This is a genomic window from Pseudanabaena sp. CCNP1317, assembly GCF_034931345.1.
GTDB classification, from domain to species: Bacteria; Cyanobacteriota; Cyanobacteriia; order Pseudanabaenales; family Pseudanabaenaceae; genus Pseudanabaena; species Pseudanabaena galeata.
The window spans coordinates 1-57,671 of record NZ_JAYGIF010000013.1; the positions used below are offsets into that span (position 1 = coordinate 1).

Consider the following 57,671-nt stretch of genomic DNA (forward strand, 5'->3'; position numbering starts at 1 on the left):
TACGAGTTATCTCGTTAGGAACTAGCGAGTCTGCCTGTGGAGGAGATGTAAGTCGATCTGGTAAAACTTCGGTTTTGTTGGACGCTATCCCCGTTGAATCAGGAAGCCAGCTCTGTACCGCCTAAGCCGTCAGCGTCTGGTAGTTCACCAAACGCTAAGAAACTGTACATATCTTATTGTCAGCCACTAAAAGTAATTCTCATTATTTTAAAAGCCAAACCAGTAAAAGCCTCGCTTCGCGAGGCTTTTACTGGTTTGGCTCCTAGAGGAGGTTTGCGGCGCAAACCTCCTCTAGGAGCTAGTTTGAAATTAACCTAAACTGACGTGAGTTCGATATCACCATTTGCAGCGTGCAAAGCACGCCGCAAATGGCGAAAAATGGTAAGAATCGCTAAGCGATTCTTACCATTTTTCGCTTTCGTCGAACTGACGTTAAACTGAGGTGATTTTAGTACTTCTAATACCAAAAGCACAAAATGGCTACGCCATTTTGTGCTTTGCAAACCCTTACTGGGTTTGCTTTTTTTTGTGAAAATGCGGCGAAACTTCCATGAATTGGTATAACTCCCAGTGATGGAAATACTAAACCCGATTAGTTGAAAGTCTGCCGTTGGAGGACTTTCAACTAATCGGGTTTTATAATGAGAATTGCTGGATGCATCTTGTTGAGGTTGACATTGTTACTAATGTGAGTATGCTTATAAGAATGATAATCATTATCATAATTTAATTTTATGGGCTTCCCATAAACCAAGGAACCAAATTTTTGATGATGCGGCTTCGCCGCATCATCAAAAATTTGGTTCCCTATTAAATTGCAGAACCCTAACACCATTAAAGTCAGGTTGGACAAGACTATGAAATCTCCTCAGCTCGATATTCCTAAACGGGGAATGCCTGTAACGATTGTTACGGGGTTTCTCGGTAGTGGAAAAACGACACTCCTTAATCAAATTCTCAAAAATCGTCAGGATTTGAAAGTAGCCGTTTTAGTGAACGAATTTGGCGACATCAACATTGATGGGCAGTTACTTGTTGATATTGAAGATGGCATGGTGGAGCTAAGTAATGGTTGTATTTGCTGCACGATCAATGACAGCTTAGTTGATGCTGTGTATAACGTTTTGGAGAGAGAAGAGCGCATTGACTATATGGTGATTGAGACTACTGGTGTTGCCGACCCTCTACCGATCGCCTTGACTTTTTTGGGAACTGAACTAAAGCACCTCACTCGCCTTGATTCTATCCTCACTGTGATTGATGCGGAGACATTTACTGCTGAGCATTTTGGTAGTGAGGCGGCGCTTAGTCAGGTGCAGTATGGCGATATAGTCTTACTGAACAAGACAGATTTAGTGCCAGAAGCACAGGTTAATGAATTAGAAGAATATCTTCGCAAGACTAAATCTAAAGCGAGAATTCTGCGATCGCAGCATGGTGAAGTTCCATTGCCTTTGATTTTAGATGTGGATCTTGCGCCAACTAGTGTTTATCAACAGGTAGAAAACGAGGATGAAGTATATGAGCATGAACATCATCATCACAAGCATGAGCATCACGATCATGAACATCATCATCACCATTCCGACCATTTAGATAATGATGGGTTTATTTCTGTTTCTTTCCAAAGCGATCGCCGTTTTGATTTAGACAAGTTCACCTATTTTCTTGATAAGGTAATGCCCGTTGATGTATTTAGAGCAAAAGGGGTTCTCTGTTTTGATTCTGAAGATCTTCGTTTTGTTTTTCAATTGAGCGGAAAGCGCTACGAACTGAACTATGACCATCGCAAGAAGCCTATTGACAACCAATTAGTTCTTATTGGCAGAAATCTTGATGCACAGTTGCTTCAACAACAGTTGCGGGAATGCTTGGTATAATTTGCTTTAATCATCTAATATCTAAAAAATGTCTGACAATTGGATTGAAAATCTCAAGTATGATGAGCGAGGATTGATCCCTGCGATCGCGCAGGATCATCAAGATGGCACAATTTTAATGATGGCGTGGATGAATCGTCATGCTTTGGAGTTAACAGTTTCTACTGGCGAAGTGCATTATTGGAGCCGATCGCGTCAAGAATTGTGGCATAAGGGAGCCACATCTGGGCATATCCAAAAGCTCAAAAAGATCTATTACGATTGCGATCGTGATGTGGTTTTGGTGAAAATTGAGCAGGTTGGTGATATTGCCTGTCACACTGGCGTGAGAAGTTGTTTCTTTACAGAAGTTCCAATTTAAAAGCTCACGTTACATACAGCACTTTACTCTCAAATCCAAACCAAGAGACTTTTTGAAAGTGCGGCAAAGCAACACTTTCAAAAAGTCTCTTACGGTTTAATTGATCAACGTGAGTTCGTTATAGCCATTTGCGGCTGCTTCGCACGCCGCAAATGGCGAAAAATGGTAAGAATCGCTTAGCGATTCTTACCATTTTTCGCTTTCGTCGAACTGACATCATGTTAAACAAGAGGCTTAAGCCCCTTTCCTGTTCAAGTTATTTTTACAAGTTGCCTTAATGGAAGAGTGCAGAAATGTCTAGCCCTTCTATAGGTTGGAGGAATTCTAATAGCCTTTTGGCGATCTTGGTAACACCACCTTGGACATTAGATTCAATATTTAAGGGCATGACGGGATCGTGTAATGAGAGTCTAAGCAAAAACCAACCATTCTCATTGTCAGAAGTGCAGGAAACACGGATACCTTCGTAGTTATTGGGGACAATTTGCCAGTCAGTTTGGGCGTTAGTGAATACTTGTAAATCTTTAATTACGCGATCGCCCAAAGCTTTAAAATCCTCCACAAGCATTTTGATGCGAAACTCTTCACTTTCGGCTGGTTCTTGTAAGTTGGCAATTAAATCGGTGAGAGATTTTCCTGCTAGTTTCGACTTGGCTAATTCAATTAAAAGCTTACTCACCAAGTAAGCACCATCGTCAAGGAAATAGTTCTCTTTCATCGCGCCATGTCCAGAAGTCTCGATCGCTAGCCAAGACTCTTGCCCTGATTGATTGAGGCGCATGGATTCATTAATCACATTTTTGTAACCACGTTTGAATCGATGATGTACGCCTTGCAAATCCTGCTCGATAAATTTGGTCAGTCCATCGGAAGTTATGGAATCAGTAACGATCGTTGAGTTGGAATGCTCTTTAAGGACGATCGCAGAAATTAGGGCAATCAAGCGATTACGATTAAGCTCTTTGCCGAATTGATCAACCGCTGCACTGCGATCGACATCGGTATCAAAAATAATCCCAAAGTCTGCTTGATGCTTGATTACGGCTTCGCAGATAGAAGCCATGGCAACTTTGTCTTCTGGATTAGGAACATGATTGGGAAATGTGCCATCGGGATCGAGAAACTGACTCCCCGTAATATCTGCGCCTAAAGGTTGCAACACTTTACTGGCATAGAATCCCCCCGCTCCATTACCTGCATCCACGATTATTTTTAAGCCCTGAAGTGGCTGTTCGTAATTGTCAGGATGATTGACAGATTCACGAATTTTCGTGACAAATTGTTGAGCATACACCGAAATAAAATCATGTTCAGTGATGCTACCTAAAGCCTCAGAAACTGCAAATTCATTCTTTTCGGCAAGATGGAGAATATCTGTAATATCTTTTTTTTCGAGTCCTCCTTGGGCGGTAAAGAACTTTAAGCCATTGCGATTGAAGGGTAAATGACTTGCCGTGAGCATAATCGCGCCATCGCAGCAAAAGCCATCGGTAATCGTACTCATAAACATCGCTGGTGTAGAGGCGATCGCAAAGTCATACACTTGACTGCCGAGGGAATTAATTCCTTCCATGACTGCTTGCATTAACTCTGCGCCCGATAGCCGACTATCGCGCCCTACGGAAATCAGTAAGTCTGAGGTAGGTTTGTTTAGTTTCTGAGATAACCAAGTGGCAAAGGCTTGACCTAAAACTTTGGCAATTTCAGGCGTTAGGTTTACATCTTCATTGGGCACACCTGCGATCGCTACGCCACGAATATCGGAACCATTTTGAAGCTTTTTCCAATTGAAATCTTGCATGATTTTTCCCTACGGTAATAATCTAGATAAACTACAAATAAATTTTTAAAAGCTTTGCTTCGCAAAGCTTTTAAAAATTTATTTGTAACCTGCTGCTTGCAGCGTAAAAAGATGGGCATAGCGTCCATCTGCTGCTAATAGCTGCTCGTGACTGCCTTGCTCGATAATTTTACCATCTGCCATCACGATGATTTTGTCCGCCATACGCACTGTCGAGAACCGATGGGAAATCAATACCACCATCTGATCTTTAGTGAGAGAACGGAAATGATTAAAAATATTCATTTCAGCTTCCGCATCCATCGCCGCCGTTGGTTCATCGAGGACGAGAATATCTGCTTGCGATCGCATAAATGCTCTAGACAAGGCAATCTTTTGCCACTGCCCGCCCGATAGCTCTTGACCACCCTTAAACCATTTACCTAACTGTGTACCAAATCCCTGTGGCATATTGTTAATAAAGGGTTTTGCCATGCCTTTCTCGGTGGCGACTTCCCATTCTTGATACTCATTTAAGCGTTCGACATCACCAACACCGACATTCTCTCCGACGGTAAATTGATACTGCACAAAGTTCTGAAAGATTACACCAATTCTCTTTCGCAAAACATCGATATCCCAATCATTTAAGTCCACGCCATCTAGTAAAATCTGACCGCTCGTAGGCACATATAACCGTGTCAGGAGTTTAATTAATGTAGTTTTGCCAGAGCCATTTTCACCAACGATCGCTAGTTTTTCGCCATGTTGGAGATGCAGTGAAATATCCTTTAAAACTGGTTCTTGACTTTCGGGATAGCAGAAAGATACATTCTCAAATCTAATGCCATCTTTCTCAATTCCTCTGGTAATCCTCCCATCAGATTGAGGAATCGGCTGTTCGAGAAATTCGTAGAGATTGGCTAAATAGAGATTGTCTTCATACATGCCACCGATGGAGGTTAGCGCTGATGCAAAAGTAGACTGACCTTGACGGAATACGACTAAATACATCGTCATTTCCCCTAGGCTGATCTTGCCAGCGATCGCCTCCATCACAATCCAAGCATAGGCGGCATAAAATGCACCCGTACTCAGCAATCCCAACAGATAGCCCCAAAATCCCTTTTGAATTGTCAGATTGCGATCTTCGTCAAATAGGCGATCAAAAACATCGCGATAACGCTGTAGTAGCATTCCACCTAATTGATAAAGCTGAACTTCCTTGGCATAGTCTTCTCGCGCCAGTAAAGTTTCTAGATAATGCTGCTGACGGGTTTCAGGTGATCGCCATTTGAATAGACGGAATGAATGCTCCGAAAACTTGGTTTCCGCAATAAAAGAGGGAATCGCCGCTAAAACTAAAACGATCACCGCCCAAACCGAAAAGTTGAGTAACAAGCCGCTAAAGGTCAATAGAGTCAGCGCTGATTGACCTAAACCAAAAATGCGACTGATCAGTGATAGCGGACGACTGGAAGCTTGCGATCGCGCCTGAGACATCTTGTCATAAAATTCTGAATCTTCAAAATGGGCAAGATCGAGGGTGAGCGCTTTCTCTAAAATCAAGACGTTCACTCTTTGCCCAAGTAGCACGCGCAGCAATGATTGAGATACAGTCAATCCCTTTTGCGCTGCCGCCAAAATCACAATTAAGATTGCTTCAAATCCCACGTAACTCAGTGCCAAGTTGCGATCGCTTAATAATCCACTCCGCGAAGCCAACACAACGCTATCGACAATCAACTTGCCCACATAGGCGATCGCTGCTGGTAATAGCCCACTCATGATCGTGAAAATAGCGATCGCCACAGTTAAAATTCGGCTAGTCGTCCAAACAAGTCCTAGGGCTTTAATTCCGTAACGAAATATCGATAAAGACTTGCGTAAAGTTTTTTGGAACGATTTTCGTTTTTTTAATTCACTTTTGTTCTTTTTTGCCATATTGCTTATTGTACAGATACCCGACTTTTTCTTTACAGCGCTTTGCGCTCAAACCCAAACTAAGAAAAATTTTGAAAGCGTTGCAAAGCAACGCTTTCAAAATTTTTCTTGAGGTTTGTTTGATCGGTAATTGCTGTTACGTGGAACCCTCACCCCCCAGCCCCCTCTCCCATCAAGGGAGAAGGGGAGTAAGACTAATTTCTGGTTCCCCTCTCCCCTTTTGGCTAGGGGTGAGGGTCTTGGCAGCTTCCACGTAACATCAGCGGTAATTGCTGTAAATATCAAAGATCGCCTGTATCTGTCGCCCAAAAAGACGGGGATCTCAAATCCCTATTGATCGCCTCATTGAGCGCCAGTAAGCGCCGATGGGAAACTGGGTGTAGTCGCGAGTAATTGATAGCAGCACAAATAAGTGACCGCAAAATGTGGCGATCGCCCAAAACTTGGGGAACCATGCTAAGGGAACATCAGGGTCGGGTGCAAAAAAATAAGCCGCAAGGGAGGCGATCGCGGTGGGGATGATTACTAACAAAATGCCTAAAATGCTCAACCAACGACTGTTATAAACTTGTACTGCGTTTGCATTTTCCCAGCGCTTACCTGTCCAAGCCCATCGCAATGTGGAGATGGTATCCGCCATTCGCAAAAACTGCTGACGCTGATCCTCACTTTGCTCAAGCAGGAAAATATGACTACAAAAGTCGCAAGCCAGAGAGTCCATCATCGGCATGGGGGCAATCTGCCCACGCATACAGACAGGGCAAAGTGCAGCAGGTGATCGCGAACTAAAATAAGTCATGGCTTCAGCAAATAATGATAGGGGTGACACAAAGTGTCACCCCTATCATTATTCAACAGCAAAGGTAATCGCAACCACAGCCCGAATATCTTTGTCGATGGAGGCGGTGTTATAGGAGCCACTGTTGCTCACTTCGGTAGAATACCGCGCCGTAATTTGAAAGACATCGGTTTCCGCCTTGCGAATTGTGCCAAGGCGACTACCTGAGACATTGACGATCGCATCACCTCTAGCCTTCGCATCTTTGGTCGCTTCCGAAATCATTTCCACCCGCAACTGGCTAAGCTGTGTGTAGAGATATTCCGCAGGGTCTGAGGTGAAGGGAATACCCTCGTTAATCAAATCAGTACTTGATTGGGCGATCGCACTAATACCATCAACATCCTTAGAACGAATCTCAAAGCGCTGTACTAGTCGATAGGCAATGTTTTTGCCTGTTTGCATTCCGTTAATATTGGTTTCAGGAATAGGCTGGGTTTCGATCGCACTCACGGTGATCGCGTCATCAGGAATATTTTTGCTCTTGAGGTAGGTACGCACGCGCTCGTTATAGCGTTTGAGTTCTTGGAAGGCAAGGGGCAATGTCGTCTGTTGACTAGAAACGGAGCTACGCCAGATCACAAAGTCAGCGCGGATCGGACGGGTTGATGAACCAATTACGGTCAAAACGTCGTTAGATCTAAGCGATCGCAGGGCATTACCAGCGAGATAGGCGCTACCGACAAGGGCGATCGATAGGGCAAGCATTCCGCTAAATAGCTGGGGAAATGGCGCGGCTGGTTTGGGGAGGTTGGATTCTGGTTGCATGGCTTTGTGGGGAATGGAGGCTAGATTAGTTGACGTAAAGTAGTCTTGTGTAGTTACTGGTTGCAATAAAACGCAATATCAGTTTTTACGTGGGCATTTGAGAAATGGATTTGTCCCCTTAACGTCAGTTCGACGACAGCGAAAAATGGTAAGAATCGCTAAGCGATTCTTACCATTTTTCGCCATTTGCGGCGTGCGAAGCACGCCGCAAATGGCGATATCGAACTGACGTTAACCAAGCGAGTGAAGTGTAGCTAAAAGTTTGACAATTAAGCAACAAACCCAGTAAGAGTTTTAAAAACATAAATTTTACAAATATAAATAAAAACATAAAATGGCTACATCATTGTGTGTTTCGGTATTAGTGAGGTGGGCTATACCCACCTCACTAACTATTGGGAACTATTGGGTTTGAGACAGAAGCATTGTAAAATTTGGGTATGAGTGTATTGAGTCAAAATAAAACTATAGAACCAGCCCTTGCTGCGGTGAAGCAACGCCTAGAGTCAGGTGGAGCATTGCTTCCAGATTCTCCTGAAAACTTGCTAGAGGTTGTTGGTATCCTCAAAAGCTACGGTGTGGTGCTGGGTGAATATTATAGGAATCTAACCTATATTTCTGAGCATCAGTTTCTGGCTTTTTTCCCGTTTTTTAAGTTTTTTAATGGTGATTTCTCACTAAACAAACTTGGTCGTCATTGGTGGCACGATCGCATCAATTTTGAATTTGCCGAATATTGTATGAAAGCGATGTTTTGGCATGGTGGCGGTGGTCTAGATGCTTATTTGGACTCCACAGAATTTAAACAACGCGCCCAACTAGCGATCGCCGCCAAAGCTAGACGAAACCCATTAATGGCGGTGATGCATCGACTATTCCCCGATTTCTTACTAGAGCAGGTGCGTCTGATGACCTACTACAGCGCTCTAGGATATTTCTGGTCGTTTATGTCGCCGATGTTTTTAGAATTAAGCGATCGCTATGATCGTGGTGAAATTAAAAGCATTCCTGATGTGGTTAAGCATGTTCAGGATGGACTAGTTGCTGCTGCTGGCGTGCCTTATATCTATAAAGTCACGATCAATGCTGAAGATTACGACATTGTTCCTGCGTCGGCAAATCTTACGTTCTTAATGGATACAGCTGTCCCCTATGTGGAAGCCGTATTTTTCCGCTCGTTCCCATTTCGTGGCACAGTTTCCTACAATGCACAGGCGTATCAAATTTCCCCAGAAATTTCGCAATTCAATTATGGTGTTCTCTATGCCGATCCTTTGCCAGTAGGCGGTGCAGGAATTCCACCCACCTTACTTATGCAAGATATGCGGCATTTTCTACCCGACTATTTGCATGAGATTTACCAAAAAAGCGATCGCGGTGAAGAGGATTTGTTGGTGCAGATTTGTCTCTCTTTCCAAAAGTCAATGTTTTGTGTAACAACGGCTGCTCTGCGGGGCTTAGCACCTCATCCTTTTGAGACTGAAGATTCTCAAGAAAGGCAAGCCAATGACAAATTTCTGGCTCCTTGGTTAGCGCGTCTATCGCGATCGCAATTATATACATTGCAATAACTCCAATTGGTGATGAGCGGCAAAGCACTGCATCTTTGAAATTGATGTTACGTTGATAGAATTCCTACGATCATCTAAGTCTAGGGCTGGCACGGGTGCACTGCCCCTACAAAAATCTAAATTAACGTCAGTTCGATATAGCCATTTGCGGCGTGCTTCGCACGCCGCAAATGGCGAAAAATGGTAAGAATCGCTTAGCGATTCTTACCATTTTTCGCTTTCGTCGAACTGACGTTAAATTATTGGAGTAGGGGCAATCCCCCCGTGGTTGCCCTGTCGTGCTAGCAACAAGAGATTCATCATCTGAGATCCACGTAACATCAGTTAAAAGATAAAATCGGCGCGTCGCGCCGATTTTGTCTTTTAGGGTTCTATAGGTAACAAAGCAGGTGATCGACCGATCTCTTGACCTTCGATAATTGTATGTACCTGCCAACTCGGATCAGGTTCAGGAAAATCAGAACGAAAATGTGCGCCGCGACTTTCGGTACGAAATAGCGCCGATCGCATTAATAAATAAGCATAGTCAGCCAAATTTCGAGTTTCAATCCATAAACGGGAAGGTTCAGCAAAGTGGTTTAACTCAGCTTGCCATGTGCAGATTTCCGTTAAGGCGATCTCTAAATCCGATTGAACTCGACTGATGCCCGCCGCTTGCCAACTTAGATTTTGAATTGCCAATTTAATATTTTGAATAGTTGCTGAATTGCCATGATCTGCTAATTTGGGAGCGATCGCTTTCGGATTCTTAAAAATCTGAGTTGGTTGAGAACAAACCTGTTCAGCTAAGCGTTCCCCAAAAACAAAGCATTCTAATAGAGAATTACTTGCCAACCGATTAGCACCATGTACGCCTGTACTAGCGGTTTCTCCAACTGCATATAGCCCCTCAATGGAAGTAGCTCCATAAGAATCCACAACTATACCTCCCATGCAATAGTGAGCGGCGGGAGTGACAGGAATCGGAGTGGAGAAAATATCAATTTGCCACTGTTGACAGATTTTAATGATATTTGGAAATCGATGGGCAATTCTCTCTCTAGAAATTGACTGTAAATCCAGAAATACTGTGGGTTCTTTGGTCTTCTGGAGATGGTTAAATATGGCGCGACTGACCACATCACGAGGCGCAAGTTCACCTTGAGGATGATAATTAAAGGCAAAGCGATCGCCTTGATGATCAATCAAATGCGCTCCTTCCCCTCGTACCGCCTCACTGATTAAAAATCTTGGAGCATTGGGTAAAGCAAGGGCTGTGGGATGGAACTGCACAAATTCCATATCCCGAATTACGGCTCCTGCTCGCCAAGCGATCGCCACTCCATCACCTGTACTTGAGGGCGGATTGGTATTTTGTGAAAACACCTGAGCGCCGCCACCTGTCGCCAAAACCACTACTGGCGAAATTAAGCAACCTATTTCTTGATTTTCTTCTAGATAAAAAACACCACCGCAGCGCCCCTGTTCCATATACAGATCTAAAACTAGGGTTTGGCTTAAAACCTGAATGCTAGGATTTTGTAATACGGCCGCCGCAAGTTTGGATACTAGCGCTCGACCTGTAGTATCTGCTGAGTGCAATACCCTGCGTTTGGAGTGTGCTGCTTCTAAGGTTAGGGCAAGGCTACCGTCTTCTGTGCGATCGAAATCCACACCCAAGGCGATCAGGTTCTGAATTTGGCGAGGAGCAGCATTAACTAATACATCCACAGCCTCGACTTCACACAAGCCCACACCAGCTATTAAGGTATCTTTGCCATGAAATTGGGGAGCATCATCTTTATCCACGACTGCCGCAATTCCACCCTGCGCCCAATCACTAGCTGATGTTGACAAGTTATCTTTAGTCACTAAACCAATTCGCCAGTTTGGTGCTAAGTCGGCAAGCCGCAAGGCAGTATAAAGTCCAGCAGCACCGCTGCCGATGATCAAAGCATCAAACCTTGTTTGGTTCATTAAGTAAAGCCAACTTATCAATTAGTGAATATTATCCCATTAGATCATTAAGTAGCTCACCATAATTAAAACCTAAAACCACAAGCTGTCCCGCCCGCGTAGCGGGCGGGACAGCTTGCTAGGTTTTTAGTTTAACGTCAGTTCGACGAAAGCGAAAAATGGTAAGAATCGCTAAGCGATTCTTACCATTTTTCGCCATTTGCGGCGTGCGAAGCACGCCGCAAATGGCTATATCGAACTCACGTTACATTAATACCAATTGACAACAGTGTGGACAAACTGTTGTCAATTGAAAAACCAAACCCAGCTTTCTAAATTCTTCAATTTGGTATCAGTTGTTTTTCTTCTAGGGTAGTAGATTGTAAATCAGGTAGAGGAATAGCTGAGGAATTGTCAGCGATCGCAGGAACAACATCTTTTATAGGTAGCCTTATTTCTGTGACTGGATATAGCCACCATGAAAATAACCTCGTCATTTGCGGCATGAGGAGATAAGTCATAGTTGGTACAGCGATCGCTGTCACAAAGGCTACGCGCAAGACTAGAGGCAATATCCCCAAAAATTGTTGAAAAATTATCGAAATACCCGTAATTAAAGGAAACACAGCCAACCAGCTTACTAAAGCCATTTTGTACCTAGGCGGCGGCGTAATCGTGGGTTTTCCTGGTAATGTAAACCAACTTTCTAAGCCAGTTAGCACCTGAATCTGGGGCGGACTAATCGTAAGCGGTTCGGCGATCGCAAACCAGTACTGACGCTCGGCTGAAGCTTCCCATTGCCGTAAATTGCTCAGGCGATCAAACTTAAATATGATGCGATATTCTGGATCATCGGCATTGACAGGACGAAAAACATTACTGCCTAGGTAACCAGAAAATTGTCCACAGGCATTGGTAACTCCAGTCAAAAAGGCTTCAAATTCTGCCTGACATTCTGGTTTAACTCGTCGAGCGATCGTTACAGTAACGGAAGGGTCATTAAGTTTTTGCTGAGTTTCCGACATGATCAAACTTCTCCTTTCGATGATATCCTAAGAACCCATTTAAGAATTACTTTCTGCGGTTAAAAGCTCTAAGAGATCCCCCTCAATCCCCCTTAAAAAGGGGGAAGAATTTAATTCTCCTCCCTTTTTTAAGGGGGGCTGGGGGGGATCTAAACAATTCTTAAATGGTTTCTAAAGCTCTTTGCGCTCAAACCCAAACCAAGAATTTTTGTAAAAGTATTGCAAAGCAATACTTTTACAAAAATTCTTGTGGTTCGTTTGATCGGTAATTGTCGCGTAGCAATGCACTTCATTACTTAGGACTTCAGTTTTAATTGTTCAATATTCCATAATGCACCCGTCACACCAGTACTGCCAGCCAGTGATGAGGGTTGAGCATTCTCCACGCGATCGCGCACAGCAACTAAATACAGAGGTATCGTTAAATGGATTAACGGTAATTGCTCCTGTACCAATTGCTGATATTCGGCATAGATGGCTTTACGCTTAGTTTCATCCAATTCCTGTGCGCCTTGAATCATCAGCGAATGGATTTTCTTTTCCCAATCAGCTATCTCTCGTCCGGGGAAAGGAGGTTCATCACCAACTGGTCCTTTATTAAAAAGATGGGAATCACCATCGGTTGCCCAGAGATTAATCGCACTATTGGGTTCAGCACCTCCAGTAAAACCAAGAATCGTCGCATCCCACTGCTTCGAGTTGTCGAGCTTATCGGAGATAATCCGAAAATCAACGGGATTAAAGTCAATCTTCATGCCAATTTTTTCTAAGTCGCTTTTAATTTGTGCTCCCATCGCAACTCTACCACCCGCAGGAGCTAACAAAGTAAAGCGCACGAGATTCCCTTCAGCATCGAGGAGTTGTTGTTCAGAATTGTATTTATATCCTGCTTGTAAGAGAATCTCTTTGGACTTTTCAGGTTGATAATCATAAACCTTAAGTCCTTTCTCAGGAGGGAAAAAATAGGGGCTAGGGATCGAAACTGGCGAATTTTGGGTTTGGGCTAAACCTCGCGACAGGTTGGTAATCATCGCTTCGCGGTTGAGCGCATAGGCGACAGCACGGCGAAAGTTAACATCATTAAACCATTTGGATTTTTTCAGATCAACAAATGGTTCATTAGTTTTCGGGTTTCTGCCCTTATTGAGGTTGAACATAATAAATGCTTGTCCTGTGGCGGGACCCGCATTATAAATTTTGTAGCGATCGCGTTGTTCAAACCGTTTCAGCAATTGATAGTCTTCACCACGAAGGCGATACATATCAAGATCTTGAGATCGAAATCGTAGCAGAGCCGTATCTGGTGATTCGACAATCTGCATTACAAATTGCTCGATATAGGGTTTTCCCTTCCGCCAATAATAGGGATTTGGTTTATAGATCACCCGTTCTGAAGGTCGATATTCTTGAATCATATAAGCACCACTGCCCACTAATTGATTGACAGGAGTACTCAGAGTCCATGTTTCGAGAAACTTTAATTTTTTTTCTGGCGCGTTAGGATCTTCTTGGAGAGTTGGTTCAAAGACATGTTTGGGTAAAACGCCGATGCCGCCTAATGTGCGTAGAGCAGGGGCAAAGGGTTCGCTCAGTAAAAAAGAAATGCGGCGATCGTCAAGCTTCTCAACCTTGGGAAGAGTCTGCGATTGTCCAATTCGGAGAACATCACGAGTACCAGTGGGAATCTTCTCATTGAAAATAATATTTTGATAGGTAAAGAGAACATCATCTACGGTAAGCGGTTGACCATCCGACCATTTCAGATCGGGACGCATCGTAAAAATAAGTTGTTTACCATCCTGCTGAAATTCCCATTTTTCGGCTAGCTCGGCTTCTAGCTCCTTGGTAATTGGATTTTCCGAAATCAATCCGCTAAGGGTATAACCAATGACGATGCCACTATAAGCGTCATTAATTAAAACTGGATTAAAAGTCTTAATATCACTATCAAGTGGAACTACGAGTCGATTTTTGAGGGCTTCTGGTTTGACCGCGCAACCCCAAAGCAACAGCGAACACATGCCGATCAGTAGCAGCAAGACGATCGCTTTCCATTGTTTCACCTTGGTTCGTTTCTGAATGCTTCTTCTCACGATCGCCATCTTCCCTAAAAAATAAATTTTAAAATAAATACAATCAATCAATAGCTATTAGCTATTAGCTATTGGCTTTTAGCTTTTTACTAATAAAACTACTGCATGAACGGCGATCGCTTCTTTCTGACCGATCGCATCCATGCCTTCGTTAGTAGTCGCCTTCACACTGACACAATCAATTGCTAAATTCATCGCTTGGGATAGGCGATCGCGCATAGCCTTAATGTGGGGTTTGAGTTTTGGGGCTTCAGCAATCACCATCGCATCAAGATTATTTACGCTCCAACCCTGTGCGCTAATTAATGCTTGCACTTGCTGCAAGAGCATGATGCTATCGGCTCCTGCCCATTTCGGATCAGAGGGTGGAAAATAATGCCCAATATCGCCAAGGGCAAGCGCTCCCAACATTGCGTCCATGATCGCGTGGGTTAGTACATCAGCATCGCTATGTCCCAGTAATCCTTTTTCGTAAGGAATTTCGACTCCACCAAGGATCAGGCGGCGATCGCTAACTAGTCGGTGCAGGTCATAACCATTGCCAATACGGATATTCATAGATGAGTAGCTAAGTTTAACTATTCATAATATAGCAAGGCAAGTTTTGCTGAGGACAAAACCCAAAAGAGTAATGGCGGCGCTTCGCGCCGCCATTACTCTTTTGGGTTTTGTGCTGATTAATTAACGATATTGATCTTTTGTATCTTGGCGCACTTTAACCAGAGTCTATTCATTCATTAATAAATTTGTATTGACCTGTCAATTTTCTCTATTAAGTAAGGCAATTCCCGTGACTCAACAGGTGACTGCTCCCATAACTGATTTTACGTTTACCCTTAACGGTGCAAAAGCTCACGTAAAAAATCTCGCGCCTACGATGACACTGCTGCACTATTTACGACAAAACGGCTATGTGGGCACAAAAGAGGGTTGTGGAGATGGTGACTGCGGGGCTTGCACAGTAGCGATCATTGGTCAAGATAGTCATGGTCAGCCCCAATATCAAGCGGTGAATAGCTGCCTAGTCCCCCTTGGCGCGATCGCGGGACGTGAGGTCATTACCGCCGAAGGGATCGCCAATGGTCAATTACATCCCGTCCAAGCAGCAATGGTAGAGATGGCTGGATCGCAGTGTGGCTACTGCACCCCCGGATTCATCATGAGTATGTTTGCGGCTTACTATAATCACAGTCTGGGCGATGACATTTGTATTGAGGGCAATCTCTGTCGCTGTACGGGCTATTTACCAATCCGTAAAGCCGCGCAACTATTGGCGAAAAATAATGCTGGTGATCATTTTAGTGCGGCGCTAGTTAGCAAAACTTCTGATTTGGCAGCGATCGCCTATACAGGAAGTGAGCAGCAATTTTATCGTCCCATCGAGCTAGCGGAAGCCTTGCAATTACTTCAGCAATATCCTGAAGCAACATTGGTGGCAGGAGCAACGGATTTGGGTCTGGAAATGAGTTGGCATCGGCGCACCTATCCCATATTGATTTCCTTAGAGGGAATTGCAGCGCTTAAACAAATCCACCAAACCAATGACTATGTGGAGATTGGCGCGGCTTTACCCCTCAGTCACATTGAAGATTTGCTGCATGGGATATTCCCAAGTCTTGATGAAATGCTGCATTGGTTCGCCGCACGACAGGTACGCAATCGGGCGACCCTCGGCGGTAATATTGGCACTGCTTCCCCCATTGGTGATTTGCCACCTGTGTTATTAGCCCTTGATGCATCCGTGAAGCTGGTGAGCATTGATGGCGATCGCAGTTTATTACTTGCCGATTTTTTCAAAGGCTATCGACAAACAGAACTAAAACAAGGTGAGATTATCCATTCTGTAAAGATTCCTAAAACGATTACTTCTGGAGCAACGAAACGGCTCAGTCAGTCCTACAAAATCGGTAAACGTGGTACGGACGACATCAGCATCGTTGCGGCTGCTTTTGTAATTGATCTTGATGCTAACCAGAATATTCTCCACGCTCGTCTCGCCTATGGTGGTGTCGCGGCAACTCCGATACGCGCGATCGCGATTGAGGAAATGCTCATCGGTCAACCTTGGACAATGGCAACTGTGCGATCGGTAAAACCTGCTCTGCATGAAGCATTTACCCCCTTGAGTGATCTACGTGGCAGTGCCAATTATCGCAAGATGCTAGTAGGCAATCTGTTTGAGAAGTTTTTTATTGAACATAGTTGATACTAATGGAGGCTAAGCCTCCATTAGTATCTTGTGGATTTTTTGTAGATATGGAAGGAATAGAAAATGACGATTACCAATCAGAAAGTTAGTAACCAGAAAAGCCATGAAAGCGCCGTTGGTCATGTCAGTGGCAAGGCTGGCTATACCGATGACCAGAGATTACCCGCAGGAATGTTATCGCTCTATCCTGTGCTATCGCCCCATGCCCGTGCCAAAATCACCAAACTCGACTGTACCGCCGCCTATGAAGTCGCAGGTTTAGTCACAATTCTTACGGCTGGTGATATATCTGGGGAGAATAATACGGGTGTGATTATTCACGATGAAGTGATGCTACCAACGGATGAAGTAAGTTACTGGGGACAAGTAGTAGTTTGGGCAGTCGGCGAAACTGAAGAAGCAGCTCGTCAAGGGGCGGCGAAAGTAATTATCGAATATGAACCTTTACCCGCAATTCTCAGTATTCAAGAAGCGATCGCTGCTGATAGTTATCATCTCGACAAACGGGTGATCAAACGAGGGGAACCTGATACGGCTCTCCAAAATAGCGATCGCACTCTCCAAGGTGAACTAGAGGTAGGCGGACAGGATCATTTCTATCTAGAAACCCATACCAGTTGGGTCGTTCCCGATGGTGAGAATGGCTACAAGGTCTATAGCTCGACGCAGCATCCTAGCGAAACGCAAGTAATCGTGGCAAGGGTTTTGGGCTTGCCCAATAGTCATGTCGTTGTTACTTGTCTGCGGATGGGGGGCGCATTTGGTGGTAAAGAATCTCAGGCTAATCCCTTTGCGGCGGCGGCGGCTGTGGCAGCACATAAAACTGGTCGCCCCGCCAGAGTCAGCCTGCGCCGACATCAAGACATGATCGTTACAGGCAAGCGGCATAATTTTTTAGGTAAATACCAAGTGGGATTTACTAATGAGGGGCTAATTACGGCGATCAAAGCTGAGCTATACGCTGAAGGTGGCTGGAGTCTAGACCTCTCGCCCCCTGTATTAATGCGAGCGATGATGCATATCGACAATGCCTACTATGTTCCTCATTTGGAAGTACAGGGATGGATTGCGAAGACTAATCGGGTATCGAATACGGCTTATCGTGGTTTTGGTGGACCCCAAGGGATGATCGTCTGTGAAGAAATCATCGATCGCATAGCACGCACCCTCGATTTACCTCCCGAAGTAGTCCGCGAACGGAATTTCTATCATGGCACTGGCGAAACTAGCACTACGCATTACGGACAGGATATTGTTCATAATCGTATTGCTCTGGTATGGACAGAAGCAAAAGAGAAATCGCGTTTTAGCGATCGCCAAGCTGAGATTGCTCAGTTCAACCAGACTAGTGCTTACAAAAAGCGTGGTATTGCGATTACACCCGTTAAGTTTGGCATTTCCTTTAACAAAACTGAATATAACCAAGCAGGCGCACTAGTGCTGATTTACACCGATGGCAGCATTCAGGTGAATCACGGTGGCACAGAAATGGGACAGGGATTGCACACAAAGATGCTCCAAGTTGCTGCGAAGTCCCTCGGTGTCAAGCTTGAACGCTTTCGGATCATGCCCACCAGTACCGATAAAGTTCCCAATACATCGGCAACTGCCGCTTCTAGTGGTTCCGATCTCAATGGACAAGCGGTCAAGGCAGCCTGTGAGACTCTCCGTAACCGCATGGCAACCGTTGCTGCAAAAATGCTCAATCTCGATGCCCCTGAAGACCTTGTTTTCGAGGATGATTGGATTTATTGCCGCACCTACCCCAGCGCCAGAATTGCTTTTGATGAAGTCGTCAAACGCACCTACAGCGATCGCATTAGTCTTTCGGCAAATGGCTTCTATCGCACGCCGAATATTTTTTGGGATGCCCAGTTAAATAAAGGTCGCCCCTTCTATTATTTCTCCTATGGAACGGCTGTTAGTGAAGTGGAGGTTGATGGATTTACAGGAACATTCAAGTTGAGACAGGTGGATCTCGTTCAAGATGTTGGTGAATCGATTAATCCATTACTAGACAAAGGACAAATCGAAGGTGGATTTGTGCAAGGTATGGGCTGGCTGACGATGGAGGAATTGGTCTGGAATGACCAAGGACGCTTACTCACCTTTGCTCCTAGCACTTACAAAATCCCCACCGTTAGCGAAGTCCCCGAACAGTTTCATGTGCATCTATTGGAAAGAGCCGCCCAAGACGGTGTGATTTTTGGTAGTAAAGCGATCGGGGAGCCGCCATTTATGTTAGCGATGTCAGTTAGAGAAGCAATTCGCAATGCTGTCGCCGCCTTTGGCAATGCGAACCAAGTATCATTGGCAATTCCCGCAACTCCCGAAGCGACCCTCTGGGCAATTGAAGCTGTGAAATCAGATTCTCTCACTGCGGTAAAAGCTTGACCTATGATTTACGAAGATCTTCTAATCGCCCTTAGTCAAGGGGCAGTGGTTGTGGCGACCATAATTAGCGCCAAAGGATCAGTACCAAGAGAAGTGGGCGCGAAAATGCTCATTACCAGCGATCGCTGCATTGATACGATCGGTGGTGGTGCAGGAGAAGCGAAGGTAATCTCTCAAGCAAGAGAAGTTTTACAAAGTGGCAAGAAAACACTGGTAGAAATTGACCTTACTGGTGCGCCCAATCGTCAGACTGAGGGGATTTGTGGCGGATGGATGCAGATCTTGTTAGAGCGCTGGCATGGAGAAGAAGCGATCGCTCTGGTTGAGGAGATCCTTAGAAAATTAAAATTGGGGCGATCGCTGACTTTGGTGACTTCTTTGGGGGATGCAAGTCCCTATGTTGTGAAGGAAAAAGGAGAAAGGAAAAAGGAAAAAGGAGGGGAGGGGTTTATTGAGGTTTTGGAGCCTGCGCCGATGTTGCTGATCGTGGGTGCGGGGCATGTGGGGGAACAACTTGCTAAGGTTGCAGATTTGGTCGGCTTTCGGATTGCGATTCAGGATGATCGTCCTGAATGGGCAAATCTAGAACGATATCCTCAAGCAGCATTCATTTATTCACATATCGATCAAGCTTTAACTGAGTTATCAAATCATGGCTCTCTCTATGTTGCGCTAGTCACAAGAGGCTATCGTTATGATTTAGAAGCTCTAACCGCTTTACTCAATCGCGATTTACCCTGTTCCTATATCGGCATGATCGGTAGCGATCACCGAGTTAAGGAGGTTCTTGAGAAAGTGAAACAAATGGGAATCTCCACAGAGAAATTACAATTTGTTAACGCTCCCATTGGTTTAGATATTGGTGCGCTAACCCCTGCGGAGATTGCAGTCAGTATCAGTGCAGAGTTAATCATGTTGCGACGTGGCGGCACTGGGAGATCGCTAAAATCTATATAAAAAGTAAATAGAACAATATGGTAAACTCAAAATATTGTTGATTGAGAATAACACAAATGCAAAAAACAAAAAAAGGTGAAACTGGACTAACAGATTTACAAATCAAACGAAAAGAGGAACTAGTTAAAGAACTTAGAATAAGATTTGAGTATGTTCAGGCAGCAATAGATAGTTACAATGCTACTTTAAAAGAAGCTAATGAATTTGTTGGAGAAATGCGTGAAATTTTTGAAAACTACTACCGTGATCGAGAAGACAATTGGGAACATGCGAATTCTTACTATGATTTTGTAAAGGAATGGCAAGGTATTGAATTGGATAACTTAGAGATTGAAGATCATTCAACTGCTCTAGAAGAATTGAATAACAAAGTTATTAGGTATTGAAATAAGTTTAAATGCAAATTACTGAGTAAATTAATTGCTAGTTCATTCATAATAAATACCTATGGCAAAAGATAAATTTCATACTGTAGTTAGACTAGCTTTAGAAAAAGAAGGCTGGCAAGTTACTGATGATCCCTATGAAATTAATGTGGATGGTGTTGATTTTGAGATTGATTTAGCCGCAGAGCAGGTATTAGCAGCAACTAGAAACAATCAAAAAATTGCTGTAGAAATCAAAAGTTTTATCAGCCCATCCAATATTTCCGATTTTCATACAGCACTAGGACAGTTCTTAAACTATAGAGATGCACTTGCTTTGACCGAACCAGAGCGTCATCTGTATCTAGCTGTACGTCTACCAGTTTATGAAAGTTTTTTCCAAAAAAGATTTATTCAATCCGCAATTCAAAGATATCAGTTAAGACTATTAATCTATGATGTTCCACAAAAGGAGATTGTCAAATGGCTATAAATCAATCCGTTAATCAGTATAGACAATACATTCAAAATATTCTTCTAGAAAAATCTCAACGCTCTTCCAAAAACAAAATATTTTCAGAATACGAAGTGCAAACCATTTTTGACACCGAGAGAGATCATTATCAACTTCTTCGTGTTGGTTGGCGTAACAATAAGCGTGATTTTGGATGTGTTTTGCATCTTGATATCAAAGATAACAAGATTTGGATTCAGCACGATAGCACGGACACAGGTATTGCCAATCAGCTTTTGGAGATGGGTGTACCCAAAGAGGATATAGTTTTGGCTTTTCATGAACCTGAAGTTCGTCAGCTCACTGGATTTGGTTTTTAATAGTATGACGGTTCTTAAAAAGCTGAGATAATTTAGCTTAGTTACTGACTAACTTTATGAGCGATCGCCTGTCAAGCTACATCAACCAAACCACGGACAAAAATTCGGAAATCTCAAATCTATGTCATTCTTTAGAAGGCTGTGTATTGGTTGTAGATGACAACCCCACTAACTTAAGTGTGTTAGTGAATTTATTACGGGATGTGGGGCTGCGGGTCTTAGTAGCAACTGATGGCGAAAGTGCGATCGAGCAGATTACATATATTAAGCCCGATCTGATTTTGCTAGATGTAATGATGCCAGGCATTGATGGCTTTGAGACTTGCCAACGTCTCAAGGCAAATCCTGAAACTGTCAAAATTCCGATTATTTTTATGACGGCTCTTTCGGAAACTGTGGACAAAGTGCGTGGTTTATCTCTGGGGGCAGTGGACTATGTGACGAAGCCCTTTGAGCATGAAGAAGTATTAGTCAGGATTCGTACCCATTTAACGATCGCCAAACAACGTCAAACCATTGAGTCTCAAAATCTTGGGCTACAAGCGGAAATTGCAGAACGTAAACGGGCGGAAGAAGCCTTAACAATTTTTCTCCATGCGGTTTCCCACGACTTGCGAAATCCTGTGACGGGCTTGCTCATGGTGCTAGATAATTTGGCGAAAACTGCAAGTAGTCCAGAGGCAAATATTCTGCTGTCCCGAACGATACTAGAACGAATGCAACAAAGTGGCGATCGCCAGTTAGCCTTAATTAATTCGTTATTAGAGTCCCATGTAAACGATGTTCATGGAATTATCATCCATCCTCAACCTGTGATAATTAGGGAAGTCATTCAATCAGCGATTGATGATTTACAACCACTTTTAGACAAAGAAGAAACAGAAATTAATCTACAAATTCCATTGGATCTTCCCCTTGCTTTGATCGACCAGACCCATGGCTGTAGAGTGTTCCAAAATCTAATTGCCAATGCGATTAAACATAACCCACCTAATCTCGAACTGACAATTTCCGCAGAGTTAAGCGATGAAAAGACAATGCTCTGCACCGTTGCGGACAATGGCGTGGGTATGACTAGCGCCCAAAGTGAGAATTTGTTTGAGCTTTATGCTCAAGGAAAAAATCCTAGTAGACTCAATCGGCGATCGCTTAGTCTTGGCTTAGGTTTATACATTTGTCGTCAGATTGTCCAAGCTCACGGTGGGGCGATCGGGGTCATCGGTGAACCAAACATTGGTTCTCAGTTTTGGTTTACGTTACCAATTGCTTAGTCCTGTAGAAAAGACCGCGCTTAGCGCGGTCTTTTCCTTTCCTATGTCGTATATTCAGCGTTAATCTTGACGTAATCGTAGCTGAGGTCGCAGCCCCAAGCTGTGCCATTACCACCACCATCACCGACACCGACATTGATGATTACCGTGTCATTTTTGAGATAGTCGCTAGCAGCGTTGCGATCATATTCCTGTGGCGAGCCATCCTGCATCATCACAAAATCACCGAGTTGAATATTCAACACATCTTGATTGAAGTCCACACCCGATCGCCCTGCGGCGGCGGCAATTCTGCCCCAGTTAGGATCATTGCCAAAGACGGCGGATTTGACAAGGGAGGAACCGACGATGGTTTTGGCAATTTGTCGAGCGGCGACGGTACTAGATGCACCAGTGACATTCACCTCGATCATGCAGGTTGCCCCTTCCCCATCGCGGGCGATCGCCTTAGCTAAGCTCATACAGACTTCTTGCAGCATCGCCTGTACCTGTTGCGCTGCATCAGAATTTTCATCCTCGATAACTACGCCCGACTGACCATTGCTTAGGGCTAATACCATGTCATTGGTGCTGGTATCGCCATCCACGGTAACTTGGTTGAAGCTAGCATCAATGGAGCTTGATAGCATCTTTTGCCAGAGCTTCGACTCGACACCAGCATCACATGTCACAAAACCCAACATTGTCGCCATATTGGGATGGATCATTCCCGAACCTTTGCAAATGCCACCAATTCTCACGGGCTTGCCATCAATTACGGTTTCGAGGGCAATACTTTTCGGCACAGTATCGGTGGTCATGATCGATCGCGAGGCATCTTCACCACCATCGGGCGAAATCAGGGGTGCAATTTTGGCAATACCTGCACGCATCTTATCCATCAGCAATTGCTTGCCGATCACACCAGTGGAAGCTACTAAAACCCCATCGACCGTATTTAAAGCTTTTTGGACTAGTTCGGCACATTCCACCGCATTTTGCCAACCTTCAGCACCTGTACTAGCATTGGCTTGACCCGCATTGCAGAGGATCGCGCTGACATGGCAACCCTTGGCTAGTACTTCACGGTTGAAGTCTACACAGGCGGCTCTGACGCAAGACTTAGTAAATACGCCTGCGGCGATCGCAGGCACATCCGATGCGATCAAAGTTAGGTCAGGAGCGCCCGATGGTTTCAGTCCTGCTATAATCCCTGCGGCTTTGTAGCCCTTTGCTGCGGTCACGCCGCCTGCTATTACTTGCCAATTTGCCATGATTTGATTGAGTTCCTCAGTTACTATGCATTTGCATCGCGCTTTGCGAGATGTAAAACTTAAATTCCCGTTAATTTAGCGATCGCCCCTTCCAATGAACTTGGTAGCGATCGCAACAACTTACGTTTCTCAAAATCTACAGGTACGAGGGTAACTACTGCTGTTACACATAGATCTGTTTCGGTGCGAATTTGATATTCCCAGTTTAGGCGGACTTTATCTGGTACAAGCCTAGTCATTACTAGCACATCATCACCCATGCGTGCTGAACGGTGATAGCGCAAATTCATCTCGGCAACTGGTAAGTCCACACCTGCTGAGACTAATTCCTCAAAGCTCATGCCTACGGTTCGCAAGCATTCGACCCGCGCCTCTTCCATCCAAGTGAGATAAGTCCCATGCCACACTACGCCCGCATAGTCAGTGTGATGCGGATATACGCGCACGGGATAGTTAAACCAGCCTTCGTTCTCAGAATCTGATGTAAATTTAGTAATTGCGTTGGTTAAAGGGTTAGAAGTAAGTTCAGCCGTCATAATTTATACCTAAAACAAACTCTAGTCATGTCATAAGAATGCGTCCCAAAGGGACGCATTCTTATGACTTATAGTAAATTTTCTAAACGACGGCGCATCATCGCAATTACGGGATCTTCTACCTCAATTTCATCCTCTGGTTCGGGTCGATTTTGATTGAGATCGGCTGACCAGTCCGTTTTATCCACATTTTTCTCAGGGGGGACTAGTAGGGCATCGGTTGGTACGATGTTTAAGTCATAGCCTGCTTCTTCACAAAATTCTTCTAAATCTTTGCTGTCAATGCTTTCTACTGTTGGCGACAAAAAGTCCTGTGCTTCCAATAAACCTGCATAGCGAATTGCATCATCCTCTTGCTCAAAGGCGACAATAATATTATTGCCCTCAATTTCTAGGGTGTAGATACCTTCATTATCGGTGTTGGCGTTAAACAGCAATACCCAAACTTGCATAGAAAAAACTCGACCATTAGAAAAGCTTTAATATTGTATAACATGCCTACTGCAAGATTTTTGTTGAGAGTGTTGCAAAGCAACACTCTCAACAAAAATCTTGGGTTTTATTTAAGTACAAAGCGCGATAAGGAGTTTAACTTTGCGTCTCGATCGCTACAGAAAGGCTACATACACAACAGGTGCAAACATTTGCCAATATGTGCTTTGGTACTTTGTGGGAGCGCCTTTATTGCGTAGTTATTTAATCCCTTTTTCAGGTTTAAAAGTTAACATTTTGCGCTGGTTTGGCGCAGAAATTGGGCAGGGCGTAAGAATTAAAACTGGGGTGCGGGTCAAATTTCCTTGGCGTTTAGTGATCAAAGATTTCGTTTGGATTGGTGAAGATGTTTGGCTCGATAATCTCGATTTGATTACGATCGAGAGCCATTGCTGCATTTCGCAGGGGGTTTATCTCTGTACAGGTAATCACGACTGGCGCGATCGCGATTTTGCGTTACAGACAGCTCCTATTTATATTGAGACAGGTAGTTGGATCGCCGCGAGAGCAACGATCGCGGCGGGGGTGCGCGTCGGACAGGGTGCGGTGTTGGGCTTAGGCAGTGTGGCGACGCGATCGCTCGAACCGATGACGATTTACAGTGGCAATCCTGCGATCGCCATTAAGTTGCGTAAAATCGTAGAGTAACCAACTAAGTTTGTTACTCTACGATTTTAGGGATTATATTTTTTAAATTAATTATGACTGTTGCAACTTCAAATTCTAGTCCCAAAATCGGACTAGCCTCCCGTTTAGTAAACAGCATTTTAGCGATCGCGCCACTTTTCAACATCGCTAAGCAACGCGCCCGCAAGATGATGATCGAACGTGCTGAGTCGATGGGCGTAAACTGGCGACAAATTGTTGCTGATTTACAAAAACAAGATCTTGATGGCGAACTTGCCAAAGTCCAAAATCCTCAGATCCAATATCCTGAATATTACCTTAAGCACTTCCATGCTTACGAAGAAGGAAATCTTGGTTGGTTACCCGCAACGGAAGTAGAAGTTGCAGCCTATGCTGTGCATTCGCGCATTTGGAATGATGCTCAGCCTCCAGTGGAGGGTGATGCGCGGTTGCGTCAAAGTTATATTGATATTGTAAAAGAGCAGATCGCCACTCACCCTCAGGATATTCTCGATATTGGTTGCAGTGTGGGCATGAGTACTTTTGTGTTGCATAATGCCTATCCCCAAGCCAAAATTACGGGTTTGGATTTGTCGCCATACTTTTTGGCGATCGCTAATTACAATACGCGCACCAAACATCCTGAATTAGTCGAAAATGGACAGGTGCAATGGATACATGCCACCGCCGAACAGACGGGATTAGCTGATTGTTCCTTTGATTTTGTGTCTTGTTTTTTGCTATTCCATGAGTTACCTCAAGATGCAACACGCCAAATTCTCCGTGAGATTCGCCGTGTTTTGCGTCCTAATGGTCATTTTGCTCTCATGGATATGAATCCCTATTCAGATATTTATGTCAAGATGCCGCCCTATATTTTGACGCTGCTCAAAAGTACGGAACCCTATCTCGATCAGTACTTTTCCTTTGATCTTGCTTCCGAGTTAGTCGCCGCAGGGTTTGAAACTCCTACGATCATTGCAAATACTCCGCGTCACCGCACTGTAATTGCGAAAGCAGCCTTAGAGGGTGTTTGAGAAGTTTTTTACCACCTCTAACTCCCCCTTGCAAAGGGGGAGAATTTAAGTTTCTCCCCTTTGCAAGGGGGAGTTAGAGGTGGTAAAAACAGAAATTTACGCTGAACAGGTACTTCTCAAACACGCTCTGAGTCGATTAACTTTCGTCATCCAAATTAACACCCATCTGACGCAACTTCTCCGCAAGACGATCTGCCCTTGCCTTTTCCTGATCAGCCCGTTGATTAGCCGCCAAATTCGCACTATATAACTCCTCTGGGGTGAGCAACTTCTCTCCATTATCCAAACGATAAAACCCTATCAGATACTCATCAGCCTGTAACTTGAGTTGCAATACTTCACTGCAATTATCGCGAATCGGCTTATACACACCATCCTCATTCAGGCGATAGCCCTGCAACTGTTCTGTAATCCATTCTCCATAGGGATCAAACAGCCAGTATTCAGTTACTCCCAACTGCTCGTATAGGGTCTTCTTAAAGTTCCAATCAGTTTCCTTTGTCCCTGCCGATGTCACCTCAAAAATAATTGCTGGTGTTTGCTGTCCTTCCCAAATTTTGTAATTGGCATAGAGTCGCTTTTCGATATCAAACACGACCATCACATCAGGGGCAACTCTAGCTCTGGGATTGCCTTCGATGTAATAGAGAAATTGATCGGCAAAGACGACTGCTGGTTGCTCCTGTAAATATAACCGCAAGAGCGCCAAAGCCATCAGGATCGCGAGGACATGCTGTTGAGTTTCTGCCAATGGTTCTCCGTCGGAACTGGGATAGAAGATTTCTGAGGCGATCGCCTGTTCGTCTGCTTTGGCCTGCGATCGCTCTGAGGTAATGGCTACCATAACGCTCTAGGACTGATTGTTTACCAAAATTATATCATGCGCTTACAGACAGGTTGTTTATAGTCCATTACCGATCGCAAAGAAAGCCGACCAGTAATAGGGATGGGATAGCTGTCCACTAGCAGAATTTGGTACTGTTCCCACGATTCTAACGCCAGCGCGAACATCCTTATCTGTTCTCTTCTTGTCGCTATTAATCATCGCAATTTGCGCCCTGCGTAATGCTTCGACAATGGAGACATCGCCTTTTTTTAGTTCTGCATAAAAAGCATCCATGAGGGCTTGTGTACCAGCATCATCGACTTTCCACAGCGAGGCAATCGCCACTCTGGCTCCTGCGGCTTGCATTTGATAACCTAAGCCGAGAATCTCGACTCCCGATCCTAATGTGGCTCCTAGTCCCGACTGACAGGCGCTCAAAACGACTAAATCGACATTGGTTAACGCCCACCTGCGAATATCTTTAATTGTTGCTTTTTCGCCATCACCGAAGATGATGAAAGAATCTTTGGGGTCACCCGTGGAGAGTTGTCCGTGGGTAGCGAGATGGAGAATCGTGTAGGAATTGGAGTTGGTGGTGGTTAATTCCTTGGTGAAGGCAGTTTCGATAAGGGTAGTGGTATTGGGAAAGCGATCGGCAATTTTTTTGACTTCGGTGATCGTGGCGGGTAGTCCTGAAAATCCTTGTTGCTTGACGTTGCCAAAGGCTCCTGCAAAGATCTTCGGTGTGGCGATCGGTGGTTTATTAAACTTAGTCAGGGAAATGGAGGTGATGTTGTTGACGCGATATTTTTCGATGAGCCATTGTTTGCCATCGTAGAGAGCGGCGAGGGGAATATAGCGTAACTGTCCATCGGGTGCATAGATGATCGTATCGATTTTTAGTTCGGCTAGTTCGGTTTCAAATGGTTTGATTAGCCTTGTATACATTTGCTGTGCAGATACTTTGACATCATCGGAGCCTGAGTCTCTCAGAACTGAAAGAAAATCAACAATTTCTTCATTTAGTTGTTCACTTTTGATGTAGATCGTGCGGCGGATTGGGATGGTTTTGGCTGTAACTAGAATCAGTTCGAGGCGGTCTTTGAGGATTAGAGGATAAAGGAGAACGGCGTTGGGATATTTGCTGAGAATATCGGTACGGAGATTTTGAAAGTTGTTGGTAATATCGACGTTTTGTTGTCTTTCCTTGAGGCGCAGTTCTTCGACTAGCGTTTGAACGGGATCGCTATCGAGAAAAGCGATGAATTGATTTTTTTGTTCTTGTTCAGATTTGACAAGTTGATTCAGTCTTACTTGTTCGGCGGCGGTGATGTTGTTGGCAAGTTTACGCTTTTGTAGATCATCGAGTTCCAAGGCAAGGGCGATAAATTGTTTTTCTTGATTTCGCAGTTCTGTTCCTTGTTCGGTTTGGCTGCTGCGGGTGGGGGTGCGAAGGTATTCGTTGAGTTCTTCGACTTTGAGGAGGTCGAGGACTTGTTGGGCTTCGAGGATGCGGTCTTGTTTGAGCAGAAGGTCGGCGAGGTTGCGATAGGTCTTTTCGACTGTGGCTAAATAGGATTTTTGGATGTCTTTATCGAGTTTGCTAATGTCTTTGCGGATCGCTTCGCGGACATTGATCGATTGTTTGTAAAAGAGAATCGCTAGTTCGGGGCGTTTGGCTTTGGATAATACTTCTCCTAGATTAGAGAGAGCTAAACCTTCGTCAGCCCTATTGCCGATTTCTCTAGCAATAGTCAATGCTTGCTGATAGGAAATCATTGCTTCTCGATCGCGATTTAGTTTTCCGTAGGCAGCAGCTAAATTATTCAGCGACTGTCCCTCACCGAGACGGTCTTTGATTTCCCGCGCGATCGCTAAGAATTGCAGATGGAACTCGATCGCTTTGTCATATTTGCCGAGGGCATGGTAAGCGATTCCCAGATTTCCCAGCGCGGCTCCCTCACTGCCACGGTTTTTGGTTTCCTGCGCGATCGCTAAGAATTGCAGATGGAACTCGATCGCTTTGTCATATTTGCCGAGGGCATGGTAAGCGAGTCCCAGATTTCCCAGAGACTGTCCCTCACCGAGACGGTCTTTGATTTCTCGTGAGATTGCTAAAGCTTGCAGATGGAACTCGATCGCCTTGTCAGATTTACCGAGGGAATGGTAAGCGATTCCCAGATTTCCCAGCGCATATCCCTCACCGCGACGGTCTTTGATTTCCCGCGCGATCGCTAATCTTTGCAGATGGAACTCGATCGCTTTGTCATATTTGCCGAGGGAGTGGAAAGCGTTTCCCAGATTTCCCAGCGCTGCTCCCTCACCGAGACGGTCTTTGATTTCCCGATAGATAGTCAGTGCATTCTGAAATGATTGTATTGCTGCTTCACATTGACCAATTTGGCATTGCTGAATTCCTTGTTTGTTCAGTCGATCTGCCTCTGCTTTGCGTTCTTGATTTGTCTGCGCCAGCACCGTCATCAAAGCCAAATCTGGCGGCGACACCATGCCCAAAATCCCAGTCAAAGCCACAAACGTCAACGCATAAAACCGCGAAGCCCTAACACCACCTTTGCAAGAATCTAGATTCATAGCCATATCTCCGATCTGCGTACTTACGATTTTACATACATCTCACGCCACCGACCATATGCAGTTTTATCAAGGAAAAAGTTAAAAGGAAAAAGGAAAAAATCTCGTAGGGGCGAAGCATTACCGCCCCCATTTACGCATATCACACCAATCATCAAACGGTAATGCTTCGCCCAAACCTCACAACGCAGAGACAAGCGATCGGCGGGAGCCAACAATCTTGAGATCCCCGACTTTTTCTGCTCAAGCTGAAGGGATTTGAAAATTCACAAAAAAAGTCGGGGATCTGTCTGTACGATGCAAAATCAGCTTAGGGGCGTAGCATTACCGCCACCATTTACGCATATCACCGCGATCGCCAAACGATAAGGCGATCGCCCAAACCTCACAACGCAGAGACAAGCGATCGGCGGGAGCCAACAATCTTGAGATCCCCGACTTTTTCTGCTCAAGCTGAAGGGATTTGAAAATTCACAAAAAAAGTCGGGGATCTGTCTGTGTGATGCAAAAATCGTCTCGTTATCTTCAATTTCTTGATTTTCTTCCATATAACCCAAAATGTAACCAAACAAGATAATTCTTGAGAAACCTATAAAAATATCTCTACAAAATGTCCCGTACCAATGGCTACTAACCCCACCCTATTTTTCGTAACAATTATCCTAAGTTGTGAATAACCAGAGCAAAAAGCTAAGGAAAAACTTGATAATGATAATTGCAGAGAAAAAAACTTGCAAACTTGACAAAGTCTGTTAATGTTTGTCTTGTAAAAATACCTCGGTATTGTTCGGTGAGGTTGTCCGTGAGTGATTTGAAACGCGAAGCAGCACTAAGAGAAGTTTTGGTTAGAGCCGTACCCGTTAATGATGACGATGATCTTGATGCGCTCTTAGCTGGTGAAATGCTAGAAGAAAAAACAATCACTGAAATCACGAATATGTTGCGAGATAATGTGGATCTATTCTCAGATGATTGGTCGTTAGATGAAAGCAACAACAGTAATAGTGAAAATCTAGAAAATACTGAATTGATTTCTGAACGCGATCGCCTCCAGAAAGAGTTAGAAGATCTGCGATCGCAACATCAATTTGAATGTGAATATGTTGATCAGCTAGAACAAGAAATTACTAGCATCACTAATGATCGCGATCGCCAAGTCACGGAATTAACCATCCAACTCGAACAGTTGCAAAAGCAAGTCGCTGATTTGCAAACGCCCCCACCAGCAACAGATGATCGAGATTTAAGCGATCGCCTAGCGATCCATGTACTGCAACTAGAGGAAGAATTCAAACATCGCTTAGCGATCGCCTTAGAAATTGAATCACAAAAAATTACCCAGCAATATTTGCTGGAAATTAATGACAAAAATGAGGTGATTCATCAACTGCAATGTCAGAACACAGCCCTAGATATTTCTCAACAAACCTTGACTACAGAGCTAGAGGCAACTCAAGTTCTGCTCAAAGACTCTACTACAACCCTTGAAATTGCTCAAACTAAGCTATCAGAAGTCACAGCTCAACGGGATCAGTTGGAAGAAGAATTAATTCAACATCTTTCCAATCAGGCAAAACTACACCAATCCTTGCGTGGTCTCGAAAATGAATATGTTAGCGATCTCACAAGAGTCCAAGAATTAGAGCAGCAGATCGAAGAACTACAAAATCAAGTGCTGCATCAAGCATCTAAAGCATCCGAGTATGAAGCCGCAATCCAACATTGGAAAGAGCAATCAGTCCGTCATCAGCACCATGCCCTCCAACTAAGTGGCGCATTAGATCGGTTATTAGCCGAAAAACCAGTTAGACACTTAACTCCACCGTCTCATCATGGGAGTGAGTCTATGTATGAGCAAGAGTATCGATCGCATGACTCTTTGTCAGAATCAATACCCTTGCGATCGCAGCGTCCAAATTCCAAGGTAGATTTACCCTCTTTTCTAGTCAGACATCGCTAATTAAACGTGAGTTCGATATAGCCATTTGCGGCGTGCGAAGCACGCCCCAAATGGCAGAAAATAGTAAAAATCACTAAGTGATTTTTACCATTTTCTGCTTTCGTTGAACTGACGTTAGTTAACGTCACGTGAGTTCGATATAGCCATTTGCGGCGTGCGAAGCACGCCCCAAATGGCGAAAAATGGTAAGAATCGCTAAGCGATTCTTACCATTTTTCGCTTTCGTCGAACTGACGTTAACGTCATTTCAACGAAAGCTACAAGATCGTTTTTTTGAAAGCTCGCCAACGGCGAGCTTTCAAAAAACGATCTTTATATTGATCTTAGCTACAAGATATTTAAAAGTAAACTTCTTTGCTGCCAAAGCATCCATGATCCGCCGATCGCCATAAAAGCCAGAACTACTTGGCGAAATTGTTGAGGACTCATGCGACTGAGAAGATATTTGCCAATGAGGTTAGCGGGTATGGCGGCTAAACCGATCGCTAAACCTGCTACTACTTGCTCTTTAGACATAGCCGCAAAAGCACCATAGGTAATAATTTTGACCAAATGAATAATGGTCATGTGGGTTGCCTTAGTGGCAAGCATTTGCTCTTTGACCAAACCATATTGTAAATAAAAAGGATTTAGCACAGGACCAGTTGTACCAACTAAACCAGAAACATAGGCTTTGAGAAAACCCGCAGGCATGATGTGCCATGCTTCTAGTTGAAATTTGGGCTTAACGATTGTGGGATCTTCAGGTTCACTGAAATCGTTGGATTCGCTAGATTCACCAAATAAAGGCGGTATTAAGTCTTGATTAGCAAATTCAGGCAATGTAATCGATGGTGTTGTCAAATTTTTGTCTAAACTTAAGACCGTTTTTTTCTCTGGGTTCTTTTCTAATTCAAATAAAAAGGCACTGACAATTAAGAAGATCGCAATAATTATTTGTAACCAATCAAGATGGATTTGAGTAAACGTGTAAGCACCCAACACGGCCCCTGCGATCGCACCAGGGGCATACCAAGCCGTTAGTTCCCAATCAATCTCTCGCCAAAATAGGAATACACGGTGGGCATTACCGAAAAACATGCCAATTGTAATTACTGGTGGAACCGAAGCGGCTCCCATGAGTAAGTTAACGAGGGGGATTAAAACAAAGGGACTCCCCCCTCCTGCCAGCGTACTAATGATCCAAGCAAAAAAGCTAACTACACTGAGATATACAATTGGCATGAGTTCTGACATTGATCGATAATCCGTATGGATCAGGCTAGTTATACCAAAACACAAAAAGGCTAAGCTATTTTGTGTTTATGTTTGTGACGACTCCCATCCCTAACTCGCGGACGAGTATAGGGTGGGCTTCTCAGCAACACCAGCTTTTGCTTCGGTTACACGCTGAGCTTTAATCACTGTCCGCCCGACAGCAATGTTTTTAACATTAATTGCAGCATTCACATCCCTATCAAGTTCTAGTCCGCAAACATGGCAACTATGCCATCTATCTTGAATTTCTTTAGGGACGCGAGTACCGCAATTAGAACAATTTTGGGTAGTGCCATTTGGATTCACAGCTATAGACAACTTGCCAGCACTTTCAGCCTTGCAAACCAGAATATGTAGAAATTCACTCCAACCAGCATCTAGGATTGACTTTGCCATCCTAGTCCTAGCCAAACCTTTAACATTCAAATCTTCAAAGCCAATCACATCATACTTATCGAGTAATTGCTTTGCAGATTTATAATGAAAATCTTTGCGCTGCCTTGCTATTTTTTGGTGATGTTTTGCAAGGCGCTTGACTGCTTTCCGTCTACGATTACTGCCTTTTTTCTTGCGAGAAACAGCCTTATTCCGTAGCTTTTTATTTGACTCAGCTTTCCTAGCAAACTGAGGGATAGGTACAGTTTCACCATCACTGGTAATCAAGAAATCTTTCAGTCCCATATCAATACCAACAGCATTATCAAGATTGATATTGAGGCTGATTGTGGGAACTGTGACATCTTGCAATGTCAGTACTACATACCACCCATCAGCATTCTTGACAATCTGAGCAGTTTTGATTTTGAAACCATCTGGAATAGGACGATGCAAAATAATTTTGACATCACCAATCTTGGATAAAGTGATCCGATTACCTTTGATGCAGTCCTGTGGCATCTGAGTATAGGTAAAGCTATGGTATCTGCCACGACCTTTAAATCTTGGCTTACCAGAGCGTTTACCCGCCTTGTCAGCGCTGATATATCGGTCAAAAGCTTTTTTGACTCTAGCAATGCAATCCTGAAGCACTTGAGAATGAATCTGTTTGTAATCAGGAAATAGCTTTTTGGTATTGAGTAAATCTTTCTTTTGCCAGTAATAATCAGGCTGTTCCACAATTGGAGCGATGCTGCATGATACGAGAGAGCATGAATTAATAGGGCAACGAGTAGACTCGTACCAATCAAATCTCTCTGCTAGCCTATAGTTGTACTGCATACGCAACAAGTTTAGCCACTCATCAAACTGATGAATTTGGGCTTTGCTTGGGCGTAGTTTGTACTTATAGGCTGTTATCATAATAATCAGTGTACCACAAAATAAGGACGTTGATTATGAAAGATGATTTTATTCCTAGTGGAAGATGTATCTCTGATCTCAAAGCTCATCTGGTTTTGACTACCAAATATAGGCGCAAAGTTTTTACTGGTCAGATGATTAGTCGGCTGTCTGAAATATTTGGCGATCTATGTGAAAAATGGGGCTGTAAGGTAGTTGAATTTAATGGTGAAGAGGATCATGTCCATCTCCTATTTCAATACTTGCCTCAGATGGAATTGCCAAAATTTGTCGGTAATTTAAAGTCTGTTTCAAGTCGCAAAATTCGAGAGGAGTTTGCTGATGAAGTGAAAAAATATTACTGGAAAAGCGTTTTATGGAATGAGTCATATTTTATCGCTTCTTGCGGTGGGGTAACAGTTTCTATACTCAAGAAATATATTGAGCAGCAAGATACCCCAGAAGATAGTCCATCGGCGGGGCATCGAACCCCTTGATGGACGCACTTACATCCCGTCACTCATCCTTGTAAACGGATAGAGTGCGGGGCTTTCGCTTGTGAGCTAAAACCTTGAGGGTTCTTTTTTTATTCCCGAAAGTGTTCACACTTTTGGGAATCGGTCTTACGACACGTTGTGCCTCATATTCCTATGAATCTTTAGATAATTACAACACATGAGCCTATCGACCCGAATCTATCTAAGTGAGATTGATCAAGATTTTTTATCCCAGCTAAAGGCGATCGATTGTGCATGTCTTGGCAATTTCTGGAGCTTAGAAGCCTATCAGCGCGAAATTGACAACCCCAGCAGTCTTGTATTGGGCTTAACTACGGAAAATCATGAATTACTGGGTTTTGGATGTTTGTGGTCAATTCTTGAAGAAGCTCATATCACAGTATTAGCGGTGCGTCCCGAATATCAAGGTCAAGGCTTTGGGAAATCACTGGTTTGGGGTTTACTTAAAAAAGCCCGCGATCGCCAATTAGAATGGGCAACCCTCGAAGTCCGTGAGTCCAATCATATAGCGATCGCCCTGTACCAAAGTTTTGGCTTCAAGGAAATTGGTCGAAGACCGAAATATTATGAAGTAACTGGCGAAGATGCATTAATACTGTGGTGCAAAGGCATACATACAGAAGAGTTTGAATTTCTACTAGAGCAGTGGCATGAGTCTATCTCTTTGCAATTACTAGCCAAAGGCTGGAATTTATAGAGATACTCCAACCCAGAAATTAGTAGTGCGTCAAAGCCGCATTACTAATTTCTGTGACTAGATTTTTGGTGCGTGGCTTTGCCGCGCCACCAAAAATCTAAAACGAAACTACCTCTACTTAATTGCTATAGAATTTAATTTAACGTCAGTTCGACAAAAGCGAAAAATAGTAAGAATCGCTAAGCGATTCTTACTATTTTTCGCCATTTGCGTCGTGCGAAGCACGACGCAAATGGCTATATCGAACTCACGTTAATTTAGGTTCATGAGCAATTAAGTCGCTTTAGGGTTAAAGGTCTAAAAACGATGAAAATATCCGACTGGGCAAAACAAGCTATCTGTTTGGCGATCGCGAGCTGGGGTTTTTGGAATGTGGCGATCGCTAATGCTAATGCCCAACTAGGCAATGTTGTTGTCTACATAGCAGGCAATAATCCTGTAACACTCAGTATTGCAAGGCAAGTTGTCACTAATCCTGTGGTTGCTTTAGTTAATGGTCAGACATCCATCGTCGCAGGAGCTTTCGATGCCCCAACCGCCGATTTTGTATCTAGAGAATTACAGCGTCGTGGTGTAGCTGCTCAACAGGCTGTTACTTCCCAGACTTTTCAGACTGCTCAAACTTTTAATGCACCCTATGTAACTTTGCCGAGCTATTTACCTAACAATAATATTGAGAATTCGGCACAATATCGCTACGTTACCGCAGTTCCTATGCGAGCGATGGCAACTTTAGCGCAGGTGAGACAGTTTATTCCTACAGCATTTGTGGCTAAATCAGTTCGTGGTGACTATATCTATGCTGGAGGATATCCCAATCGCGATGCGGCTGAATCTTTGAAACATTTCTTGCGATCACAAGGAATAGATGCTCGTGTACTCTATTTCTAAAAATAGCTAGACATAATTAAATATCAAACCCAGAAAACTGTGGCGCACGCTATGCGTGCGCCACAGTTTTCTGGGTTTGAGTTATTCTACTTAAATTATAAACTTTGGGCTAATTATGGACTCGATCTTAAGACAAGGTAGTAAGGGTAGTGCTGTAGCTGAGTTGCAGCAACTTCTCCAAAGCAAAGGATTTTATACTGGCAAAATTGACGGTGATTTTGGCGCTGGCACGACAAATGCTGTCCTAAAATTTCAAAAAGCAAATGGATTAGTGACCGATGGCATTGTTGGTAGTTCTAGTTGGGCTAAGCTGCGTGTGGTTGTTCCGACAACTACATCTCAAGGATTACCAACATTACTACCAGGCTCCAAAGGCTCAGCAGTTGCCCAAGCACAGCAATTACTCAAAGATAAAGGCTATTACCAAGGTCGCATTGATGGAGATTTTGGTATGGGGACAAGGGATGCGATCGCTGCCTTTCAACGCGCCAATGGCTTAACTGTCGATGGCAAAGTGGGAGAGCAAACATGGAAAAAACTGCAAGCCCCCGCGATCACTGAATTAACTCCTCCAGTCACCTTTGTAGAAATTATCCGCCCACCAGCCCCCACCCCTGTCGCTACAGAACCATCTCCCGCTCCTATCCCCTCGATTTTTGTTCCTACACCAACTGGAACATCAGGTAGTACTACCCCTAGTAATCCTGTTGCTCCTAGTCCCGATCCTGCGACTGCAATTCCAACCGCAAGTGCGATTAGTCTCGTTGAAGCGGCGAATAGTTATAGCCGCGCTAGATTACCCAATCAAACTTCTGCCCTTAATAATTTACAAGCAGGTATTGCTCCAGAAATATTGCAGCAATTTTTTCAGCGTTGGCAAATCGCATCGGGGCAAGCAACAACAGCAACATCCTTACAGGAAGCGTTAAGTGGTTACAACAGCGCTCAAATGCTCAACCAAAATCTTGCTCTCCAATGGTTACAAACTCAACTTTTGCCACAATCACTCACTCAGTTTCGCCAAGATTGGTCAAACCTTAATGCAGGTATAGGCACAACCACAACTACGCCATTTACCCCACAGCCCAGTCCAACGCCATCTCCCACTTCTCAGCTTCAACTGATTAACCTTACCGACGCTGTAAAAGTTTATAAACGCGAGGCCAATCAAGTTACTGCATTAGAAAATCTTCAAGCCTCTATCCCTATCCAGACCATGCAACAGTTCTTCCAGCGTTGGTCACTAGCCTCAGAACAAACGGCGATCGCCATTTCTTTGATCGATGCATTTCAAGACTACGACGGTCAGAAATTTCCTAGTCAAATTACCGCTTTACAATGGCTAGAGAAAGAGCTAACCATAGCTAACCTAGAGCAATTCTCACGAGATTGGCAAACAATCTAGACCAACAAAAAAGGGCGCTAAGCGCCCTTTTTTGTTTAAAAATTTACAGCTCCCTGCCGACGCACCAACCAACCCTCCATAGTCCATTCCACTACAGTAGAAGGCAATCCACTACCTAACTGCTCAGTAATATCAATTCCATCACCTAAAGTAATTACTGAGGGAAAAGCCTGATGAATTTCCAGCATCCTACGGTATGGCGGCTGATTACTTTTGTTGGCACTTGTGGTCAGCATTGCTCCTGTTTGCTGCAAAATAGCGATCGCCATTTTGCTATCGGGAATTCGTACACCCAAAGTCTTAAAACCTTGATTTAACTTACAGCCGAGATCGCTAGCAGGTAAAACCAAAGTCACAGCTCCCGCAAAATATTTCTGAGCCACTTGTTCCCAAGTTTCCAGCGCAGGATGACTTATATCTAAAAACGGTAAAAATTCTTGCCAACTCGCCGCCATCAAAATTAACGGTTTATCAGGCGATCGCTGTTTGAGCGTAAAAATATCGGCACTGCGATCGGGACGCACTGCTAAAGCAGGCACAGTATCCGTAGGAAAACTAACTAACTTTCCAGATCTTGCACCCGCCACCAAAGCTGCTGAAGAAACTAAAGCCACTAACTAGTCCTATTCCTAATTTAAGTACTTGTACAAAATAAATTTCCAAACCCTCAAAGTTGCGCCCCGAAAGGGCATAACTTTACAGGTTTGGGTTTGTAATTATTTATGTTCATCCACTTACTAACCACTTACTAACCACTAACTACCGCAGAGATTTCTGAAATCAAGCGTAAATCAACTTGCTTATCTTCTAGTTCTGTGACAATAGCTAATATCCCAGGTCCAAAAAATCGCGTTAATTTATCTTGTTTTTGTTGCCAAGCCACAAAATCCATCAAAGGCGATCGGAAGCGCAAAACTAGACTATAAGCACCTTTCGTTTCTTCAGCTTGAGAAATTTCTTCATAGATGCCAACTAGGACAGGGCGTTCCTCATCCGTAGGACTCATCCCCAATTTTTCTAAAATTTCATCTAAGTGAGCCTTGATCCCATAGCGATAGCGAGTCACATCTTTACGTAACTGCTTTTGGGTTGGAGTTTCTTGTAACTTACGCAAGACCAAAACCGCTTCAGTTTCAGGAACTATCACAGGTGTTGGAGTTACTTCCGATGACTTAAAGGCAAATCCTCCCAGCAAAATCGGAAACCCATAGAAAAATCCGACTAGATTCAAAGTCGAATTGCCCTTTGCATAAGCCCAAAATCCGACTACAAAAAGAATACCGCCAACATATAAACCAATTGAGGCTAGAGATATTTTATTAAGCTTAAGCATAATCAAAAATTAATAATACTTAATAAATGTATCTGTTAAACGGATCTATTTTTTGAAGATCTTTTTAGCGATCGCGTTAATCCAGCCACCGCAAGTTACATAGGATCTAAAACCAAAAAGATTAAAGGCGGTGCTTCGCGACGCTTTTAGTCTTCTATTCTAATGCGAGTGACTGTGGCTATAAATCTCAAAATTTCTTTTGCCAAAAAATTTTTTATAGTTGGGTTTACCATCGTTAGACTATAAATATATAAGTAGGAATTACACTGCATTGACTGAATTCACGAATTGTAAATTACCCCTTAGACAGGTTTTTTGATAATTCTAGGTAGCCAAAGCCACCATTTTTATATTTGGCAAGCTACAATCATCTAGGTGTAATTCCCCGTAGCACAAAGTTTTAGACAGTACGGATCTGAGGAATCTGGCATGAGCAAAACAGCCATCGACCTACCTATTGAAATCAAGTTGCCTGTTGGCAAACTTGGCGGAAATCTCGAAGAAATTGAAGAAGACCTTGAAGACCTTGATGATGATATCGAACTCGAAAAGGACGATTTAATTGATGACTCAGATGAAGACGCTGACATTGAAGATGACCCTGACAAAGCTGGCAAGGCAAGGGGGACTAAAAAACGAGCTAGCCAGACTAAGAAAAAACATTTTACAGAAGATTCGATTCGCCTGTATCTCCAAGAAATCGGACGTATTCGCCTACTTAGAGCCGATGAAGAAATTGAGCTAGCTAGAAAAATTGCCGATCTGCTTGAACTAGAGCTAAAACGTGAAGAATTAGCTACCGAAGTTGATTGTCATCCCGATGATGTAAGGGAACCAGACTGGGCGATCAAAATGGGGATGCCCCTTGGAGAGTTTCGCAAACGTCTCCACTCTGGTCGCCGCGCCAAAGACAAAATGGTGCAGTCCAACCTGCGTCTAGTGGTATCGATCGCCAAAAAGTACATGAATCGCGGGTTGTCTTTCCAAGATTTAATCCAAGAGGGCAGTTTAGGCTTAATCCGTGCCGCCGAGAAGTTTGACCATGAAAAAGGTTATAAGTTCTCGACCTATGCGACATGGTGGATTCGTCAGGCGATTACCCGTGCGATCGCCGATCAGTCCCGTACTATTCGTCTCCCTGTTCACCTTTACGAAACCATTTCACGGATTAAGAAAACTACCAAGTTACTTTCCCAAGAAATGGGACGCAAGCCAACCGAAGAGGAAATCGCCACTCGCATGGAGATGACGATTGAAAAACTACGGTTTATTGCCAAATCCGCTCAGTTGCCGATCTCTCTAGAAACGCCAATCGGTAAAGAAGAAGACTCTCGCCTCGGTGACTTCATTGAGTCCGAAGGTGAAACGCCTGACGATCAAGTTGCTAAGAGCCTTTTGCGTGAAGATCTTGAAAGCGTGTTGGGAACCCTTAGTCCCAGAGAACGCGATGTCTTACGTTTGCGTTACGGGCTTGATGACGGTCGCATGAAGACCCTCGAAGAAATTGGACAAATCTTCAACGTTACCCGCGAACGCATCCGCCAAATCGAAGCTAAGGCTCTCCGTAAGCTGCGTCATCCTAATCGTAATAGCGTACTCAAAGAATATATTCGCTAAAAACTAAAGGTGGCGCTTTGCACCACCTTTAGTTTTTGAAAGTGATCGCTAAACAGGTGTTATAATTGGAAGCCTGTGAAAAAATGACATCCTTTGAAACTAAATAAGTAAGTAACGGTTATGACAAAACGTACTCTACGCGGTAGTGTCCGCAAAAAGAAGCGCACCTCTGGATTTCGTGCCAGAATGGAAACTCCTACAGGTCGTCGTGTAATCAAAGCTCGTCGTAGCAGAGGTCGAGTTCGCCTCACAACTGTATAAGCTGCCATAAGATCAGCTACTAACAGATTTAATTCACAATCATTATTTGTACTTGATTTGCAATTGTTAATCTCTAGTGCTTCCTAACCAAAACCGTCTACGGCGGCGAGAAGACTTCGCGAAAGTATATGCCAAAGGCGATCGATACAGAGGCACTTACTTAAGCTTGCGAATTCTTTTTGATAGCAGCGATCCATTTATCAAGATAGGCATAGTTGTCAGTAAAAAGGTCAGCAAGTTGGCGGTAACCCGTAATCGATTTAAGCGTCAACTTCGCGCTATTTTTCGACAACTTCTGTCACAATTGAAACATGGATTGCAAATAGTTGTAACAGTGACTACTGTTCAAAGCAAGCCAAGTTATCAAGAACTTTGGGATGACCTAAGGAATTTATTAGCAAAGGCGAAGGTTTTGCATGGCAGTTAAAGAGGAAGTTTATTATGAAGGCGCACCTCACATTGGCGATCTAATTATTAGTTTGCTGATGAGTATTTTTGTGATCACAATTCCATTTGGTGTTGCTGCGATCGCAAGAGCATTGTGGGTACGTTATCGCATCACTAACCGACGCATTACCGTCACAGGTGGTTGGCGAGGTCAGACTCGCACAGATATTGTGTATGCGGAAATTGCCAAAATTGTCACGGTTCCTCGCGGTCTAGGCAGTTGGGGTGACATGGTACTAACCCTCAAAGATGGTTCCCGCCTTGAACTAAAATCTTTGCCTAAATTTCGTGAGACATACGAATATATCGAATCGAAGCTAAGCCTCAAAGCGCAAGACATAAGCGGCGCGATCGGTGGCAAAGCCTAAAATATTTACAGATCGTTCTTGAAGACTAAAATCTTGGGCGATCTTAATTTTCATGAGTGATATTAGTTATCATTCGGATGCAAACCCAACAGTAAAGTAGAAAATGGATTTCGGTGTAGGTTTTCTTTCCAACAACATAATGTTGCCTTTCCTAGATTTTTTCTACGGCATCGTGCCGAACTATGGATTGGCAATTATTGCATTAACGTTGGTTGTCCGTTTTGTGTTGTTCCCTGTTAGTGCCAATCAGCTTCGCAGTATGCGGCGCATGAAAATCGCTAACCCTGTGATGCAACAAAGAATCAAAGAAGTTCAAGAGCGCTATAAAAGCGATCCTGCTAAGCAGCAGGAAGAGCTAGCCAAAGTTAACTCGGCAAACTTCAAAGAATTTGGCAATCCTTTGTCAGGATGCCTACCTGCAATAATTCAATTACCAATCCTGTTTGCGTTGTTTGCAACCCTCCGAGGATCGCCCTTTGCTGACATTAACTATTCTCTAAACTTTCAGATCGCCACTCCTGAGAATGCTGCTCAGATCCAACATCAGCCTTTCACTTCTCCTAGCCAAAACGTTTACTTTGCCGATCGCGTGCACTTCCCAGTTCTGGCTACCGCAGTAAACGGTACAAACATAGCGATCGGTGAGCAATCCAAGATTGTTCTACAAACTTCTCAAGGCAAAGATTTCAATGCTCTTGCTACTGAATATCCAGATGTAGAGCTAACTACTAGGTGGAAAGTTACTAAGGGGCAGGACTTAGTTGAGGTTCTAGAAGATGGAACCGTAATTGCTAAACAAGCTGGTGATGTGACCGTTCAAGCGACAGTACCCGGACTAGCATCGAACAAAGGTTTCTTGTTTATCAAGGCTCTTGGCAAAACAGGTGTCACCAATGCTGACGGCAGCATTAACTGGGATATTGTGATCATGGTCTTGGGCTTTGGCATTAGTCTCTATGCCAACCAAAATATTTCTAGTGGCTCCACTCCTAAGCCTAGCAATCCCTCTCCTGAGACTTCGCAACAGGACACAATGAACAAACTCACACCAATTATTTTCTCTGGTATGTTTTTGTTTTTCCCCTTGCCATCAGGTGTAATGCTTTACATGTTGATAGCCAATATTTTCCAGACCTTACAAGCCTTTATTGTTGCTAAAGAGCCACTTCCTGAAAACTTGCAAAAATTAGTTGCGGTTTCGGCAAATTCTGCGCCTACTGCCAAGGCTACTAAAGCCGACTCTAAATCTACAGTATCTAGTAAATCTGAACCGACTAAGACTGTTGAGGCAAAAAATAAACAGACAGTTGTTGTTGACGATAAAGACAAAGATACTAAGAGTCCCACTAAGTCTGCTTTACCCTTTGAGCCTAATTCTTCTAATAAGAAAAAGAAAAAGGGTTCTTAATTAAATTGGAAATTGGGTGACGCGATGCGTCACCCAATTTAGTATTGAAATTACATTTAATAGAAATTTGATCGGGCAATTTTAAAGTTTATGGAAGATACTTCAGCAAGTGCAAATTGGCTGCAAGAGCTTTTAGGGTTGATGGGTTATACAACATCGGTTGATATTCGTCTTACGGAAGCATCTCCAGAACAGATTACGGCTAGTTCTAAGAACTATTGGCTAGAGATAAATGCTGATAGTCTACAGGAGCAGCAAATTCAAAGGTTGATTGGTCGGGATGGCATAGTACTTGACTCGTTACAATATTTGGCTAGTATTCTGCTGAATCTCCACTTACCTGTAGAAGAAACAACAGAGCAGAAAAATCATAATTTTTACACCGTGGAATTGAATGGCTATCGGTCAAAACGTTTAACTGATTTGCAATCCTTAGCCGAACAAGCCGTGCAACAAGTACGTGAAACAAAAACTGAGTTTGCCATTAAACAATTGTCGTCAGCCGATCGCCGCTATATTCACCAGCTCTTAGAAGAATTTCCAGATATTGAAACCCATAGTCAGGGTCGAGAGCCAAATCGTCATTTGATTGTTAAGTTAGTGAACAGCTAATGGAAAAGTTATACATCCCTCAGATTGCCAAAGCCGTAAACGCAACTGAAGAATTTGAATTTAAAGAATTTATCGAAGGGTTAGAAACATTAACGCCTGTGCAAGGGGTAATTAGTGTGCGCCATGTGGGTTCTTTTATTGAGGTCAGTGCTAAAGCTTCGACGATTATGACTTTGACCTGCGATCGCACATTGGTGCAGTTTAACTACAGGTTGGCGATCGACAATTCTGAGATGATTTGGCTGGCTGAGCCATTACCAGAAAGCGAATATCCTAGAGAGCGAGAAATTGAAACAGGCGACTTAGTGGAGTCTCTAGCTCCATCTGGTTATTTTGACCCTGCAACATGGTTATATGAGCAGTTATTGTTAGCTATTCCCTATCCCAAGATTGCACCTGATGCCCCTGCCCTTGAGGTTACAGATACGAATAGTCTTGACGGTTCCAAAGCTCCTATAGATAAGCGGTGGGAAATTTTAAATTCTTTAAAACTACCCGAATAATACCAAAATCCAAAAGACAAGTGGCGGCGCAAAGCACCGCCACTTGTCTTTTGAGTCAAAGGTCATGCTTTGCACGACTTTTTTGTTAACGTGACGTGAGTTCGATATAGCCATTTGAGTCTTGCTTCGCACGACTCAAATGGCGAAAAATGGTAAGAATCGCTTAGCGATTCTTACCATTTTTTGCTTTCGTCGAACTGGCGTTTTGTTATTCAGCGCAAGCAAATAACTTTTCTAGTTGTGATTTTTCTGTGGGATTTTCGATGGTTTGTGCGATTTCTTTTGCTTGATCATGTTGACCGATCGCCCAATAGGTACTACTGATATCCGAGTAGGCTCTAGAGCGAATGTTGGGATCAGAGGCAGTTTTTGCGATCGCCAGACTCTCTTGGAGAATCGGTTCCACTTTATCGGTTAGACCAAATTCACCATAGGTACTTGCGATAATGTTGAGCGCAAAGAGACGATCAACTGGGTTTTGGAGATTTTTGGCGATCGCCAAGGATTGCTCCCAAGCTTTGCTAGCCAAATCTATCGATTTGATAGCTTGATATTGGCGACCAATCTCCACTAATAGAGTAAAAACATCAAGCGAAGGAGCCACGGTGCTTAATCCTTGCAAACTTTGATCAAATAATTTAATTGCTTCATCGTTTTTTTGATCTTTGGCATAGGCGATCGCCACATTAGCAATGCCGACACTTTTCTCAATTGACGTAGGATCAAGATTGCTGATTACTTCTAGAGCCTTTTCATACTGCTTTGATGCTAAATATTGACTGGCAACTAGAAACAACGATCGCGTTTTCAAGAGTTCCGCATTCGCGAATGCGGCTTGTTCGACATCTTTAGGATCGGGTATAGCCTTTTCCTCTTTAGGCAGATCATTTTTTAGAGCTTTATTGGCTAGCTTAGGCGCAGGTTTTTTAGCGGTTTTGGCATTCTTGGCGGCTTCCTTTGCCGAAGAGATGGCATTATCACGGATCGCGTCAAATTCTTGAAAAACCGCATTTAGTGAAGCGATCGCCTTTGTATGGTTTCCAGCCTGTGCGTAGCTACCTGCAATTTCAACTCTTGCTCTAGATTTGATATTGCGATCTTCAATCATAGGTAACAAGTCGGTTGCTGCTGAGATCGAGGCTTCAGAATTGAAATCATCACCAATCTCAGTATAAGCATTGGCGATCGCGGCAAAAGCTCGCGATCTCACATAGGCATCAATAATTTCAGGTGTTGCCTTAGTGGCATCAGCTAGTAGATTTTGAGCAATATCCTTCTTACCAGCTTCTCCATAGGCTTGAGCGATTTTGATATTTGCAAAAACTCTATCGACAGGATCGGGCAAATCTTTGGAGATCGCTAAAGCATTACCTAAAGCATCTACTGCCAACTTAGGCTGTGAAGCTTTGGTAAGACGACCTGCTGTATCTAATAGGGCAAAAGCTTTGAGCGATGGCGTATTAATTGTATTTGCGGTGGTTAAGCTCTTTTCTAAAACCTTCTTGGCTTGGTCTGGACGCTGCAATTCTAAATATTTGCCTGCGATTTCAGTGTAGGCAGCCACCTTTGCTTCGGGAGATGTTCCTGCATCAGCTAATGACACAAAGCACTGAAGTGGCACACCTTGAAATTTTGGTTCTCCAGCCTTTTTGGGACTAGCAGCCCATACTGCACCTGTTGTTGTCAGATTGACTAACAATGCTAAGCAGCCAGCTAGAAGCCGCATCCATATTTTTCGCATAGTTAATTTTGTCCTTGCGTTGATTATTACGTGAAGATCTCTTGGATTCTACCCAATTCGTTAGCGATCGCAGCTAAATATATACTTCAGCATAGTTTAAAAAACATTTCTAAAGCCTGTGGCGATCGCTGCGCGATCGCCACAGGCTTTATCAAAAAGCCAAAGACAAGTGGCGGTGCAAATCTCCGCCACTTGTCTTTGGCTTTTTGATTTGGATGTCTTTACGAATATCAAGTTTATCTGTCTAAAGACAGAAAATATAAGGAAAGATTGTGAATACCTCAATAATCTGTTACATTACTAAATATAAGTTAACTAATTACAAAGGTAGTTCGATTATGTCTGACGAAAGCCGTAACGTATGGAATTGGGGTTTTACTTCTGGTGCTGAAAACTGGAATGGACGCTTGGCAATGATCGGTTTTGTATCTGCATTAGCGATCGAACTAATCAGCGGTCAAGGTGTACTGCACTTCTGGGGCATTCTATAATTTTTTAAGATTTTGCCAATAAAAAATCCTCGACTAGTCGAGGATTTTTTATTGGCAAAATTAAGGCTGTATAAAGCTTTTAGTTTTATTCAGCTTCAGTAGCAGCAACGGCTACTGGCTCTTCCGCATCAGGAACAATCGCTTCAGCATCTTCAGCTTCCACAGCTTCTGGCTCAAGTTTGATCGTCATATAACGAATTACATCGTCTGCTAGACGCATAGATTTTTCTAGGCTCTCGATGGTTTTAGGAGTTGCTGTGTAATTTACTTGGATGTAAATTCCTTCGCGATGACCTTTAATGTCATAGGCTAATCTCCTTCTGCCACGATGTTGAATCGTAATGTCTTCGGATTCTTGTTGTACTAAGAAATCTTGATATTTGGCGATCGCGGCATCAGCTTCCTGATCGGGAAGATCGGGACGCAGAATATACATGGTTTCGTACAAACGCTTAACAGTCATCTAATTTTTTTCCTTACGGTCAGTATTTGGCTTCTATTGATTTAGTTCTAGAAGCAAGGATCTACTATTATAACGCTTCAAGCCAATAGATCAACACAAAATCCTAAAATGCTAGCAATTCTCATTATAGAAATCGATTTTTTGAAAGACCGCCGTTGGCGGTCTTTCAAAAAATCGATTTTTGTGTTTTCAGCGCAACAAATGATAGAAACACAAAAATCTTTTTCAATAATGAATGAGAATTTTTCTAAAATGTGATATTCCTTTCTCACCCAAAAGTTAGTGGTGCGGCGCTTCGCACTGCATCACTAACTTTTGAGCTTTAGAAACCATTTAAGAATTACTTTCTGCGGTCAAAATTTCTAAGAGATCCCCCTCAATCCCCCTTTTTAATCACTTATAGCTGTAGTCAGTCTTGTTAGGACATAAAATCCAAATAGTGTGAAGTGGAGCGAAGCGCCACTTCACACTATTTGGGTTTTGATTTGTGAAGACAATATATTTGCCCCTGAATTTTATATGTTAATCGTATAATTAAACAATAATATAGATCATTAAGCCCCGTATGCTCAATGGCAATTAGAGGCAGATAGAGTGAACCCCATGACAGTGAAAACTAATAAGATCGCTGATGTCTTGATTGTTGAAGATGAACTAGTTACTGCAAATGCACTCTCAGATGTTTTATCAGATTTGGGCTATAGAGTTTTGGCGATCGTGGATAGTAGTGATAGTGCCATCTCTTTTATTCATAATAATGTTCATCATATTCATCAGAAATTACCAGATGTTATTTTGATGGATATTAAATTGAGGGGTGGAGATAGTGGTATCACTGCAACTAATGAGATTCATAAAATAGCACCTATCCCCGTAATCTACTTAACTGCTTTTAGCGATCCTGAGACTTTAGAAAAAGCGATCGATACTTCTCCCTATGGATATCTCACTAAGCCACTGAGATACGGGGAAGTGAACGTAGCAATTATGCTAGCTTTAAAGAAGCACCAAGAAGAAAAAATATTGCAAGAAGCTTTGGACAAAGAAAAAGATCTGCATATTTTAAAATCTCGGTTACTTGCCATGGCATCCCATGAATTTTCCACTCCAATGTCGGTAATTAGATTATTGATTTGGAAACTACAAAACTTTGAAGAGCAATTAACTAAAGAAAGTAGAGCTAAAAATCTTGCTTCTATTCAGTCAGCAATTAAAGATATTAATTGGTTACTTGAAGAGGTTAAGTTTATTGCTTGTTCTGAATCAGGAAAATTTCCATTTAGCCCTGAAAATGTGGATGCAATTACCTACTGCCAACAATTGGTTGATAGCTTTCAGACAGAAGATAGTACACGCAAGTGTCGAATTAAGTTTCATAGCCAAGGTCAATGCCAAAAGTTAAAAGTTGATAAAAAGCTGCTATGGCACATATTTATGAATTTAATTTCTAATGCCATTAAATATTCCTACGAAGGAGGCACTATTGATGTGGAGGTAATATGTGAGTCCAAGCAATTATTTCTAAGTATTTGTGATCATGGTATTGGCATACCTAAAGAATATTTGAATAATCTATTTTTACCATTCTTAAGAGCTGAAAATGTTGGCAATGTTAAAGGCTTGGGGATGGGATTGTATATAGTAAAACAAGCTGTAGAAGCTCACTCAGGAAAAATAGCAGTGGAAAGTGAAGTGAATATGGGTACAAAGTTTACAGTCGTTTTACCTTCAGCAGATAATTTATAAAAGTATAATAAATCGATGACAGTAGAAATTCAAAGCTATAATTTTTGTTTTTATATCTTTAGGAATAACTCTTGAGGATTATTTTTTATCCTTGATTTAAAGCAATAATCTAATAACCCTAGAAAAAATCATAACTTGTAAGGTAGACGGAGTAAGAATTTCCCACTTTTAGTAAGTTCTTAAGGGTGTAGTAACAGCAAATCGAAAGTGTATTTAACAATACTTTACATATTTAGCAAACAGATGTAAGGTTTTATGCATGTTAAAAGTCTGTATCAATTTTCCTTTATTACGGCATAAACCATGTTTCCTAAAGGAGGTAACGGCATGACAGAACTAGGGATGAACTGGAAAGATTAATTATCGACTGCTTACTAGTTGTGAACAACGTGACTAAACTAAAACTTTTTAAAACTCAACGCATATAAAAGTTTGGTCACAAGTTGCTTGCAAACAGATTATTTACCGTCTCACAAAATTTACTTTGAGTAAGTTTTAGTTAGCGGCATAGACTAACAAACTTGCATCAATACTAATTAGTAAAACTTGTGAGACCTCAATATTGGAGGTTTTATGAATGTTCGTGGAAAAACAGCTCTAATTACTGGAGCTTCGAGGGGTATTGGTCGGGCGATCGCTTTAGAACTAGCTCAACAGGGTGCAAAATGCCTAATTTTGGTAGCCCGCGATCTAGAACGCTTAAACTCTGTTGCCTCAGAAGTGGAAGCTCTAGGTATCGAAGCGGTGAGCTTACCGCTCGATCTATCGCAGACAATCGAGGTAAATATTGCGATCGCCCAAGTATGGCGTGATTGTGGTCCAATTGACATTTTGGTGAACTGTGCTGGTGTAGCGCATCAATCATCATTTTTGCGATCGCGCCTTCAAGATGTGCAATCCGAACTTGAAGTTAACTTGCTGGGTATGTATGCAATCACGAGAATGGTAGCCCGACGGATGGCAGTGCAGCGCCATGGCAGAATCATCAATGTTTCTAGCCTCATGGGTAAAGTAGCTGCGCCGACTATGGCAACCTATTCCGCTACTAAGTTTGCGATCTTAGGATTCACTCAAGCTCTGCGTGGTGAATTGGCTGCTTATAACATTAAAGTATCAGCGTTACTTCCATCGCTTACTGATACAGATATGGTTCAGGATTTGGAATGGTTTCGTTGGGTGTCCTTGATGACTCCAAAGCAAGTAGCCAAAGCGTTAATCGCTGGATTAAAACATGAAACTCCTGAAATCCTTGTCGGATGGCAGAGTCATATGGCCGTCTGGTGTCATCGCCTATTTCCATTTCTAATGGAAAAGATCTTGCTAATTGCTGCTCCTAAAGTCGGCTAAAGAAAGAGAAAGAAGCTTTGCTTCTTTCTCTTTCTTTCTCTTTTTGATGGCGAGATCACGAGGCCTTTTTTAGAACAGATAATATTAATCATCGCCTATTCACTACAAGCTCAAATAATCTGATATAACGTGAGTTCGATATAGCTATTTGCGGCGTGCAAAGTACGCCGCAAATGGCGAAAAATGGGAAGAATCGCTAAGCGATTCTTCCCATTTTTCGCTTTCGTCGAACTGACGTTGATATAGAATGGGATTATTTATCATCAGTAAGGATTGATGCTAATATTTCAGGGGTTAGTCTATTACTTGCGGCTTCATCTGCAAGAGCATCCATGCTTTGCATAAGTGATATTCTTTTTAGTTCTTGTTACACTAATAGAGTAAATAAGTATTCAATTTTCTTTCGTTGCTCAGAATTTATTTTGCTGTACTCTCTAGCAATATCTTCATCTACTTGAATAGCGATCGCTTTTATAGCTTTTGTCTTGCTCCAATAACGGGTAAGCCTTGTTTTTCGCGATCGGCAAGTTCTAGATTTAGTTCTAGCAATTTACTCAAAATATCGTCATATTCGCTGAAGCCGTAGGCTTGCAGGACGAGTTGATCAAGTTTGGCATGGAGTTTATAAAGTTGGCTGGCGGGTTCGTGAAATAATTCGTTGTAGAGTTTGGTGATACCGTATTGTTTTCTCTCCATTTGTTGACTGCGATATTGATGAAGTTCTTGCATGGCAGCGCGAATTTTTTCAATGTTTTGTTTCACTTTTTTTGAACTACTTGTATTAATCTGGGGAAATGGAAAAGTTTCAAAACAGGAGTTATGTGTGTAACTGATACGATCTTCAAGGGTAGACATTTGCGCTTCCATCCAAATTCGATGGGATCTTGATGTCAGAATCCCCAAAACATAGAAATCTTCACTAGCAACGATTCTGGTTCTCGCATTCGGCAACCACTCACAGGAACAAGGTAAAAAGATCGCCCATTTTGAGGTTTGAGGAACTGCAAAATATTGAGAGAGTGATTCTAAGGCTTGGCGCATAGCGGGCCTTTTTTCGCCTAATTGCCACCAATATGTCTGATAAGTCTGGCGGCGGTTAAAATCTCTTTCAGGTTTAACTTCTGCCCTTACCCATTGGAATGGTTGGATATATTCACTTGCTTCTTCAATACTCATATCGTTAAAGTCAATAATCCAATTTTTTAGCCCCTCGTATGGATTTTCCACTAGGTCATTACCTTCTAGAAAAGGACGGATCACCTTATGGTTATCTTTATTAACTTTATTCCATTCTTCTACTTGTGGTAATGAAATAATAAAGCCTTTCCCAATCGGTGTTACACCCGTAAAACAAAGATTTAAATTAGCCTTTAATCTTACGGCTTGAGATACATCTATTTCCGCTTGCAAAGATGAATTGATTCTCAAGACAGTTTTACTGTCAAGGATATACCGATTGGGCTGTCGCTTGCTCCAATTGACGATACTGACATGGACTGCTGCATCCCCAGACCATGCTTGGGTGGAAACTGCATCATAGATATAGCCGCCATTTTGAGAAATATAATCAAGGGAAGCAGCACGACTTTTTCCTTGACTAATGGAATTTGTGGCAACTAAACCAGCCCTTCCGTTCTCAACTAAATTGTCGTGAGCAATCCGAAACCAATAAGAGCAGAAATCAACGGAATCTTTGACATCTGGAAATTTGGCAAATACTCGATTTATATATTCATCACCTAAGTTTAAACGTATTCTCTTGCCACCCAAAAATGGTGGATTGCCAATAATTGCATCAGCTCTAACCCAATCCGTAAACAAAGCATCCTTACAAACAATATTCTGATCTAACATATCTAAAGGCAAAGAAGACTCAGGCAAATTTAACTTCTTCATCGCCACACCGCGCCCGATCATCAGCGTCACCTTTGCCAACTCCACCGCAAACGAATTAATATCCATTCCAAAAAACTGCTGTGGAGTCACCAAAGACATATAGCCTCGTGTTGGATCAAGCTCCTGCAAACGTTGCAACAAATCAAACTCCACTGACTTCAATTCCTGATAAGCCACATACAAAAAGTTTCCTGAGCCACAGGCAGGATCGAGAATCTTGTAATCCCTTAATTCCTGATGCAAAGCTTGCAACTCCGTCAAAGTATGCGCTGCACTAATGCGATCGCGCCAATAATCCGCGATCGTCGGTAACACAATCCGCTTAATATCCCCCTCAGAAGTAAAATGAATCCCATGAGCATGACGCTTTTTTTTACCTTCATCGGACTGAAAAGCACCCTCAAAAATATTGCCAAAAATCGAAGGGCGTACCTTAGACCAATCCGCACCTGCCGCCGCTTCCAAGATTTTTAACTCACCAATTTGCAGTTCAATCGGATGGATTTCCTTAAACAAACCACCATTAAAATACTGCACTTCCTGATAGCGACCCGCAGGAGTCACGCCCACCGCATTCATTGCCTGAAACAAGCCACCCAAAACATCAAAGGAACTCAATTTTTGATCAATGCAATCCTTCACACATTTCGTAAACAAATTATCAGGCAACAGATCCAAATCTTCCGCAAACATCGCTAACACGCATTGCAATACAAACCGTTGCGCTTGCAATTCTGAATATTCGCGCCACCTGCGATCGCGCCCTCTCTCAAGCAAAGCATTATACAAATCCCCCAACCGTCGCGCCGCCTTCTCCGTAATCACCGTCTGATTATTCCGAAATAAAGGCGTAGTCTTACTACCACGCATAAAACTAAAAGCAGACTCACATCTTGGCAATTCTTCTAAATGGATAATATCAACAGGTTCATCGGACTGATTATCAAAATCATAAATATGGAACTCATCAAAATTGCAAAACATCACATATCGCGGACGGTTCTCTTTTTTTAAACGCAAATAATAGCGCCCAGCCTGTTCCCAAATTTGGCGATCGCGCAAATCCACCCCCCGACTCTTCATCTCGATCAAGATCCGTCCATCCCAAACCAGATCTGCAAAACCCGTTTTCCCAGTCTTGCTGCTATTTTTGATTACTTCCTCATACCTTGCCCCCGCCTCCAACACGCCGCCATGTCCAAACGCCTGAAAAAACCGATCTAAAAAAGTTTGCGCCTCACTCTTCTCGCTCCCCTTAATATTTGCTGTGACAAAAGCCACAAAATCAGTCAGATTTTCAATGCGATCAGCCATGAGTAAGCTCTTAGATTTGCAAAAAATTTATCTAAATCAAATCTTAGCAAAGTATACAAACAATAGCGATCGCCTTGCTAATTCGTGATGATGGATATGGGCGATCGGCTTGTTCTTCCCCACGTTGCTGATAGACAATCCCATCGCGTTCAACGGTATAGACCATAGGGAGATCGTGACTCAGCAAGAAATAATCAGACACTCCATCGTTACAGCGAATCCCGATATTTCATTGACTCAGCGATTCTTCCCATTTTTCGCCATTTGCGTCGTGCGAAGCACGACGCAAATGGCGATATCGAACTCACGTTAATATAACTCGTACTTCATTAACTGACAGGGCAAAGCTCCATTAAGTACGGCTGTTCGTTCAGCACACTTCAATCCAATTGTTTGTGATAGTTGCTTATTGCCACTCAAGACAAAAGCTGTCCATCCCTTAAAGCGTTGTTTGAGAACATTCCCTAACTGCTTATAAAAAGCACCCAAATCACTGTCACGACCTAATCTCTCCCCATAAGGAGGATTGCAAAATAGCACTCCACTATCAGCAGGAGCAACTACTTCCGCAAGGTCTAATGCTGAGAAATAAACATGATTGGATAAGCCGCAATTTTTGGCATTGATAATTGCTTGATCCACCACTTCAGGATTGCGATCGCTGCCCCAGATTGGCGCAGGCAAAGCATCCAAACGACTATCATCCGCTTCTTGAATCAGTTTTGCCAAAAGCTCCTGATCAAAATCTAGCCAAGTCTCAAAGCCAAAATGATCGCGAAACATTCCAGGGGCTATATTCAGAGCTTTTAAACTTGCTTCTAATGGCAAAGTTCCTGAACCGCAGAGGGGATCGTAAAACATTTGATCGGGTTGCCAGCCTGACATCTGGATTAGGGCAGCAGCGAGGGATTCCTTTAGTGGTGCGGCTCCTACTGCGGGACGATAACCGCGACGGTGCAAGCTATTGCCAGAGCTATCGAGACTGACCGTACAGCCATTGTCATCAATATGTACACCGATTCGGACATCCGCTTCCTGTACATCCACATCCGATCGCTCGCCAAATTTCTCCTTCTGTTGATCGACGATCGCATTTTTTACCTGTAAAGCCGTGAAATGCGTATGATTAAGGTGATCATTTTTCCCAGTTGCATTCACCGCCAAAGTCATTTCAGGTGTGAGAAATTCTGACCAGTCGATCGCTCTAATTCCTTGATAAAGATCATCAGCATCAAGGCAATCAAATTGATCGAGATGCATCAAGATCCGAAATGGTAGACGCGCCCAGAGATTGACCCGATAAAGCAAAGTGCGATCGCCTTCAAAGCTAACACCGCAAAATCCTGCCTCAACGGAATGTGCGCCCAGTTGTTCTAGTTCCTGTGCTGCAAGTGCTTCTAAGCCTCTTGCCACAGTTGCAAAGTATTGATTCATTTTTAAAATCCAGAGTAGATATGCGGTGCAAAGCGCCGCATATCTACATATTTAATAGCAATTCACAAAAGTGTGACAACACCTTTGTGAAGTAAAAACTAAACCCAGTAAGGGTTTTCAACACACAAAACAGCGTAGCCGTTTTGTGTGTTGGGATAAACAGGCTAGGATGGACTCTAACCATCGACCGATCGCTTAGAAGGCGATTGCTCTATACAACTGAGCTACTAGCCCAAACAATTTCACGGTTTATTATACTACAACAAAACTTTGTCTTTTGGGAATATTTATTTAAAGAGGTTGCCAAAAAAACTTATCTAAAATCAACTACTAATTCGCAGCATTCGGAGAGGAAATCATGAATATCTACTGAAACAGTGTAATCAATCGTGATACAACCTGTAAAGATGTTTGAAAATCAGGTCGCTCATTATCTTCTGCATAGGACATTCCTAATACAAAACGGTCGTATTCCTTTTCATACAGAGGATCGTTTATCAATTTTTCAAGCATTAGCTGGAATCGCTGAATATCTGGTAATTCACCTGTTCCTGATTTTTTGTCTCGTTTAGCATCTTTACTCAGACACTTTCTTGCTAGTGATGTGAATTGATTGGACTGATGGATGATTTTTTCTAAAGCTACAAGGTCATGTAGATGTCGTACAAATGTCGGGTCATCCTTGCCACTTTGCCGATCCCTTGCGGCTACTCTCCAGACCAGCGCACTTAACTTGTCTGCGGCTGTTTCAACAGGAGAAACGCAGGGTATTGAAATAACTTCAGGCTCTTGGTCTTGAGCCTGTGCAACAAATGATTTTAGAGTTCTCTTCTCAAAAGATAAAGCAGGTGGCTCAAATGTCACTTCTAATCTAATGTTAGGACGAAGTGATGCAGATGCGGCAAATAGATGTTGATAGGTAATTTCACATTTGAAGAATCTTGATCCATTCTCACTTTTGATGTCGTCTTCGTAAATTGACCAGTTTCCGCTACTTCGACGGATTGCCTCAATAATAAGCACACGATAATTGCGGAAATCATCCCGCTTATAATTTTGTGCATTTGAAACTTTAAAGTCGATATCTTCTGAAAAACGCTGGATTAGCTGATACCCCTTGGATAAGCTTGTCCCACCAGAGAAAACTAGTTGCATTGTGGAATATTTAACTTCTGAGATCGCCGCAATAATTTGTATGGCATACCAGTCCTTTTCAACTAGAGATGCGTCAACAGCAAGCTCAGCAGCAATCGCCTCAATTAATTCGGTATTAATACTATTAATAGACAAGCTCAAAAGTTATATATTTCCCGTCGTATCCAATTTTACGTGTAATGCGCTCCTTGACTCCAATAACTCGACCTGTAGGGACTTGCGTAGTCTCTTGGCTGTTATAGCTTTTCTCAAAACTAGAAGGAAAAGTTGGTATCTTATACAAACGTTCCAATGCGTCAGTCGCAAGAATACGAATACCTATACGAGGAATGGAACGCTTTGAAATAGGAGAGATCATCGCTTTTGCGTACAAGCCATAGCCAATTCTTATGAGTTTACCTTGTAAGATTAGACGACGTAAAACTCTTCCTACCTGAGCGTAACCGCCAAGTAACTCAAAGTCTTTGCGGATAAAGACTTCGCTAACACTATCGTCGATCAGTTGCAAAATTCTTTCTTCTAAATCTTTACTGCAATTCATAATGCCCTCAATATAAAGGCTGTAAAAGTGCAACGTTACCTACAAAGATACGGCAATTTTAAGCTATCGTCAAATATCCTTAAATAGACTACAGTTGAAAAAATTGATATTGTTCTTGAAAAAACATTTTAGGGTTTTGTTAAAAATTACTTTTTAAACCACCTAAACAAATTGCTAGAGTGCAATGATAGAAAAACTGTATTAATAAAATTGATTGAAATTAGTAAATATTTATGGATAGTACATTAGCGATCGCATACCTTGGGGCCTTAGTTGTGCTGCTAGCTGGGGTTAGCTGGTTAGTTATCCGCCAGATTTTGAAAGCCCGTAGTTTAGAAAATGTAATTTCTGACCTCCAACCTAAGCTCCAAAAGGAAAAAGGTACACCCGAAGACTATTACCAACTTGGTAGCGTTTATTTGCGAAAAAAACTCTATGCTCAAGCCATCGTCCTATTTAACAAGGCACTGAAAGAAGGTGGTGATAACGTTCCTGAGGTTTATAACGCACTGGGATTTTCCTATTTTTCGCAGGAACAGTACGATCTAGCGATCAAAAATTATAAAGAGGCGATCGCTTTACAAGAGGGTTATGTAACTGCCATCAATAATCTTGGTCATGCCTATGAAAAGAAAAAATTGCTACCACAAGCGATTGAGATGTATGAACAAGTTGTAAAACTGGATGAAAAGAATGAAACAGCCAATCGCCGCTTAACTTCTCTACGCAAACAGGTTGTACCAACTGCATCATAAAAAAAAGGGACGCGTAGCGTCCCTTTTTTTATTGCTTGGATTCAATCAATCCGCCACCTAGCAACAAATCATCTCGATAAAATACCGCCGCTTGTCCAGGAGCGATACTAAATTGGGGTTCGTCAAAGACAATCCTTGCCCGATCGCCTTCAATCGGAATCACAGTTGCATTGGCTGGAACCGTGCGATAACGAACTTGCACCTCGGCATGAAAAGGAACTTCGGTAGGTGCGATCGATACCCAGTTAACTTGATGGATGGTGCATTCTTTATCATGGGCTTCTGAGCGATCACCTACAACTACTTCGTTTTTAATAGGGTCAAGGGCAATCACATATAAGGGGTTTGCCGCTGCTACGCCTAGCCCTTTGCGTTGACCGATGGTGTAGTGATAAGTACCATCATGCTCGCCCAAAATATTGCCTTGCGTATCAACAATCTTGCCTTGGATAGGTGTGAGATATTTATCCAGAAATGCTTTCATCGAGCCATTGGCTTCAACTAAGCATAAGTCCATACTTTCAGGCTTTTCGGCAGTGGCTAAGCCAAACTCAGCAGCAATTTTGCGGGTTTCGACTTTAGTGGTGTCGCCCAAGGGAAAAATACAGCAGCTCAGTTCTTCTTGCCCGACTTCGTACAGAAAAT

Annotated in this window: 54 protein-coding genes and 1 tRNA gene (1 of these 55 running past the window's edge); 29 read left to right on the forward strand and 26 right to left on the reverse strand. The window is 43.0% G+C overall.

Features of this window, described 5'->3' with window-relative positions; translation table 11 throughout:
- Window positions 1-857: 857 nt before the first annotated feature.
- Together VB775_RS06605 and hisI are read left to right on the forward strand one after the other, a co-directional pair.
- Complete coding sequence (locus VB775_RS06605) at window positions 858-1,880, forward strand: CobW family GTP-binding protein (protein WP_281008982.1); 1,023 nt, start codon at window positions 858-860, stop codon at window positions 1,878-1,880.
- Between the two features lie 28 nt (window positions 1,881-1,908).
- Complete coding sequence (hisI, locus tag VB775_RS06610; protein ID WP_281008983.1) at window positions 1,909-2,241, forward strand: phosphoribosyl-AMP cyclohydrolase; 333 nt, start codon at window positions 1,909-1,911, stop codon at window positions 2,239-2,241.
- A gap of 274 nt (window positions 2,242-2,515) precedes the next feature.
- Here the strand turns inward: hisI and VB775_RS06615 are convergent, their stop codons facing one another.
- The 4 genes from VB775_RS06615 to VB775_RS06630 form a co-directional block, all read right to left on the reverse strand.
- A complete protein-coding gene (locus VB775_RS06615) occupies window positions 2,516-4,042 on the reverse strand; it encodes a phosphomannomutase/phosphoglucomutase (protein ID WP_281008984.1) in 1,527 nt (508 codons plus the stop codon).
- Window positions 4,043-4,120: 78 nt separating this feature from the next.
- The gene (locus VB775_RS06620; RefSeq protein WP_281008985.1) at window positions 4,121-5,965 is read right to left on the reverse strand and encodes an ABC transporter ATP-binding protein; all 1,845 of its coding nucleotides are present in this window, start codon (window positions 5,963-5,965) and stop codon (window positions 4,121-4,123) included.
- 322 nt (window positions 5,966-6,287) lie between these two features.
- A complete protein-coding gene (locus tag VB775_RS06625) occupies window positions 6,288-6,794 on the reverse strand; it encodes a hypothetical protein (protein WP_281008986.1) in 507 nt (168 codons plus the stop codon).
- 18 nt (window positions 6,795-6,812) lie between these two features.
- A complete protein-coding gene (locus tag VB775_RS06630) occupies window positions 6,813-7,571 on the reverse strand; it encodes an SIMPL domain-containing protein (protein ID WP_281008987.1) in 759 nt (252 codons plus the stop codon).
- 440 nt (window positions 7,572-8,011) lie between these two features.
- Here VB775_RS06630 and VB775_RS06635 point away from each other — a divergent pair, with 440 nt between their 5' ends.
- Window positions 8,012-9,142 carry a CO2 hydration protein gene (locus tag VB775_RS06635; protein ID WP_281008988.1) on the forward strand — a complete coding sequence of 377 codons (1,131 nt, stop codon included), beginning with the start codon at window positions 8,012-8,014 and terminating at the stop codon, window positions 9,140-9,142.
- A 363-nt stretch (window positions 9,143-9,505) separates the two neighbouring features.
- Here VB775_RS06635 and nadB read toward each other — a convergent pair whose 3' ends face one another.
- The 4 genes from nadB to ispF form a co-directional block, all read right to left on the reverse strand.
- Window positions 9,506-11,098: an L-aspartate oxidase gene (gene nadB, locus VB775_RS06640; RefSeq protein WP_281008989.1), complete on the reverse strand. Its 1,593-nt coding sequence runs from the start codon at window positions 11,096-11,098 to the stop codon at window positions 9,506-9,508.
- A gap of 320 nt (window positions 11,099-11,418) precedes the next feature.
- Window positions 11,419-12,102 (reverse strand): hypothetical protein, encoded by a 684-nt coding sequence (locus tag VB775_RS06645; RefSeq protein WP_281008991.1) that lies wholly within the window; start codon window positions 12,100-12,102, stop codon window positions 11,419-11,421.
- Window positions 12,103-12,398: 296 nt separating this feature from the next.
- Complete coding sequence (locus VB775_RS06650) at window positions 12,399-14,204, reverse strand: ABC transporter substrate-binding protein (RefSeq protein WP_416235810.1); 1,806 nt, start codon at window positions 14,202-14,204, stop codon at window positions 12,399-12,401.
- Window positions 14,205-14,273: 69 nt separating this feature from the next.
- Window positions 14,274-14,753, reverse strand: coding sequence for a 2-C-methyl-D-erythritol 2,4-cyclodiphosphate synthase (gene ispF, locus VB775_RS06655; RefSeq protein WP_281008993.1), 480 nt, complete (start codon window positions 14,751-14,753; stop codon window positions 14,274-14,276).
- 193 nt (window positions 14,754-14,946) lie between these two features.
- Between ispF and xdhA the strand changes: the two genes are divergently transcribed.
- The 7 genes from xdhA to VB775_RS06690 all read left to right on the forward strand — a co-directional run bounded on the left by xdhA (window position 14,947) and on the right by VB775_RS06690 (window position 22,225).
- Window positions 14,947-16,401 carry a xanthine dehydrogenase small subunit gene (xdhA, locus tag VB775_RS06660; RefSeq protein ID WP_281008994.1) on the forward strand — a complete coding sequence of 485 codons (1,455 nt, stop codon included), beginning with the start codon at window positions 14,947-14,949 and terminating at the stop codon, window positions 16,399-16,401.
- A gap of 66 nt (window positions 16,402-16,467) precedes the next feature.
- A complete protein-coding gene (xdhB, locus tag VB775_RS06665; RefSeq protein ID WP_281008995.1) occupies window positions 16,468-18,798 on the forward strand; it encodes a xanthine dehydrogenase molybdopterin binding subunit in 2,331 nt (776 codons plus the stop codon).
- Window positions 18,799-18,801: 3 nt separating this feature from the next.
- A complete protein-coding gene (locus tag VB775_RS06670) occupies window positions 18,802-19,755 on the forward strand; it encodes an XdhC family protein (protein ID WP_281008996.1) in 954 nt (317 codons plus the stop codon).
- A 56-nt stretch (window positions 19,756-19,811) separates the two neighbouring features.
- Window positions 19,812-20,141 (forward strand): hypothetical protein, encoded by a 330-nt coding sequence (locus tag VB775_RS06675; protein ID WP_281008997.1) that lies wholly within the window; start codon window positions 19,812-19,814, stop codon window positions 20,139-20,141.
- Window positions 20,142-20,202: 61 nt separating this feature from the next.
- Window positions 20,203-20,613 carry a XisH family protein gene (locus VB775_RS06680; protein WP_281008998.1) on the forward strand — a complete coding sequence of 137 codons (411 nt, stop codon included), beginning with the start codon at window positions 20,203-20,205 and terminating at the stop codon, window positions 20,611-20,613.
- Window positions 20,604-20,954 (forward strand): XisI protein, encoded by a 351-nt coding sequence (locus VB775_RS06685; protein WP_281008999.1) that lies wholly within the window; start codon window positions 20,604-20,606, stop codon window positions 20,952-20,954. The genes VB775_RS06680 and VB775_RS06685 overlap by 10 nt, the downstream gene beginning before the upstream one ends.
- Before the next feature lie 56 nt (window positions 20,955-21,010).
- The gene (locus tag VB775_RS06690) at window positions 21,011-22,225 is read left to right on the forward strand and encodes a hybrid sensor histidine kinase/response regulator (protein ID WP_281009000.1); all 1,215 of its coding nucleotides are present in this window, start codon (window positions 21,011-21,013) and stop codon (window positions 22,223-22,225) included.
- Window positions 22,226-22,266: 41 nt separating this feature from the next.
- On the opposite strand, the gene argJ is transcribed toward VB775_RS06690, so the two are convergent.
- The 3 genes from argJ to VB775_RS06705 form a co-directional block, all read right to left on the reverse strand.
- The gene (argJ, locus tag VB775_RS06695) at window positions 22,267-23,478 is read right to left on the reverse strand and encodes a bifunctional ornithine acetyltransferase/N-acetylglutamate synthase (protein WP_281009001.1); all 1,212 of its coding nucleotides are present in this window, start codon (window positions 23,476-23,478) and stop codon (window positions 22,267-22,269) included.
- 59 nt (window positions 23,479-23,537) lie between these two features.
- Window positions 23,538-24,014, reverse strand: a complete 477-nt coding sequence (locus VB775_RS06700; RefSeq protein WP_281009002.1) for an acyl-CoA thioesterase — start codon at window positions 24,012-24,014, stop codon at window positions 23,538-23,540.
- A 68-nt stretch (window positions 24,015-24,082) separates the two neighbouring features.
- On the reverse strand, window positions 24,083-24,466 hold the full coding sequence (locus tag VB775_RS06705; protein WP_281009003.1) for a DUF3110 domain-containing protein: 384 nt from the start codon (window positions 24,464-24,466) through the stop codon (window positions 24,083-24,085).
- A gap of 142 nt (window positions 24,467-24,608) precedes the next feature.
- Between VB775_RS06705 and VB775_RS06710 the strand changes: the two genes are divergently transcribed.
- Both VB775_RS06710 and VB775_RS06715 read left to right on the forward strand, forming a co-directional pair.
- Entirely contained in the window at window positions 24,609-25,154 is a 546-nt protein-coding gene (locus tag VB775_RS06710) for a WcaF family extracellular polysaccharide biosynthesis acetyltransferase (protein WP_281009004.1), read from the forward strand.
- 53 nt (window positions 25,155-25,207) lie between these two features.
- Entirely contained in the window at window positions 25,208-26,170 is a 963-nt protein-coding gene (locus VB775_RS06715; protein ID WP_281009005.1) for a class I SAM-dependent methyltransferase, read from the forward strand.
- Between the two features lie 136 nt (window positions 26,171-26,306).
- Here the strand turns inward: VB775_RS06715 and VB775_RS06720 are convergent, their stop codons facing one another.
- Together VB775_RS06720 and VB775_RS06725 are read right to left on the reverse strand one after the other, a co-directional pair.
- Window positions 26,307-27,014: a Uma2 family endonuclease gene (locus tag VB775_RS06720; protein ID WP_281009006.1), complete on the reverse strand. Its 708-nt coding sequence runs from the start codon at window positions 27,012-27,014 to the stop codon at window positions 26,307-26,309.
- A 57-nt stretch (window positions 27,015-27,071) separates the two neighbouring features.
- Window positions 27,072-29,588 (reverse strand): CHAT domain-containing protein, encoded by a 2,517-nt coding sequence (locus tag VB775_RS06725; RefSeq protein WP_281009007.1) that lies wholly within the window; start codon window positions 29,586-29,588, stop codon window positions 27,072-27,074.
- Between the two features lie 802 nt (window positions 29,589-30,390).
- Here VB775_RS06725 and VB775_RS06730 point away from each other — a divergent pair.
- A complete protein-coding gene (locus tag VB775_RS06730) occupies window positions 30,391-31,548 on the forward strand; it encodes a hypothetical protein (RefSeq protein ID WP_281009008.1) in 1,158 nt (385 codons plus the stop codon).
- Window positions 31,549-31,875: 327 nt separating this feature from the next.
- Here the strand turns inward: VB775_RS06730 and VB775_RS06735 are convergent, their stop codons facing one another.
- Both VB775_RS06735 and VB775_RS06740 read right to left on the reverse strand, forming a co-directional pair.
- Window positions 31,876-32,784 carry a sulfite exporter TauE/SafE family protein gene (locus VB775_RS06735; RefSeq protein WP_281009009.1) on the reverse strand — a complete coding sequence of 303 codons (909 nt, stop codon included), beginning with the start codon at window positions 32,782-32,784 and terminating at the stop codon, window positions 31,876-31,878.
- Between the two features lie 90 nt (window positions 32,785-32,874).
- The gene (locus VB775_RS06740) at window positions 32,875-34,104 is read right to left on the reverse strand and encodes an RNA-guided endonuclease InsQ/TnpB family protein (protein ID WP_281009010.1); all 1,230 of its coding nucleotides are present in this window, start codon (window positions 34,102-34,104) and stop codon (window positions 32,875-32,877) included.
- A gap of 35 nt (window positions 34,105-34,139) precedes the next feature.
- On the opposite strand from VB775_RS06740, the gene tnpA reads away from it, so the two are divergent.
- From tnpA to VB775_RS06760, 4 genes are all read left to right on the forward strand, one after another.
- Window positions 34,140-34,580 (forward strand): IS200/IS605 family transposase, encoded by a 441-nt coding sequence (gene tnpA, locus VB775_RS06745; RefSeq protein ID WP_281009011.1) that lies wholly within the window; start codon window positions 34,140-34,142, stop codon window positions 34,578-34,580.
- Between the two features lie 178 nt (window positions 34,581-34,758).
- Window positions 34,759-35,298, forward strand: coding sequence for a ribosomal protein S18-alanine N-acetyltransferase (rimI, locus tag VB775_RS06750; RefSeq protein ID WP_281009012.1), 540 nt, complete (start codon window positions 34,759-34,761; stop codon window positions 35,296-35,298).
- 306 nt (window positions 35,299-35,604) lie between these two features.
- Entirely contained in the window at window positions 35,605-36,189 is a 585-nt protein-coding gene (locus VB775_RS06755) for a hypothetical protein (RefSeq protein WP_281009013.1), read from the forward strand.
- A 115-nt stretch (window positions 36,190-36,304) separates the two neighbouring features.
- Window positions 36,305-37,594 (forward strand): peptidoglycan-binding domain-containing protein, encoded by a 1,290-nt coding sequence (locus VB775_RS06760; protein WP_281009014.1) that lies wholly within the window; start codon window positions 36,305-36,307, stop codon window positions 37,592-37,594.
- A gap of 35 nt (window positions 37,595-37,629) precedes the next feature.
- Here the strand turns inward: VB775_RS06760 and VB775_RS06765 are convergent, their stop codons facing one another.
- Both VB775_RS06765 and VB775_RS06770 read right to left on the reverse strand, forming a co-directional pair.
- Window positions 37,630-38,208, reverse strand: coding sequence for an L-threonylcarbamoyladenylate synthase (locus VB775_RS06765; RefSeq protein ID WP_281009015.1), 579 nt, complete (start codon window positions 38,206-38,208; stop codon window positions 37,630-37,632).
- A gap of 134 nt (window positions 38,209-38,342) precedes the next feature.
- Complete coding sequence (locus VB775_RS06770) at window positions 38,343-38,927, reverse strand: DUF2854 domain-containing protein (RefSeq protein WP_281009016.1); 585 nt, start codon at window positions 38,925-38,927, stop codon at window positions 38,343-38,345.
- Window positions 38,928-39,356: 429 nt separating this feature from the next.
- On the opposite strand from VB775_RS06770, the gene rpoD reads away from it, so the two are divergent.
- The 7 genes from rpoD to VB775_RS06805 all read left to right on the forward strand — a co-directional run bounded on the left by rpoD (window position 39,357) and on the right by VB775_RS06805 (window position 44,143).
- Window positions 39,357-40,544: an RNA polymerase sigma factor RpoD gene (gene rpoD, locus VB775_RS06775; RefSeq protein ID WP_281009017.1), complete on the forward strand. Its 1,188-nt coding sequence runs from the start codon at window positions 39,357-39,359 to the stop codon at window positions 40,542-40,544.
- Between the two features lie 120 nt (window positions 40,545-40,664).
- Window positions 40,665-40,805, forward strand: coding sequence for a 50S ribosomal protein L34 (gene rpmH, locus VB775_RS06780; protein ID WP_094534927.1), 141 nt, complete (start codon window positions 40,665-40,667; stop codon window positions 40,803-40,805).
- A gap of 76 nt (window positions 40,806-40,881) precedes the next feature.
- Window positions 40,882-41,232 (forward strand): ribonuclease P protein component, encoded by a 351-nt coding sequence (gene rnpA / locus VB775_RS06785; RefSeq protein ID WP_281009018.1) that lies wholly within the window; start codon window positions 40,882-40,884, stop codon window positions 41,230-41,232.
- On the forward strand, window positions 41,222-41,620 hold the full coding sequence (locus tag VB775_RS06790; protein WP_281009019.1) for a PH domain-containing protein: 399 nt from the start codon (window positions 41,222-41,224) through the stop codon (window positions 41,618-41,620). Before rnpA ends, VB775_RS06790 begins: the two co-directional genes overlap by 11 nt.
- Window positions 41,621-41,723: 103 nt before the next feature.
- Window positions 41,724-43,028: a membrane protein insertase YidC gene (gene yidC / locus VB775_RS06795; RefSeq protein ID WP_281009021.1), complete on the forward strand. Its 1,305-nt coding sequence runs from the start codon at window positions 41,724-41,726 to the stop codon at window positions 43,026-43,028.
- A gap of 90 nt (window positions 43,029-43,118) precedes the next feature.
- The gene (locus VB775_RS06800; RefSeq protein WP_281009022.1) at window positions 43,119-43,640 is read left to right on the forward strand and encodes a protein jag; all 522 of its coding nucleotides are present in this window, start codon (window positions 43,119-43,121) and stop codon (window positions 43,638-43,640) included.
- Entirely contained in the window at window positions 43,640-44,143 is a 504-nt protein-coding gene (locus tag VB775_RS06805) for a YceD family protein (RefSeq protein ID WP_281009023.1), read from the forward strand. Before VB775_RS06800 ends, VB775_RS06805 begins: the two co-directional genes overlap by 1 nt.
- Window positions 44,144-44,351: 208 nt before the next feature.
- Here the strand turns inward: VB775_RS06805 and VB775_RS06810 are convergent, their stop codons facing one another.
- Window positions 44,352-45,884 carry a tetratricopeptide repeat protein gene (locus tag VB775_RS06810; RefSeq protein WP_281009024.1) on the reverse strand — a complete coding sequence of 511 codons (1,533 nt, stop codon included), beginning with the start codon at window positions 45,882-45,884 and terminating at the stop codon, window positions 44,352-44,354.
- Window positions 45,885-45,914: 30 nt separating this feature from the next.
- Between VB775_RS06810 and VB775_RS06815 the strand changes: the two genes are divergently transcribed.
- Together VB775_RS06815 and VB775_RS06820 are read left to right on the forward strand one after the other, a co-directional pair.
- Window positions 45,915-46,094, forward strand: a complete 180-nt coding sequence (locus tag VB775_RS06815; protein ID WP_281009025.1) for a hypothetical protein — start codon at window positions 45,915-45,917, stop codon at window positions 46,092-46,094.
- Window positions 46,095-46,222: 128 nt separating this feature from the next.
- Entirely contained in the window at window positions 46,223-46,375 is a 153-nt protein-coding gene (locus tag VB775_RS06820; protein WP_094534911.1) for a chlorophyll A-B binding protein, read from the forward strand.
- 85 nt (window positions 46,376-46,460) lie between these two features.
- Here the strand turns inward: VB775_RS06820 and rpsF are convergent, their stop codons facing one another.
- Window positions 46,461-46,838: a 30S ribosomal protein S6 gene (rpsF, locus tag VB775_RS06825; RefSeq protein ID WP_281009026.1), complete on the reverse strand. Its 378-nt coding sequence runs from the start codon at window positions 46,836-46,838 to the stop codon at window positions 46,461-46,463.
- Between the two features lie 603 nt (window positions 46,839-47,441).
- Here rpsF and VB775_RS06830 point away from each other — a divergent pair.
- Window positions 47,442-48,584, forward strand: a complete 1,143-nt coding sequence (locus VB775_RS06830; RefSeq protein WP_281009027.1) for an ATP-binding protein — start codon at window positions 47,442-47,444, stop codon at window positions 48,582-48,584.
- Between the two features lie 573 nt (window positions 48,585-49,157).
- Complete coding sequence (locus VB775_RS06835; protein WP_281009028.1) at window positions 49,158-49,931, forward strand: SDR family NAD(P)-dependent oxidoreductase; 774 nt, start codon at window positions 49,158-49,160, stop codon at window positions 49,929-49,931.
- A gap of 471 nt (window positions 49,932-50,402) precedes the next feature.
- Here VB775_RS06835 and VB775_RS06840 read toward each other — a convergent pair whose 3' ends face one another.
- From VB775_RS06840 to VB775_RS06865, 6 genes are all read right to left on the reverse strand, one after another.
- Window positions 50,403-53,141 (reverse strand): class I SAM-dependent DNA methyltransferase, encoded by a 2,739-nt coding sequence (locus VB775_RS06840; RefSeq protein WP_281009029.1) that lies wholly within the window; start codon window positions 53,139-53,141, stop codon window positions 50,403-50,405.
- A 43-nt stretch (window positions 53,142-53,184) separates the two neighbouring features.
- The gene (locus tag VB775_RS06845; protein WP_281009030.1) at window positions 53,185-53,343 is read right to left on the reverse strand and encodes a hypothetical protein; all 159 of its coding nucleotides are present in this window, start codon (window positions 53,341-53,343) and stop codon (window positions 53,185-53,187) included.
- 107 nt (window positions 53,344-53,450) lie between these two features.
- Entirely contained in the window at window positions 53,451-54,575 is a 1,125-nt protein-coding gene (locus VB775_RS06850; RefSeq protein WP_281009031.1) for a THUMP domain-containing class I SAM-dependent RNA methyltransferase, read from the reverse strand.
- Window positions 54,576-54,735: 160 nt separating this feature from the next.
- Window positions 54,736-54,809 (reverse strand) — tRNA-Arg (locus tag VB775_RS06855).
- Window positions 54,810-54,941: 132 nt separating this feature from the next.
- Window positions 54,942-55,865, reverse strand: a complete 924-nt coding sequence (locus VB775_RS06860) for a nucleotidyl transferase AbiEii/AbiGii toxin family protein (protein WP_281009032.1) — start codon at window positions 55,863-55,865, stop codon at window positions 54,942-54,944.
- Window positions 55,855-56,271, reverse strand: a complete 417-nt coding sequence (locus VB775_RS06865; RefSeq protein WP_281009033.1) for a hypothetical protein — start codon at window positions 56,269-56,271, stop codon at window positions 55,855-55,857. The genes VB775_RS06860 and VB775_RS06865 overlap by 11 nt, the downstream gene beginning before the upstream one ends.
- Before the next feature lie 233 nt (window positions 56,272-56,504).
- On the opposite strand from VB775_RS06865, the gene VB775_RS06870 reads away from it, so the two are divergent.
- Window positions 56,505-57,026 carry a tetratricopeptide repeat protein gene (locus VB775_RS06870; protein WP_281009034.1) on the forward strand — a complete coding sequence of 174 codons (522 nt, stop codon included), beginning with the start codon at window positions 56,505-56,507 and terminating at the stop codon, window positions 57,024-57,026.
- Between the two features lie 28 nt (window positions 57,027-57,054).
- Here the strand turns inward: VB775_RS06870 and mnmA are convergent, their stop codons facing one another.
- A protein-coding gene (gene mnmA / locus VB775_RS06875; protein WP_281009035.1) for a tRNA 2-thiouridine(34) synthase MnmA crosses the window boundary here: on the reverse strand, window positions 57,055-57,671 show its 3' portion. Its footprint extends 469 nt past the window's final position; the window shows 617 of its 1,086 coding nt (coding positions 470-1,086); its start codon lies beyond the right edge, outside the window — the gene reads right to left on this strand; its stop codon occupies window positions 57,055-57,057.

What these genes read in the sequence shown, in the direction of transcription:
- rpmH (WP_094534927.1), top strand. Translation starts at nt 40,665, where the DNA reads ATGACAAAACGTACTCTACGCGGTAGTGTCCGCAAAAAGAAGCGCACC.
- xdhB (WP_281008995.1), top strand. Translation starts at nt 16,468, where the DNA reads ATGACGATTACCAATCAGAAAGTTAGTAACCAGAAAAGCCATGAAAGC.
- yidC (WP_281009021.1), top strand. Translation starts at nt 41,724, where the DNA reads ATGGATTTCGGTGTAGGTTTTCTTTCCAACAACATAATGTTGCCTTTC.
- VB775_RS06635 (WP_281008988.1), top strand. Translation starts at nt 8,012, where the DNA reads ATGAGTGTATTGAGTCAAAATAAAACTATAGAACCAGCCCTTGCTGCG.
- VB775_RS06820 (WP_094534911.1), top strand. Translation starts at nt 46,223, where the DNA reads ATGTCTGACGAAAGCCGTAACGTATGGAATTGGGGTTTTACTTCTGGT.
- VB775_RS06800 (WP_281009022.1), top strand. Translation starts at nt 43,119, where the DNA reads ATGGAAGATACTTCAGCAAGTGCAAATTGGCTGCAAGAGCTTTTAGGG.
- VB775_RS06700 (WP_281009002.1), bottom strand. Translation starts at nt 24,014, where the DNA reads ATGACGGCTGAACTTACTTCTAACCCTTTAACCAACGCAATTACTAAA.
- VB775_RS06615 (WP_281008984.1), bottom strand. Translation starts at nt 4,042, where the DNA reads ATGCAAGATTTCAATTGGAAAAAGCTTCAAAATGGTTCCGATATTCGT.
- VB775_RS06620 (WP_281008985.1), bottom strand. Translation starts at nt 5,965, where the DNA reads ATGGCAAAAAAGAACAAAAGTGAATTAAAAAAACGAAAATCGTTCCAA.
- VB775_RS06705 (WP_281009003.1), bottom strand. Translation starts at nt 24,466, where the DNA reads ATGCAAGTTTGGGTATTGCTGTTTAACGCCAACACCGATAATGAAGGT.
- rpsF (WP_281009026.1), bottom strand. Translation starts at nt 46,838, where the DNA reads ATGACTGTTAAGCGTTTGTACGAAACCATGTATATTCTGCGTCCCGAT.
- tnpA (WP_281009011.1), top strand. Translation starts at nt 34,140, where the DNA reads ATGAAAGATGATTTTATTCCTAGTGGAAGATGTATCTCTGATCTCAAA.
- rimI (WP_281009012.1), top strand. Translation starts at nt 34,759, where the DNA reads ATGAGCCTATCGACCCGAATCTATCTAAGTGAGATTGATCAAGATTTT.
- VB775_RS06865 (WP_281009033.1), bottom strand. Translation starts at nt 56,271, where the DNA reads ATGAATTGCAGTAAAGATTTAGAAGAAAGAATTTTGCAACTGATCGAC.
- VB775_RS06760 (WP_281009014.1), top strand. Translation starts at nt 36,305, where the DNA reads ATGGACTCGATCTTAAGACAAGGTAGTAAGGGTAGTGCTGTAGCTGAG.
- VB775_RS06755 (WP_281009013.1), top strand. Translation starts at nt 35,605, where the DNA reads ATGAAAATATCCGACTGGGCAAAACAAGCTATCTGTTTGGCGATCGCG.
- VB775_RS06835 (WP_281009028.1), top strand. Translation starts at nt 49,158, where the DNA reads ATGAATGTTCGTGGAAAAACAGCTCTAATTACTGGAGCTTCGAGGGGT.
- VB775_RS06770 (WP_281009016.1), bottom strand. Translation starts at nt 38,927, where the DNA reads ATGCTTAAGCTTAATAAAATATCTCTAGCCTCAATTGGTTTATATGTT.
- hisI (WP_281008983.1), top strand. Translation starts at nt 1,909, where the DNA reads ATGTCTGACAATTGGATTGAAAATCTCAAGTATGATGAGCGAGGATTG.
- VB775_RS06720 (WP_281009006.1), bottom strand. Translation starts at nt 27,014, where the DNA reads ATGGTAGCCATTACCTCAGAGCGATCGCAGGCCAAAGCAGACGAACAG.
- VB775_RS06850 (WP_281009031.1), bottom strand. Translation starts at nt 54,575, where the DNA reads ATGAATCAATACTTTGCAACTGTGGCAAGAGGCTTAGAAGCACTTGCA.
- VB775_RS06675 (WP_281008997.1), top strand. Translation starts at nt 19,812, where the DNA reads ATGCAAAAAACAAAAAAAGGTGAAACTGGACTAACAGATTTACAAATC.
- VB775_RS06830 (WP_281009027.1), top strand. Translation starts at nt 47,442, where the DNA reads ATGACAGTGAAAACTAATAAGATCGCTGATGTCTTGATTGTTGAAGAT.
- rpoD (WP_281009017.1), top strand. Translation starts at nt 39,357, where the DNA reads ATGAGCAAAACAGCCATCGACCTACCTATTGAAATCAAGTTGCCTGTT.
- VB775_RS06840 (WP_281009029.1), bottom strand. Translation starts at nt 53,141, where the DNA reads ATGGCTGATCGCATTGAAAATCTGACTGATTTTGTGGCTTTTGTCACA.
- VB775_RS06870 (WP_281009034.1), top strand. Translation starts at nt 56,505, where the DNA reads ATGGATAGTACATTAGCGATCGCATACCTTGGGGCCTTAGTTGTGCTG.
- VB775_RS06810 (WP_281009024.1), bottom strand. Translation starts at nt 45,884, where the DNA reads ATGCGAAAAATATGGATGCGGCTTCTAGCTGGCTGCTTAGCATTGTTA.
- VB775_RS06805 (WP_281009023.1), top strand. Translation starts at nt 43,640, where the DNA reads ATGGAAAAGTTATACATCCCTCAGATTGCCAAAGCCGTAAACGCAACT.
- VB775_RS06650 (WP_416235810.1), bottom strand. Translation starts at nt 14,204, where the DNA reads ATGGCGATCGTGAGAAGAAGCATTCAGAAACGAACCAAGGTGAAACAA.
- VB775_RS06670 (WP_281008996.1), top strand. Translation starts at nt 18,802, where the DNA reads ATGATTTACGAAGATCTTCTAATCGCCCTTAGTCAAGGGGCAGTGGTT.
- VB775_RS06690 (WP_281009000.1), top strand. Translation starts at nt 21,011, where the DNA reads ATGAGCGATCGCCTGTCAAGCTACATCAACCAAACCACGGACAAAAAT.
- argJ (WP_281009001.1), bottom strand. Translation starts at nt 23,478, where the DNA reads ATGGCAAATTGGCAAGTAATAGCAGGCGGCGTGACCGCAGCAAAGGGC.
- VB775_RS06630 (WP_281008987.1), bottom strand. Translation starts at nt 7,571, where the DNA reads ATGCAACCAGAATCCAACCTCCCCAAACCAGCCGCGCCATTTCCCCAG.
- VB775_RS06790 (WP_281009019.1), top strand. Translation starts at nt 41,222, where the DNA reads ATGGCAGTTAAAGAGGAAGTTTATTATGAAGGCGCACCTCACATTGGC.
- VB775_RS06740 (WP_281009010.1), bottom strand. Translation starts at nt 34,104, where the DNA reads ATGATAACAGCCTATAAGTACAAACTACGCCCAAGCAAAGCCCAAATT.
- nadB (WP_281008989.1), bottom strand. Translation starts at nt 11,098, where the DNA reads ATGAACCAAACAAGGTTTGATGCTTTGATCATCGGCAGCGGTGCTGCT.
- VB775_RS06605 (WP_281008982.1), top strand. Translation starts at nt 858, where the DNA reads ATGAAATCTCCTCAGCTCGATATTCCTAAACGGGGAATGCCTGTAACG.
- VB775_RS06725 (WP_281009007.1), bottom strand. Translation starts at nt 29,588, where the DNA reads ATGAATCTAGATTCTTGCAAAGGTGGTGTTAGGGCTTCGCGGTTTTAT.
- VB775_RS06645 (WP_281008991.1), bottom strand. Translation starts at nt 12,102, where the DNA reads ATGTCGGAAACTCAGCAAAAACTTAATGACCCTTCCGTTACTGTAACG.
- VB775_RS06735 (WP_281009009.1), bottom strand. Translation starts at nt 32,784, where the DNA reads ATGTCAGAACTCATGCCAATTGTATATCTCAGTGTAGTTAGCTTTTTT.
- VB775_RS06680 (WP_281008998.1), top strand. Translation starts at nt 20,203, where the DNA reads ATGGCAAAAGATAAATTTCATACTGTAGTTAGACTAGCTTTAGAAAAA.
- ispF (WP_281008993.1), bottom strand. Translation starts at nt 14,753, where the DNA reads ATGAATATCCGTATTGGCAATGGTTATGACCTGCACCGACTAGTTAGC.
- VB775_RS06715 (WP_281009005.1), top strand. Translation starts at nt 25,208, where the DNA reads ATGACTGTTGCAACTTCAAATTCTAGTCCCAAAATCGGACTAGCCTCC.
- VB775_RS06685 (WP_281008999.1), top strand. Translation starts at nt 20,604, where the DNA reads ATGGCTATAAATCAATCCGTTAATCAGTATAGACAATACATTCAAAAT.